57 protein-coding genes and 1 tRNA gene (2 of these 58 cut by a window edge) are annotated in these 57,671 nt (G+C 31.6%); 33 read left to right on the top strand and 25 right to left on the bottom strand.

Translation table 11 applies throughout. From position 1 onward, the window contains the following. On the bottom strand, positions 1-1,449 hold the 5' portion of the coding sequence (locus Q0772_RS09325; protein WP_298343394.1) for a HAMP domain-containing sensor histidine kinase. It extends 18 nt beyond the left edge of the window; the window shows 1,449 of its 1,467 coding nt (coding positions 1-1,449); the start codon lies at positions 1,447-1,449; its stop codon lies off the left edge, out of view. A 124-nt stretch (positions 1,450-1,573) separates the two neighbouring features. Here Q0772_RS09325 and Q0772_RS09320 point away from each other — a divergent pair, with 124 nt between their 5' ends. From Q0772_RS09320 to Q0772_RS09300, 5 genes are all read left to right on the top strand, one after another. Then, complete coding sequence (locus Q0772_RS09320) at positions 1,574-2,392, top strand: GLPGLI family protein (protein WP_298343393.1); 819 nt, start codon at positions 1,574-1,576, stop codon at positions 2,390-2,392. 78 nt (positions 2,393-2,470) lie between these two features. Then, positions 2,471-3,307, top strand: a complete 837-nt coding sequence (locus Q0772_RS09315; protein WP_298343390.1) for a GLPGLI family protein — start codon at positions 2,471-2,473, stop codon at positions 3,305-3,307. 101 nt (positions 3,308-3,408) lie between these two features. Continuing rightward, positions 3,409-4,278, top strand: a complete 870-nt coding sequence (locus tag Q0772_RS09310; RefSeq protein ID WP_298343387.1) for a GLPGLI family protein — start codon at positions 3,409-3,411, stop codon at positions 4,276-4,278. A 38-nt stretch (positions 4,279-4,316) separates the two neighbouring features. Then, the gene (locus tag Q0772_RS09305) at positions 4,317-7,061 is read left to right on the top strand and encodes a TonB-dependent receptor (protein ID WP_298343385.1); all 2,745 of its coding nucleotides are present in this window, start codon (positions 4,317-4,319) and stop codon (positions 7,059-7,061) included. 97 nt (positions 7,062-7,158) lie between these two features. Further along, a tRNA-Tyr gene (locus Q0772_RS09300) sits at positions 7,159-7,240 on the top strand. A gap of 254 nt (positions 7,241-7,494) precedes the next feature. Here Q0772_RS09300 and Q0772_RS09295 read toward each other — a convergent pair. The 3 genes from Q0772_RS09295 to Q0772_RS09285 form a co-directional block, all read right to left on the bottom strand. Continuing rightward, the gene (locus tag Q0772_RS09295) at positions 7,495-8,118 is read right to left on the bottom strand and encodes a tRNA (guanine-N1)-methyltransferase (RefSeq protein ID WP_298343382.1); all 624 of its coding nucleotides are present in this window, start codon (positions 8,116-8,118) and stop codon (positions 7,495-7,497) included. 323 nt (positions 8,119-8,441) lie between these two features. Next, on the bottom strand, positions 8,442-9,890 hold the full coding sequence (locus Q0772_RS09290; protein WP_298343379.1) for a glyceraldehyde-3-phosphate dehydrogenase: 1,449 nt from the start codon (positions 9,888-9,890) through the stop codon (positions 8,442-8,444). 142 nt (positions 9,891-10,032) lie between these two features. Next, a complete protein-coding gene (locus Q0772_RS09285) occupies positions 10,033-11,430 on the bottom strand; it encodes a trypsin-like peptidase domain-containing protein (protein WP_298343377.1) in 1,398 nt (465 codons plus the stop codon). Between the two features lie 339 nt (positions 11,431-11,769). Between Q0772_RS09285 and dapF the strand changes: the two genes are divergently transcribed. The 5 genes from dapF to Q0772_RS09260 all read left to right on the top strand — a co-directional run bounded on the left by dapF (position 11,770) and on the right by Q0772_RS09260 (position 15,793). Continuing rightward, positions 11,770-12,543, top strand: coding sequence for a diaminopimelate epimerase (dapF, locus tag Q0772_RS09280; RefSeq protein ID WP_298343375.1), 774 nt, complete (start codon positions 11,770-11,772; stop codon positions 12,541-12,543). Further along, positions 12,540-13,064 carry a GNAT family N-acetyltransferase gene (locus Q0772_RS09275; protein WP_298343372.1) on the top strand — a complete coding sequence of 175 codons (525 nt, stop codon included), beginning with the start codon at positions 12,540-12,542 and terminating at the stop codon, positions 13,062-13,064. The genes dapF and Q0772_RS09275 overlap by 4 nt, the downstream gene beginning before the upstream one ends. Next, positions 13,065-14,111, top strand: coding sequence for an endolytic transglycosylase MltG (gene mltG, locus Q0772_RS09270; protein ID WP_298343370.1), 1,047 nt, complete (start codon positions 13,065-13,067; stop codon positions 14,109-14,111). Continuing rightward, positions 14,111-15,022 (top strand): DUF2279 domain-containing protein, encoded by a 912-nt coding sequence (locus Q0772_RS09265; protein ID WP_298343367.1) that lies wholly within the window; start codon positions 14,111-14,113, stop codon positions 15,020-15,022. The genes mltG and Q0772_RS09265 overlap by 1 nt, the downstream gene beginning before the upstream one ends. Before the next feature lie 111 nt (positions 15,023-15,133). Beyond that, a complete protein-coding gene (locus Q0772_RS09260; RefSeq protein WP_298343363.1) occupies positions 15,134-15,793 on the top strand; it encodes a peptidoglycan-binding protein LysM in 660 nt (219 codons plus the stop codon). A gap of 5 nt (positions 15,794-15,798) precedes the next feature. On the opposite strand, the gene Q0772_RS09255 is transcribed toward Q0772_RS09260, so the two are convergent. Genes Q0772_RS09255 through dnaA form a run of 3 tightly spaced genes read right to left on the bottom strand, consistent with a single transcriptional unit; the run spans position 15,799 to position 18,404 of the window. Then, the gene (locus Q0772_RS09255; RefSeq protein ID WP_298343358.1) at positions 15,799-16,515 is read right to left on the bottom strand and encodes an SAM-dependent methyltransferase; all 717 of its coding nucleotides are present in this window, start codon (positions 16,513-16,515) and stop codon (positions 15,799-15,801) included. Continuing rightward, a complete protein-coding gene (locus tag Q0772_RS09250) occupies positions 16,516-16,965 on the bottom strand; it encodes a low molecular weight protein-tyrosine-phosphatase (protein WP_298343568.1) in 450 nt (149 codons plus the stop codon). 11 nt (positions 16,966-16,976) lie between these two features. After that, the gene (gene dnaA / locus Q0772_RS09245; RefSeq protein WP_298343356.1) at positions 16,977-18,404 is read right to left on the bottom strand and encodes a chromosomal replication initiator protein DnaA; all 1,428 of its coding nucleotides are present in this window, start codon (positions 18,402-18,404) and stop codon (positions 16,977-16,979) included. 190 nt (positions 18,405-18,594) lie between these two features. Between dnaA and Q0772_RS09240 the strand changes: the two genes are divergently transcribed. Continuing rightward, the gene (locus Q0772_RS09240) at positions 18,595-18,993 is read left to right on the top strand and encodes a thioesterase family protein (RefSeq protein WP_298343353.1); all 399 of its coding nucleotides are present in this window, start codon (positions 18,595-18,597) and stop codon (positions 18,991-18,993) included. Here Q0772_RS09240 and Q0772_RS09235 read toward each other — a convergent pair whose 3' ends face one another. Genes Q0772_RS09235 through Q0772_RS09220 form a run of 4 tightly spaced genes read right to left on the bottom strand, consistent with a single transcriptional unit; the run spans position 18,994 to position 21,673 of the window. Further along, the gene (locus tag Q0772_RS09235; RefSeq protein WP_298343350.1) at positions 18,994-19,602 is read right to left on the bottom strand and encodes a YigZ family protein; all 609 of its coding nucleotides are present in this window, start codon (positions 19,600-19,602) and stop codon (positions 18,994-18,996) included. Positions 19,603-19,606: 4 nt separating this feature from the next. Beyond that, positions 19,607-20,218 carry an HAD family phosphatase gene (locus tag Q0772_RS09230; RefSeq protein WP_298343347.1) on the bottom strand — a complete coding sequence of 204 codons (612 nt, stop codon included), beginning with the start codon at positions 20,216-20,218 and terminating at the stop codon, positions 19,607-19,609. Further along, entirely contained in the window at positions 20,211-21,215 is a 1,005-nt protein-coding gene (ribD, locus tag Q0772_RS09225; protein WP_298343344.1) for a bifunctional diaminohydroxyphosphoribosylaminopyrimidine deaminase/5-amino-6-(5-phosphoribosylamino)uracil reductase RibD, read from the bottom strand. Before ribD ends, Q0772_RS09230 begins: the two co-directional genes overlap by 8 nt. A 2-nt stretch (positions 21,216-21,217) precedes the next feature. Continuing rightward, positions 21,218-21,673: an LEA type 2 family protein gene (locus Q0772_RS09220; RefSeq protein ID WP_298343341.1), complete on the bottom strand. Its 456-nt coding sequence runs from the start codon at positions 21,671-21,673 to the stop codon at positions 21,218-21,220. A gap of 53 nt (positions 21,674-21,726) precedes the next feature. On the opposite strand from Q0772_RS09220, the gene Q0772_RS09215 reads away from it, so the two are divergent. The 4 genes from Q0772_RS09215 (at position 21,727) to Q0772_RS09200 (ending at position 25,887) form a co-directional block, all read left to right on the top strand. Next, positions 21,727-22,218, top strand: coding sequence for a GNAT family N-acetyltransferase (locus tag Q0772_RS09215; protein WP_298343338.1), 492 nt, complete (start codon positions 21,727-21,729; stop codon positions 22,216-22,218). Continuing rightward, positions 22,215-23,066: a peptide chain release factor N(5)-glutamine methyltransferase gene (gene prmC / locus Q0772_RS09210; protein WP_298343335.1), complete on the top strand. Its 852-nt coding sequence runs from the start codon at positions 22,215-22,217 to the stop codon at positions 23,064-23,066. Before Q0772_RS09215 ends, prmC begins: the two co-directional genes overlap by 4 nt. Next, positions 23,063-25,060 (top strand): NAD-dependent DNA ligase LigA, encoded by a 1,998-nt coding sequence (gene ligA, locus Q0772_RS09205; RefSeq protein WP_298343332.1) that lies wholly within the window; start codon positions 23,063-23,065, stop codon positions 25,058-25,060. The genes prmC and ligA overlap by 4 nt, the downstream gene beginning before the upstream one ends. A 281-nt stretch (positions 25,061-25,341) precedes the next feature. Beyond that, positions 25,342-25,887, top strand: a complete 546-nt coding sequence (locus Q0772_RS09200) for a hypothetical protein (RefSeq protein WP_298343329.1) — start codon at positions 25,342-25,344, stop codon at positions 25,885-25,887. A gap of 5 nt (positions 25,888-25,892) precedes the next feature. Here the strand turns inward: Q0772_RS09200 and Q0772_RS09195 are convergent, their stop codons facing one another. The 3 genes from Q0772_RS09195 to Q0772_RS09185 form a co-directional block, all read right to left on the bottom strand. Continuing rightward, on the bottom strand, positions 25,893-26,276 hold the full coding sequence (locus Q0772_RS09195; RefSeq protein ID WP_298343326.1) for a DoxX family protein: 384 nt from the start codon (positions 26,274-26,276) through the stop codon (positions 25,893-25,895). A gap of 68 nt (positions 26,277-26,344) precedes the next feature. Then, entirely contained in the window at positions 26,345-27,253 is a 909-nt protein-coding gene (locus Q0772_RS09190; RefSeq protein WP_298343324.1) for a metallophosphatase, read from the bottom strand. Positions 27,254-27,257: 4 nt separating this feature from the next. Continuing rightward, on the bottom strand, positions 27,258-28,016 hold the full coding sequence (locus tag Q0772_RS09185) for a 5'-nucleotidase (protein ID WP_298343321.1): 759 nt from the start codon (positions 28,014-28,016) through the stop codon (positions 27,258-27,260). Between the two features lie 57 nt (positions 28,017-28,073). Between Q0772_RS09185 and Q0772_RS09180 the strand changes: the two genes are divergently transcribed. The 13 genes from Q0772_RS09180 to Q0772_RS09120 all read left to right on the top strand — a co-directional run bounded on the left by Q0772_RS09180 (position 28,074) and on the right by Q0772_RS09120 (position 40,761). Continuing rightward, on the top strand, positions 28,074-28,595 hold the full coding sequence (locus Q0772_RS09180; RefSeq protein WP_298343318.1) for a hypothetical protein: 522 nt from the start codon (positions 28,074-28,076) through the stop codon (positions 28,593-28,595). A 2-nt stretch (positions 28,596-28,597) separates the two neighbouring features. Next, positions 28,598-29,476 (top strand): 4-hydroxy-tetrahydrodipicolinate synthase, encoded by an 879-nt coding sequence (dapA, locus tag Q0772_RS09175; protein WP_298343314.1) that lies wholly within the window; start codon positions 28,598-28,600, stop codon positions 29,474-29,476. A gap of 118 nt (positions 29,477-29,594) precedes the next feature. Further along, positions 29,595-30,434 carry an outer membrane protein assembly factor BamD gene (gene bamD / locus Q0772_RS09170; protein WP_298343311.1) on the top strand — a complete coding sequence of 280 codons (840 nt, stop codon included), beginning with the start codon at positions 29,595-29,597 and terminating at the stop codon, positions 30,432-30,434. Positions 30,435-30,445: 11 nt separating this feature from the next. Continuing rightward, on the top strand, positions 30,446-30,775 hold the full coding sequence (locus Q0772_RS09165) for a DNA-directed RNA polymerase subunit omega (RefSeq protein ID WP_136481415.1): 330 nt from the start codon (positions 30,446-30,448) through the stop codon (positions 30,773-30,775). 91 nt (positions 30,776-30,866) lie between these two features. Continuing rightward, a complete protein-coding gene (coaBC, locus tag Q0772_RS09160; RefSeq protein WP_298343302.1) occupies positions 30,867-32,078 on the top strand; it encodes a bifunctional phosphopantothenoylcysteine decarboxylase/phosphopantothenate--cysteine ligase CoaBC in 1,212 nt (403 codons plus the stop codon). Beyond that, positions 32,071-32,958 (top strand): DUF4835 family protein, encoded by an 888-nt coding sequence (locus tag Q0772_RS09155; RefSeq protein WP_298343300.1) that lies wholly within the window; start codon positions 32,071-32,073, stop codon positions 32,956-32,958. The genes coaBC and Q0772_RS09155 overlap by 8 nt, the downstream gene beginning before the upstream one ends. Before the next feature lie 55 nt (positions 32,959-33,013). Continuing rightward, positions 33,014-34,666 carry a DNA repair protein RecN gene (gene recN / locus Q0772_RS09150; protein WP_298343298.1) on the top strand — a complete coding sequence of 551 codons (1,653 nt, stop codon included), beginning with the start codon at positions 33,014-33,016 and terminating at the stop codon, positions 34,664-34,666. A gap of 102 nt (positions 34,667-34,768) precedes the next feature. Next, on the top strand, positions 34,769-35,587 hold the full coding sequence (locus tag Q0772_RS09145; protein WP_298343295.1) for an SDR family oxidoreductase: 819 nt from the start codon (positions 34,769-34,771) through the stop codon (positions 35,585-35,587). A gap of 227 nt (positions 35,588-35,814) precedes the next feature. Beyond that, positions 35,815-36,822, top strand: coding sequence for a glycosyltransferase (locus tag Q0772_RS09140; RefSeq protein ID WP_298343294.1), 1,008 nt, complete (start codon positions 35,815-35,817; stop codon positions 36,820-36,822). A gap of 46 nt (positions 36,823-36,868) precedes the next feature. Continuing rightward, positions 36,869-37,825: a YbbR-like domain-containing protein gene (locus Q0772_RS09135; RefSeq protein ID WP_298343291.1), complete on the top strand. Its 957-nt coding sequence runs from the start codon at positions 36,869-36,871 to the stop codon at positions 37,823-37,825. Beyond that, positions 37,822-38,415, top strand: a complete 594-nt coding sequence (gene coaE, locus Q0772_RS09130; RefSeq protein WP_298343287.1) for a dephospho-CoA kinase — start codon at positions 37,822-37,824, stop codon at positions 38,413-38,415. Before Q0772_RS09135 ends, coaE begins: the two co-directional genes overlap by 4 nt. A gap of 106 nt (positions 38,416-38,521) precedes the next feature. Continuing rightward, positions 38,522-40,054, top strand: coding sequence for a HAMP domain-containing sensor histidine kinase (locus Q0772_RS09125; protein WP_298343284.1), 1,533 nt, complete (start codon positions 38,522-38,524; stop codon positions 40,052-40,054). A gap of 2 nt (positions 40,055-40,056) precedes the next feature. After that, a complete protein-coding gene (locus Q0772_RS09120) occupies positions 40,057-40,761 on the top strand; it encodes a response regulator transcription factor (RefSeq protein WP_298343281.1) in 705 nt (234 codons plus the stop codon). A gap of 292 nt (positions 40,762-41,053) precedes the next feature. Here Q0772_RS09120 and Q0772_RS09115 read toward each other — a convergent pair whose 3' ends face one another. The 6 genes from Q0772_RS09115 to Q0772_RS09090 all read right to left on the bottom strand — a co-directional run bounded on the left by Q0772_RS09115 (position 41,054) and on the right by Q0772_RS09090 (position 46,634). Beyond that, positions 41,054-41,329 carry a hypothetical protein gene (locus Q0772_RS09115; RefSeq protein ID WP_298343278.1) on the bottom strand — a complete coding sequence of 92 codons (276 nt, stop codon included), beginning with the start codon at positions 41,327-41,329 and terminating at the stop codon, positions 41,054-41,056. Positions 41,330-41,366: 37 nt separating this feature from the next. Further along, positions 41,367-42,023 (bottom strand): alpha/beta fold hydrolase, encoded by a 657-nt coding sequence (locus Q0772_RS09110; protein ID WP_298343275.1) that lies wholly within the window; start codon positions 42,021-42,023, stop codon positions 41,367-41,369. Beyond that, the gene (locus tag Q0772_RS09105) at positions 42,024-42,362 is read right to left on the bottom strand and encodes a hypothetical protein (RefSeq protein WP_298343272.1); all 339 of its coding nucleotides are present in this window, start codon (positions 42,360-42,362) and stop codon (positions 42,024-42,026) included. It abuts the gene before it with no gap. A 3-nt stretch (positions 42,363-42,365) separates the two neighbouring features. Beyond that, positions 42,366-43,622: a dihydroorotase gene (locus tag Q0772_RS09100; RefSeq protein ID WP_298343270.1), complete on the bottom strand. Its 1,257-nt coding sequence runs from the start codon at positions 43,620-43,622 to the stop codon at positions 42,366-42,368. After that, the gene (locus Q0772_RS09095) at positions 43,619-45,544 is read right to left on the bottom strand and encodes a VWA domain-containing protein (protein ID WP_298343267.1); all 1,926 of its coding nucleotides are present in this window, start codon (positions 45,542-45,544) and stop codon (positions 43,619-43,621) included. The genes Q0772_RS09100 and Q0772_RS09095 overlap by 4 nt, the downstream gene beginning before the upstream one ends. Positions 45,545-45,626: 82 nt before the next feature. Then, a complete protein-coding gene (locus Q0772_RS09090; protein ID WP_298343264.1) occupies positions 45,627-46,634 on the bottom strand; it encodes a glycosyltransferase family 2 protein in 1,008 nt (335 codons plus the stop codon). Positions 46,635-46,721: 87 nt separating this feature from the next. Here Q0772_RS09090 and Q0772_RS09085 point away from each other — a divergent pair, with 87 nt between their 5' ends. Next, complete coding sequence (locus Q0772_RS09085) at positions 46,722-48,611, top strand: peptidase M61 (protein WP_298343261.1); 1,890 nt, start codon at positions 46,722-46,724, stop codon at positions 48,609-48,611. Positions 48,612-48,851: 240 nt separating this feature from the next. Here the strand turns inward: Q0772_RS09085 and Q0772_RS09080 are convergent, their stop codons facing one another. Continuing rightward, the gene (locus tag Q0772_RS09080) at positions 48,852-49,616 is read right to left on the bottom strand and encodes a TIGR02757 family protein (RefSeq protein WP_298343565.1); all 765 of its coding nucleotides are present in this window, start codon (positions 49,614-49,616) and stop codon (positions 48,852-48,854) included. 97 nt (positions 49,617-49,713) lie between these two features. Between Q0772_RS09080 and Q0772_RS09075 the strand changes: the two genes are divergently transcribed. After that, positions 49,714-50,889, top strand: a complete 1,176-nt coding sequence (locus Q0772_RS09075) for an MFS transporter (RefSeq protein WP_298343259.1) — start codon at positions 49,714-49,716, stop codon at positions 50,887-50,889. Here Q0772_RS09075 and Q0772_RS09070 read toward each other — a convergent pair. Both Q0772_RS09070 and Q0772_RS09065 read right to left on the bottom strand, forming a co-directional pair. Then, entirely contained in the window at positions 50,879-51,541 is a 663-nt protein-coding gene (locus Q0772_RS09070; protein ID WP_298343256.1) for an ABC transporter ATP-binding protein, read from the bottom strand. The two genes, Q0772_RS09075 and Q0772_RS09070, sit on opposite strands and share 11 nt — an antisense overlap. 50 nt (positions 51,542-51,591) lie before the next feature. Continuing rightward, positions 51,592-54,084, bottom strand: coding sequence for a DUF5916 domain-containing protein (locus Q0772_RS09065; RefSeq protein ID WP_298343253.1), 2,493 nt, complete (start codon positions 54,082-54,084; stop codon positions 51,592-51,594). A 178-nt stretch (positions 54,085-54,262) separates the two neighbouring features. Here Q0772_RS09065 and folE point away from each other — a divergent pair, with 178 nt between their 5' ends. Together folE and Q0772_RS09055 are read left to right on the top strand one after the other, a co-directional pair. Continuing rightward, complete coding sequence (folE, locus tag Q0772_RS09060; RefSeq protein ID WP_298343250.1) at positions 54,263-54,850, top strand: GTP cyclohydrolase I FolE; 588 nt, start codon at positions 54,263-54,265, stop codon at positions 54,848-54,850. A gap of 41 nt (positions 54,851-54,891) precedes the next feature. Next, positions 54,892-55,164 carry a hypothetical protein gene (locus Q0772_RS09055; protein WP_298343246.1) on the top strand — a complete coding sequence of 91 codons (273 nt, stop codon included), beginning with the start codon at positions 54,892-54,894 and terminating at the stop codon, positions 55,162-55,164. Positions 55,165-55,313: 149 nt separating this feature from the next. Here the strand turns inward: Q0772_RS09055 and Q0772_RS09050 are convergent, their stop codons facing one another. Together Q0772_RS09050 and Q0772_RS09045 are read right to left on the bottom strand one after the other, a co-directional pair. Further along, entirely contained in the window at positions 55,314-55,898 is a 585-nt protein-coding gene (locus tag Q0772_RS09050) for a Swt1 family HEPN domain-containing protein (protein ID WP_298343244.1), read from the bottom strand. Next, a complete protein-coding gene (locus tag Q0772_RS09045; RefSeq protein ID WP_298343241.1) occupies positions 55,891-56,514 on the bottom strand; it encodes a DUF5343 domain-containing protein in 624 nt (207 codons plus the stop codon). The genes Q0772_RS09050 and Q0772_RS09045 overlap by 8 nt, the downstream gene beginning before the upstream one ends. Positions 56,515-56,741: 227 nt before the next feature. Between Q0772_RS09045 and Q0772_RS09040 the strand changes: the two genes are divergently transcribed. Beyond that, a protein-coding gene (locus tag Q0772_RS09040; RefSeq protein ID WP_298343238.1) for a CTP synthase crosses the window boundary here: on the top strand, positions 56,742-57,671 show its 5' portion. The gene runs 705 nt beyond the window's last position; 930 of the gene's 1,635 nt are visible here — the first part of the coding sequence; it begins with the start codon at positions 56,742-56,744; the stop codon falls past the right edge of the window.

Below are 57,671 nucleotides of genomic sequence, written 5' to 3'. Positions count from 1 at the left end.
AATTTTGAATGTTGTTAGTTTGTTTTTTAAGTCTAAATGAATATTACCTCCATGCTTGTCAATGATAGTTTTTGTGTAGTATAAACCAATACCATAGCCCTTTACATCGTGTGTGTTTCCTTTTGGAATTCTATAAAACTTTTCGAAAATACGTTGTTTGTTTTCTGCTCTTAAAGTATTGCCATTATCTGAAATGGAGATTTCTATGTACTTAGAATTATTATTGAGTGCAATAGAAATTTCGTCTCCTCCATATTTAATCGCGTTATCTAAAATATTGTTTAGCGCATTTTCAAAGTGAAATTTATCAGCACTAATATTCAACATTTTTACATTAATATGAGATTTGAATAATTTATCTGGGTTATGAGTTTTATATCGAGTTATTAAATTATCAAGAAGCGCAACGAGATCTAAAGATTCTTTATGAAATTCTAAGGATTCACTATCCAAAGTAGCGGTTTCCAATAGTTTTTCAACCATAAGATTTAACTTTGAAAGCTGATTAGATGACATATCAACATACTTTTTCGTTTTTTCTTTATCATTAATGGCGTTAAAACTATTAATACTTTCTAGAGCCACACCAATAGTAGCAATGGGCGTTTTAAACTCATGTGTAATATTACTAATTAAATCATTTTTAATTTCAGCTAACTGTTTCTGGTTTTTTATAACCTTAAGTAAATAGAATAAAGCGCTAATAATAGAGACTACTAATAATATAGAAATTATGATACTACCAAAACTTTGTTTTAAAATAATACTTGTAGCATTTGGATAGGCTATTTCTAAAACTTCATTTTGTTTTAAAAATGTTGATTTAGACCGAGCTTTTAAGAAGTTTGGTTTTTCCTTTTCTGCATTAAATATATTAAATAAACTATCGTGCTTATAATGTTTTAAAACATACTCAAATTCTAATTTCTTTCTGTTAAACTCACTTTTTATTAAAGGGTTTAGCTTTGCAAAATCTAAGGTGTCGTTCTTTATAGAGATAAATATAGAAGTGATACCTTTAAGGAGTTTAATACTATCTGCAGCTTTTGTACCTTTTATAACACGTACTTGAGAAATATGGTTTTTTCCTTTACGAAATGTAAAACCACTATCATTGCCTTTCAGTTGTGTGAAGCCAGAAATACCTTTGCCACTTAAAACTTTATGTTCCTTGGTTATACTATTTAGAATTGAATCTGTGTTTAATTTTAGCTTCCCTTGGTTCAATATAGACAGGGTGTCTGTTTCAATTAAAGTTAAGTTATTAGATTCTGCAAGTTCAGCATAATAAGTATCTAAAGCATTATCTAAACTTACCTGTACTTGATTTATAAAATTCTGCTTATTTAGTAGATAATTTTTATAATTCCAATAACCTTGTACTACTATGGTTAGAATAATAGTAGTAACAATTATATAGAGTAGCCATCTGTATTTTTGCTCGTTCATTAATCCAAAAGTAAATGTTAAAAATCAATAAAACCAATCGGTTAACACACGTTAACACTAGTTAACTTTAAATACAGAAATTCTACTACATATTTGTACTTCATTAATCAAAAAACGAACAATTATGAAAAACAACTATGTCTATTTCTTGTTATTGCTATTTACTACAAGCGTAATAGCACAAAATTTCCAAGGGGTTGCCACCTACAAATCGCACCGAAAAGTAAATTTAAAAATGGGTAATAAGGAGATGAGTGATGAAAAGCAGAAGCAAATTCAAGAACAATTGAGAAAACAGTTTCAGCAAGAGTATACACTTACATTTAACAAGCATGAATCTATTTACAAAAAAGAAGAAAAGTTAGCGGCTCCTAATCCTTTTCAATCTGGAATTAAAATTAAAGTATCACAGGCATCAGATATTTTATATAAGAATATAAAAGAAGGCAGATTTTTAAATAAATCTGAAATTTATGGAAAGGTATTTCTAATAAAGGACACATTGACTAATAGAAAATGGGAACTCGTAAACGAAACTAAAAACATTGGGAATTACACTTGTTTTAAAGCAGTTTTTAAAGATGAATATACCACTGAAACTTTAACAGAAATGGGAGTAATTGAAAAGGTTACCAAACCTAGAACAACGACTGTTTGGTATACACCACAAATACCCATTAATAATGGTCCAGCAGAATATTTTGGATTACCCGGTTTGATTTTAGAAATGAATGATGGCGACTTAACTTTAGTATGTACCAAGATTGTTTTGAACCCCGAAGAGGAAGTAAAGATTGTTGAACCCAGTAAAGGAAAAGAAGTTAATCAAAAGGAATTTGATGACATTCGAGAAAAAAAATCTCAAGAAATGATGCAACAATTCAAATCTAAAAGCGGACGGGATAACAATGGAGAGCGATTAATGATAAGGATTGGAGGATAGTATATATTTGGTATTCTAAGAGCTATCAAATAATGGTGTTTAATAAATTTATATATTTGTTAAACAAAATAGACTATTATGGAAAGTTGGAGTATTAAAATTATTGTTTTGTCCTTATTGGTATTAGTGTCATTTTCTGTAAAATCTCAAGATTTTCAAGGAAAAGCTTATTATTATTCAAAGTCAACTATGGAATTGGGTAAATGGGGAGCTAAACTTAGTGCTCAACAAAAAAAACAAGTTCAGGAACGCTTAAAAAATAGATTAGAGAAGACTTATATTTTGACTTTTAACAAAGAAGAATCTTATTTTAAAGAGGATGAAAAATTAGATGCTATGTCTGGAGCAACAGACTCGTGGGGTCAGAATTTCACTCCGGGACCACAATACAAAAATGTAAAAGATAATCTATTGATGCAAGAACAAGAGTTTTATGGTAAGAAGTTTTTAATAAAAGATGCATTACAAAAATTAGACTGGGTGATGGGGGATGAGACTAAAATGATAGGGAATTATACCTGCTTTAAAGCGGTGACAGTAATACCAGATTCTGAATTGAATTGGTGGTCATTTTCTTGGGATAAATTAAGAAATCAAGAAAAAAATGAGAGCTCCGAAAAAACTGAAGAAACTGATATAGAAGAGATTCCAATGACACAGATAGTAGCATGGTACTCGCCACAAATTCCTATAAGTCAGGGACCTTTAGAGTATTGGGGGTTGCCAGGTTTAATTTTAGAAGTTAGCGTAGGAAATACAACTATATTATGTTCTAAAGTCATTTTGAATCCGAAAGAAAAAACTAAACTAGAGGCTTCTGATAAAGGTGAAGTGGTTACCAAAAAGGAATATCAATCTATTGTAATGGAAAAAATGAAAGAGTTTAGAGATAATCGTGGAAGAAGACGCCCTTAATAGTAATAAAAACAAGTTGTTTTTTTAACGAAATATTAACGTCTCAGTTTTAAACCTAAAGGTGGTATCTTGGTCTAAGATACATGTAATTTCACACCTCTATGAAAACATTACCTTTAAAATTAACGGTTTTTCTTTTTATTTTTTTTATTTCTTTTTCTTCAAGTGCTCAAGATTTTCAGGGCAAAGCTTATTATTTTTCGAAAACAACGATGGATATGAGCCGCTTTGGTAGAGGAAGACAATTGAATGAACAACAGAAAAAACAAATGGCTGAACGTTTGAAATCTATGTTCGAGAAAACATACATTTTAACGTTCAACAAAGAAGCGTCTATTTATAAAGAAGATGAGAAATTAGCTATGCCAGGTAATGGTAGAGGGCCAAGTATGTTTGGAAGTAGCTTTTCTGCAGGTCCACAGTACAAAAATATCAAGGAGCATTTGTTTTTGCAAGATCAAGAGTTCTTCGGAAAACAATTTTTAATTAAAGAAGCACTTAAACCATTAGACTGGGTAATGGGTACTGAAACTAAACAAATAGGACAGTATTTATGTTTTAAGGCAACAGCTAAAAAAGAATCTACAGATGTTGAATTTCCACCAAGACGACGAGAAGAAAACGAAAAGAAGCCAGATTCTTTGAAGATCAAAGACGCAGTTGAAAACGAAGAAGATAACGTTAAGATGATTGAAGTTGTTGCTTGGTATTCGCCACAAATCCCTGTTAGTCATGGGCCTTCTGAATATTGGGGATTGCCTGGTTTAATATTAGAAGTTAGTGCAGGCAACACAACCATGCTTTGTTCAAAAATTATTATAAACCCAGAAGAAAAAACTAAAATTGAAGCTCCAGAAAAAGGTGAACAAGTTACTAAAATGGAGTATAACGAAATCATCACAAAAAAAATGCAGGAATTTAGAGATAGTCGAAGGCGAGGAGGTGGCAGACCGGGAGGAAGGCGAAATTAGACTTCGAAACATTTCATGCGCTAATCAATCAAAAAATCATGATAAAAAAACTAATTATAACGATGTTACTTTTAGTAACGCATCTTTCATTTACGCAAGTAAAAATGCAAGGTATTGTAAAAGATAGCATTGGATCTCCATTAGAACTAGCAAATGTTATAGCCATTAATCAGGAATCTAAAACCTTACAATCTTATGGTATAACAGATCAAAAAGGTTTTTACAAACTTAGCTTATCTAAAAATTCTACTTATAGCATTCAAGTAAGTTATATTGGAATGAAAACCTTCACAGAAACAGTAACAACAAAAACTACTGATATAACTAAAGATATTGTACTTACTGCCGACAATGCTCTAGATGCTGTAGAGCTAACTTATGAAATGCCTGTAACGGTTAAAGGCGATACTTTAATTTATAATGCTGATTCTTTTAAAAATGGCTCGGAACGTAAGTTGGAAGATGTTTTAGAGAAGCTTCCTGGTGTTGAAATTAATGATGATGGTCAAGTTGAAGTAGAGGGAAAAGTAGTTAATAAGCTTATGGTTAATGGTAAAGATTTTTTTGATGGTGATACCAAATTAGGTATTAAAAATATACCATCTAATGCTGTTGATAAAGTACAGGTTTTACGAAATTATTCTGAAGTTGGGCAATTAAGGAGTGTAACTAATAATCAAGATAATGTAGCTTTAAATATTAAGCTTAAAGAAGGTAAAGAAAACTTTTGGTTTGGTAATGTTACAGCAGGTGCGGGCAGTTCTCCTGATAATGAATTGTATTTAGTGCAGCCAAAACTATTTTATTACAGTCCTAAGTTTAGTTTAAACTTTATTGGCGATTTAAATAATACAGGGGAGTTAGCTTTAACACGACGAGATATAAGAGGTTTTGGAGGTGGTTTTAGAGCTCCAAGCAGGAGTAGTGGTACGTCTATAAATCTTGGAGACAACAGTTTAAGTTTTTTAACAACTCAAAATAATGCGTTAGAGATTGAAAACAAACTTGCTGCATCCAATTTTAGTTACTCACCAAACAGTGCTTTAGATATTAGTGGATTTGCTATTTATAACAGTAGTAGAATCCTATCAAGAGAAGAAAGTTTTATCCAATACACCGATTCAGGTATTCCTGATGAAGAAATTACTCAGAAAAGTAAAGAACGTTCTAACCAAGGGCTTTTAAAACTGAGTGCTTCCTATAAACCTAATGTTAATAATCAAATGGATTATGATGTTTTAGGACGCTTTTCTAAAGATGTACAAACCCAAAACCTTTTTTCGTCGATTGTTTTAAACACCAATCAGTTAGATGAAGTAACACCTTTTAGTATTAATCAAAACCTAAACTATTATTACACGCTAAACGAGACTAATATTTTTGCTTTTGAAATACAACATTTAATAAAGAATGAGGACCCTTTTTATAACGCTCTTTTAGAAAACAACCCTGATACTAATGGAGATGACATTGATAGAGATGCTTTTGATAGGACTGCCGAATCTATTGGATTTATTACGTCTCTTGATAATTATGATTTAGGACAAAACCGACGTATAAAATCTAATCAAGTGGATGCTAAATTGGATTATTATAATATTCTTAATGATAAAAGTAATATCAATTTCACACTTGGTACCATTTTAAGCAAGCAAGAATTTAATTCTAATATCTTTCATTTTTTAGAGGATGGTACTCAGTTTGAACCAACACCAACTATTCCCAACGATGATGGGGATTTGTTAAGTGCTACAAATGATACCGAATATAACTTTACGGACTTGTATTTAGGTGTGCACTACACACTTAAAGCTGGTAAATTTACATTTACTCCTGGGTTTTCATTACATGCCTACGGCAATAAAAACAGTCAGTTTGGAGAAACTTATGAAGATAATTTCTTTAGGTTTTTGCCAGATTTTGAAACCCGTATTCAATTCAAAAAGAGTGAAAGTTTAACATTGCGTTACAGTATGAGGAATCAATTTACAGATGTTACACGTTTAGCAGAAGGTTTGGTATTTAATAACTTTAATAGTATACAATATGGTGAGCCAGAATTGCAAAATGCATTGTCACATAATGTGAGTTTATTTTACAGAAGTTTTAATCTGTTTAATTATACTAATGTGTTTGCGCGTTTATCTTATAATAAAAATATAGACCAAATACGGGGCTTAACTAATTTTGATAATGTTATTAGAACGAGCTCATTTTTCAATTCTAATTTTGCAGATGAAAGTGTTTCTGCTAACGGACGTATACAACGTACTTTTGGTAAGTTAAGAGCATCATTAACAACAAGTTTTAATTATAGTAAAATCAATCAGTTTATTCAAGGCAGGCAATCTTTAAATGAGCGTTTTACACAGAGTTATATCCCAGAGTTAAGAACAAATTTTAGAGAAGCACCTAATGTGAGATTTAGATACCGTTACAGTGTTTCAGATAATAACCAAGGTACTAATTCAACAAAATTTGTTACTAATGCGCCATCAATAAATTTTGATGCCTATATCTGGAAATCATTAACTTTTAGAACAGATTACACGTATAGTAATCAGGATGATGGAGTAAATCCATCACAATCTTTTGAAACTTGGGATGCATCATTGGCTTATAGAAAAGATGAAGACTCTAAATGGGAATATGAAATTAAGGCAACTAACTTATTAGATATAGATTCTAGAATAAGAAACAGTGCTAGTAATTTATCTGTTCGTAATTTGGAAACATTTATTCAACCTCGATTTGTTTCATTTAGAGTACGTTATGAATTATGATTTGATGCTCCTGAATTTGTTTTATAGCTAGATGTAACAAAAAATTATTTTTCCTTTTGCAGAATTAAGAAACAATAATATATTTGCGCTCAGTTTTGGGGAGATACTCAAGCGGCCAACGAGGGCAGACTGTAAATCTGCTGACTATGTCTTCGCAGGTTCGAATCCTGCTCTCCCCACGGATAAATAGAAAAAGCAAGCAAAATATAAAGCTTGCTTTTTTATTTTGTAGGTTTTTCTATTTTCAAAACGTAGTTTTCAGGATTGGGGAATTAGGGTATTTAATCCTGCTCTCCTCACTTAACTCGAAAAGTTTGCATAAGAATGCAAACTTTTTTTAAATATTTAATAAATAAATACACCGCTATTTTAAAACAAAAAAAGGTTGAATTTTAAAATTCAACCTTTTTAATTATAATTTTATGTGGTGTAATTAACCTTTCTTTTGTTTGTTTATTTCATCTTGCAGTTGACGTCTAACTTTTTGCTCACGCTCTAGAGCTGTTCTGCGGTGCTCTTCAAACTCTTCTTCAATTTCAGCTAAGTTGTGTTTTGCTTCTCGAGTTATGGCATTACTACTTTTGAACTTATATATAAATAAAATTAATAATGCTAATAACCCTCCAATAATAGCCCACATAAGCACATTGTAATTGGTTTTGCTCATTTGCATGCCAAATAATGCCATGTTATTTTTTTCTTCGTTGGTTTTATCTAAATTGGTTTGTGTGCTAGAAAGGTTTGTTTTTAAATTAGCGATTTCTTTGGCTTGTGTTTTAACTACAGCTTGAGTTTCTGCTAGGTTTTTATGAACCGTTTTTAAAGAATCTAAAGTATGTGCTCTTAAGGCTAAAAACATACTGCGTTTTACTGCTTCATAAGCTTGACCGTTTGTGCCTTTAAAGTTGCCAGATTTTCTTAAAATATACTCAAACTGATTATCGATAGTGCCATTGTATAAGGATAATTTGTCATCGTCTTGTTTTACTTGAGAAAATGAGGTTAAGCTTATTAAACATGTAAATACTATTAAAAGTAAAGATTTGATAGGATTCATTTTTAAAATGGATTTATTGGTTGTATTTGGTATGCGAATTTATAAAATATTGTGAATTAATTGATTATAAATTATTAAAAAGCCTCATAAAAATGAGGCTAATGTATATACGATTCAAATATGAAATTGGATTTTCTCTTTACGTTGCCGAGGCTACAGCAAAGAAACTATGAGTTTTGTTATGGTGTATATTGTTGGCAGTTATACCCGCGTTAGGGATTGAAGAGGAAAGCCCACAGCGAGGTACGAGCGAGGACTTGTAACGTAAAGCCCGACCCCGCAATAAGCGGGGTAACGCCCTAAAATTTTATATCATATTTATTTTAATAGTATGTGTAGCGTCTAACTTTAGCGATGTATTTTGCTAAACGTATAACTTGATGGCTATAGCCATACTCGTTATCATACCAAATATATAGCAATACATTTTTACCGTCTTTTCTAACTATAGTGGCTTTACTATCATAAATAGATGGTGCTGAACTACCCACAATATCGCTAGAAACAAGCTCATCACTTAATTCGTACTTTATTTGTTCAACTAAATCACCTTCTAAAGCATATTTCTTTAAAATGGTATTTACGCCATTAAGTGATGTTTTGTTTTCTAATTCTAAGTTAAGGATAGCCAACGAACCATTAGGGACTGGTACTCTAATAGCGTTTGATGTTAATTTACCTTCTAAACTTGGTAATGCCTTTGCCACGGCACTTCCTGCACCAGTTTCTGTAATTACCATGTTTAAACCTGCAGCTCTTCCGCGACGGTATTTTTTATGAAAATTATCAACCAAATTTTGGTCGTTAGTATAAGCATGAATGGTTTCTAAATGGCCACTTTTAACTCCAAAAGAATCTTCTACGGCCTTTAAAACAGGACTAATAGCATTAGTTGTACAAGATGCTGCCGAAAAAATATTCACTTTATCCGGATCATTTTCTTTATGATTAACACCGTAAACAATGTTTGGAACCCCTTTTCCTGGTGCAGTTAGTAATACTTTATCTACGCCTTTAGATTTTAGGTGTTTACTAAGTGCTGCTTTATCTCTGAAAGCACCTGTATTATCAATAACCAAAGCGTTATTGATGTTGAATTTTGTATAATCTATCTCTTCTGGTGAGTTTGCAGAGATAATTTTTACGGTTGTACCGTTAATTATTAAAGCATTATTGGCTTCGTCAATAGAAACTGTACCTGGGAAATCGCCATGTACAGAATCATTACGTAGTAACGATGCTCTTTTTTCTAGTATTTGAGCATCGATTGCTCCTCGAGTTACTATAGCTCTTAATCGTAGTTGGCTACCTTTTCCCGTTCTTACCATAAGCTCTCTAGCCACTAATCGTCCAATTCTACCAAAACCATAAAGCACAACATCCTTAGGCTCTATATTTCCGTTTTTACTAGCATCTTTAAGTTTTGAAGCTACAAATGCTTTGGCGTTGTTATGTTTGTTATCATCTAAATGATACTCGTAAGTTAATTTGCCAATATCTAATTTTGCAGGAGGCACGTTTAAACTTTTAATAGCCTGAGCAATTTCTACGGAATCAAAAATTGAAATGGGTTTTTGTACAAATTGACCTGCATATTCATGCAGATTTAAAATTTGACTTACATTTCTATCAATAAGTTGATTACGGAATAAAACTAACTCAATAGACTTGTCATACCACAAATCACTGACTGTTTTAATAAATTCAACGGTAGCTTTTCTTCGGTCTGCTTGAAATGCTAATTCTTTTTCATAAGTTTTGTTAGAACTCATAGCTTAAATAGTTTAGTTTGATTTGATCAATTTTGGCAAAAGTACCATATTTCAAACGTTTTCGTAAGCTATTTTAATAAAAAAATAACCCTTCAAAAATTTATATATTTGAAGGGTTAATTAATTCGGTAAACGAACAATTTTATCTAAAATTATAGCGCTCTTTTTCTCCGTTGGTATTAATAAGTTCTATTCTTAAAGCCTCAGAATTAGATTTTTTTAGAGCATTTTGTATATCATCAACAGATGTGATTTTAACATCATTTACAGAGGTTATAATGCAACCCTCTTCAATACCATTTTTCTGCCAATAGTCGGCATATTGGGAATTCAATTCTGTAATTTTAACTCCATGACTCGCTTTGAATCTTTTTAGGTCAGAGGATTTTGCATTTTTAACTCTACCAACCAAAGGCATTGTAAAGGTCTCATTTCTGGCTAAAGTAACAGGAATTGTTCTGCTTTCTCCATCTCTTAACACTCTTAAGTTTACAACATCATCAGGACGTTTTGTATTTAAATGACCAGTTAAATCAGAGAATTTAGAGATTTTGATATTATCAATTTCTTTAATAATATCTCCTTTTAGTACTCCAGCTTTTTCTGCTCCAGAATCTTCAATAACGCTATCAATATAAACACCCTCGGTATCCGAAACACCTATTTTTTCAGCCATAATGCTATTTAAAGCACCACCTTGAATACCCAGAATACCGTTTTGTACATTACCATATTCCATAATATCTTCAATAACTTTTCTAGCAATGTTGCTAGGTACGGCAAATGAGTACCCTACATAAGAGCCTGTTTGCGAAGAAATAGCTGTATTAATACCTACCAATTGCCCTTCTGTGTTTACAAGTGCACCACCAGAATTACCTGGGTTTACAGCGGCATCAGTTTGTATAAAGGATTGTCTGCTAGTTCCAGACAAATCTCTCGATTTAGCACTAATGATACCAGCAGTAACGGTAGATGTTAAATTAAAAGGGTTGCCAACAGCTAAAACCCATTCGCCAATTTTAGCATTGTCAGAATCAGCAAACGTTACATATGGTAAATCCTCATCTGCTTCAATTTTTAAAAGAGCAATATCTGTTTTTTCATCTGCTCCAATTAATTCTGCAACGTAGGTTTTGTTATTATTTAGGGTTACAGAAAGTTCATGAGCGTTATTTATAACATGGTTATTTGTAATAATATACCCGTCTGCATTAATAATAACTCCAGATCCTGTTCCCAGTTGAGCACGTTGCGAGTTTCTTCCAGAAAACAAATCTTGTAATGTAAATTGCCCAGAGCTAAGCGTAACATTTTTTACGTGTACTACAGCATTTACTGTGTTTTCTGCAGCCAAGGTAAAATCTGGTGCGTCTTCATTATTTAAAAACGCGTTTACGTTACTTGTAGGCAAAAAAGCAGGTTTAATCTGTTCTGCTACAACAACTGGTTGTTCTTTTTCTAAAAAAAATTTGTAGGCTCCTAATGTAAAAATACCACCTAAAGCCGAAACCAATACTAATGTTAAAATCTTCTTCATAATGTGCGTTTAAGTTTTATTTATTAACGATTAAAATTAATTAAATATTGAATTGCAAATACAACTTTAACGACTATTTAACAATCCATTCACTCTATCTTATTTTGGCGTTACCACAAGGGTCGGGCTTTCCAATACAATCTTTTTTAAAGCTTCGCTTCGGTATCTTCAACCAAAAAATATTTTGGTTTCGATAGTCTCAAAAAAGGATTTCCATTACAATCCCTAACGCAACTCCCATTCAAAATTAAGGTATTAAATAAGCTTTTTTATTACTGGCAATAACTCAATTAAAATCATAAAAAAATTAAAAACACTTCTTTATCTTTGTCACATATTATGCAGCAAACTTTTTACAAATACCAAGGAACTGGAAACGATTTTGTGATGATTGATAATCGTCAACAAACATTCGACAAAAATGATACCAAACGCGTTAAGTTTTTATGTGACAGACGTTTTGGCATAGGGGCAGATGGTTTAATTCTGCTGGAAAACCATCCTGAGTATGATTTCAAGATGGTATATTATAATGCAGATGGTAATGAAAGTTCTATGTGTGGTAACGGTGGGCGTTGTTTGGTTGCTTTTGCAAAACAACTCGGTGTCATAAAAGATCAAGCAGTTTTTGAAGCCATTGATGGTTTACACCATGCCGAAGTTAATGGTGATATTGTTAAATTACAAATGTTGGATGTTAACACTGTAGAAAACCATAAAACTCACGTATTCTTAAATACAGGTTCTCCGCATCATGTGCAATTTGAAAATAAAATAGAAGATTTCAATATAAAATCCAAAGGTGCGGAAATTCGATATGGTGCACCATATAATGAAGCTGGAAGCAACGTGAATTTTGTAAAAAAGCAATCTGATGATGCTTTTAAAGTAAGGACTTACGAGCGTGGGGTGGAAGACGAAACCTTATCTTGTGGTACAGGTGTTACAGCTGTTGCAATAGCAATGCATTATATTGGTGAAACCGAAAAAAATCACGTTACTTTAAATGTTGAGGGCGGAAAGTTAGAAGTTTGTTTCGATGCAGATAATAATACCTATACCAATGTATGGCTTATCGGTCTAGCAACTTTTGTTTTTAAAGGCACGATATGATAACTCTAAAAGGCGATAATATTTATTTACGTGCTTTAGAGCCTGAAGATTTAGAGTTTATCCATACCATTGAAAATGATGAAACCATTTGGGAAATTAGTAATACCCAAACACCATATTCTAAATTTCTAATCAAACAATATTTAGAACATGCGCACAAAGATATTTTTGAAGTGAAACAATTACGATTAGTTATTTCAAATTATCAAGACGCTGCTTTAGGTATGATTGATTTGTTTGATTTTGATTTTAAAAATAAAAGGGCAGGAGTAGGTATCTTAGTTAAAGAACCCAATGATAGATTAAAAGGTTACGGAAAAGAAGCACTTGGTTTGTTAATCAATTATGCTTTTAATCATTTAGATTTGCATCAGTTATATTGTAATATTTCTGAAGAAAACGATGCCAGTATCCAGTTGTTTAAAAATAAAGGTTTTGAGCAGATAGGGTTAAAAAACGATTGGAACTACGTTAATGGTTCTTACAAAAACGAATATTTATTTCAACTTATTAATAAATAGATGAACTATATAAAAAAAATACTATTAGTAATACTCATTATTGGTCTTATTGTAGCAGCATTTTTTGCAAATTTTGTCTACAAAGCGATGTTAAAGCCTAATACCGCTTTTAATAATGAATCAGCTTATATATTTGTGCCAACAGATGCGACCTATCAAGAAGTTCGAGAGCAATTGGAACCTTTGTTGGAAGATATTGATTCTTTTGATGATTTAGCTGCACAAAAAAAATACACAACTAACATTAAAGCAGGTCGTTTTGAAATAAAAAAAGGAATGACTAATAATGATATTATCAATTCCATCAGAAGTAAAAATCTTCCAATTACTGTGGCTTTTAATAATCAAGAAACCCTTGAGAAACTTGCAGGTCGTGTAGCTAACCAAATTGAAGCAGATAGCACATCGCTTATTAATGCTATGAAAGATGTTTCTTTTTTAACAGAAAACGGTTTTAAAGCAGAAACAGCTCTGGGAATGTATTTACCTAATAGTTATGAGTTTTTCTGGAATACCTCTGCGGAGTCTTTTAGAAAACGTATGCTCAAAGAGTATAAACGCTTTTGGACAGATGAAAAAATTAAAAAAGCCAATAACATTGGTTTGTCTCCAGACCAAGTAATAGCTCTAGCATCTATTGTTTACGAAGAATCAAAAGCGGCTTCAGAGCAACCTAGAATTGCTGGAGTTTATATGAATAGACTAAGAATTGGGATGCCACTTCAAGCAGATCCTACTTTAAAATTCGCCGCATATAAATTACCAAAGTATAAAAACACAGTTATAAAGCGTGTTTTAAATGTGCATAAAGAGATAGAATCACCTTACAATACATATAAGAGAAGAGGTTTGCCACCAGGTTTAATTGCAATGCCAGATATTTCGGCTATTAATGCGGTTTTAAATCATGAGAAGCATAAATACTTATATTTTGCAGCAGATGCAAAACGTTTTGGGTACCATAAATTTGCTAAAACTTTAGCGCAACATACTGTTAATGCTCGAGAATATCAGCGTTACTTATCATCACAAGGGATAAATAAATAGTGCGTCATTCTATACTAAAACATAGTATTCTATTTGTTTTATTGCCAGTTATTACATTTTCTCAATCTAAGTTAGATTCCTTTTTAACACCAAGTGACACACTCAATAAACCAAGGCGAAATACTGTTGTTATTTCGGAAGCCACTATAGGTACTATCACGCTTGTTGGTTTAAACCAACTTTGGTATTCAGATTTTGACCGCTCAAAATTTCACACCATAAATGATAATAATGAGTGGTTACAAATAGATAAATTAGGTCATGCCTTTACATCCTATCAATTAGGAAAGCATGGTGCACAACTTTTAAACTGGAGTGGTGTAAGTAAGAAGCATCAGTTGATGTATGGCGCTACTTTAGGTTTTACCTTTTTAACAGCGGTAGAGGTTCTTGATGGTTACTCTAATGAGTGGGGGTTTTCCTGGGGTGATATTTTGGCAAATGGTGCGGGCACAGGACTTTATATTGGGCAAGAATTATTGTGGAATGAGCAAAGAATTGCCATAAAGTATTCATTTCATCATACTAAATATTCAAAAGCACGTCCAGATAAACTTGGAGAAACGTATTTAGAGCAAATTTTGAAAGATTACAACGGGCAAACCTATTGGCTAAGTGTTAATTTACATTCTTTTTTTAAAGAAAGTAAGCTCCCAAAATGGCTTAATGTGGCTTTTGGCTATGGGGGAGACGGCATGCTCTCGGGTACAAAAGATATTGACAATTCCCTGTTAACAACTAATCAACGATATAGGCAGTACTATTTAAGTTTTGATTTAAATTTGGATAGAATTAGGACAAACTCAAAGTTATTGAGGTCTATTTTTGACGTTTTGAACATGGTGAAAATACCACTTCCAACTATAGAATTCAACAAAAATGGAACAGTATTTCATCTATTGTACAACTAAAAACAGACATTAAACGATTAATTTTGAAGTTATTAAAAAAAAGACTAATTTTGCACGCTCAAATTTCAAGGCATATTTTAAATTAAAAATAAGCTGAAAAAATTTAAAATTATGGTAAAAAATATTGCAAGTTACATTACCCTGACGCTTACAATATTAGCACTATTGTATGTATCGTTTCAAACAGATGAAGCGATTGATTTAAGTAAGTATTCAACTGAAGGCTTAGACTTAAATTACACTGTTAGTAAAGATGTTATTGATTTAGATAATGCTTTGGTGACTAACGATGCTAAAAATGAATTCTCACCGTATTTAGGAAAATCCTTTGTTGGCTTTAAAGAAGCATTAGCATTTAAAGAGTCTGGAGGTGATTATTCTTCTGTAAACACTTACGGTTACCTTGGTAAATACCAATTTGGAGCAGAAACACTTAAGCTTATTGGGATTAAAAATCCTGTAAAGTTTTTAAACAGCCCAAGATTACAAGAAAAGGCATTTATTGCAAATGCAGCTCGTAACAAATGGATTTTAAGACGTGATATTAAGAACTTTGTAGGTAAGCGTATTAATGGAATTATTATTACAGAATCTGGAATATTAGCTGCAGCGCATTTAGCAGGACCAGGAAGTGTAAAGAAATATTTAAGAAGTTATGGCTTACATAATTTTGCTGATGGTTATGGAACTACAGTGTATTATTACATGAAGCGTTTTTCAGGATATGATACCTCTTTTGTAAAAGCAGATAAAAAGGCTAAAGCTATTTAAATACTTTAGTTTTTATGAATTATAAATATGGTAGGTCTCTTATGGAGGTCTACCTTATTTTTTTTCCATTGGTTGGCTGTTAGCGTTTTTATAAACTCACTTTTTAAAGTTATATCACAAGCTACACAAACATGGGTATTGTTTTCTAAAATTGACGATAAATCGTCAAGCATTTTATTATTCCTGTAGGGTGTTTCAATAAATAGTTGCGATTGATTATGCTCAAAAGATAGACGCTCTAAACGTTTAATTTCGCTTTTTCGTTCACCTTTATCAATGGGTAAATAACCATTAAAAGCAAAGCTTTGACCATTCATTCCAGAACTCATAATAGCCATCAATATTGAGGATGGTCCAACTAGCGGAATAACCTTAATGCTTTTCTCATGAGCAATTTTTACAATATCCGCACCAGGATCAGCTACTCCTGGACATCCCGCATCAGACAGAAGACCAACATCAATTCCTTGTAAACAAGGGTTTAAAAAAGTGGGTAAATCGGCTACATTTGTGAATTTATTTAAATGAAATAAATGAAGTGATGGTTGAGATTTTTCTGGACATATTCTTTTTATAAAACGTCTAGCAGCTTTGTCGTTTTCAACAATAAAAGTATCAATCTTGTTGATGGTTTCTTTAACGGTAATAGGTAAAACCTCAAGAGGTTCATTGTCTCCTAAAGTATTTGGTATAAGGTATAATTTGCCTTTTTGTGTGTTCATTTATTGTAGTTGTTGGGCTATAATTTCACAAGCCTCATCAAGCATTTGGTAGACATTTTCAAAACCATGGTCTCCTCCATAGTAGGGATCTGGTACTTCGTAGTTTTTATTTGGGTGTACTTCATTTAAAATCATTTTCACCTTGCCAGTATCTTCAGGGGTTCTAGCTAGTTTAACAACATTTTGAAAATTGGATTCATCCATAACATAAATTAGATCAAAACCATCAAAATCTGAAACTTCAAATTGACGACCTCTTAAATTAGATATATCTAGTCCGTGTTTTTTGGCAACAGCAATAGAACGTTTATCTGGGGAACTTTCAATATGGTAGCTTGCGGTTCCTGCAGAGTCTACAATAAAGTTTTTTGAAAGTTTTGATTTTAAGATGCCTTCTGCTAGAGGAGAACGACAAATGTTTCCTAAGCAAACCATCAAAATCTTTGTCATCATGAAATTATTTAAACAGAAAGTTTTTTGGTAATATCTTCAACGTATTTTCTAAATTGTTTATCTGTTGAAGATAGATTGTCAACCGTTTTACATGCATGTAGAACAGTGGCATGATCACGCTTTCCAATCTGAGAGCCAATACTAGCAAGAGATGCTTTAGTGAATTTTTTTGCAAAAAACATAGCTAATTGACGAGCCTGAACAATATGACGCTTTCTTGTTTTTGATTGTAATGTATCGATATCCATTTGGAAGTAATCTGAAACTACTTTTTGGATATAATCAATAGAAACCTCACGTTTAGTATTCTTAACAAATTTCTCTACAATAATTCTTGCTAAATCAAGGGTGATTTCTTTTTTATTGAAAGATGATTGAGCAATTAAGGAAATAATTGCACCTTCAAGTTCTCTTACGTTTGTTTTTATGTTTTTGGCAACATACTCAACTATATCATCAGGCATTTCAACACCATCTCGATACAATTTGTTTTTAAGTATAGATACGCGCGTTTCAAAATCAGGATTCTGTAATTCAGCAGATAAACCCCACTTAAATCTTGATAATAAACGTTGTTCAATATCCTGCATATCAACAGGAGCCTTGTCACTAGTTAAAATAACTTGCTTTCCATTTTGATGTAGGTGATTGAAAATATGGAAGAATACATCTTGTGTTCCACTTTTTCCTGAAAGAAATTGTACATCATCTATAATAAGGACATCAATAATTTGATAAAAATGAATAAAATCATTTCTGTTATTCTTTTTTACGGCATCAATGTATTGTTGTGTGAACTTCTCAGCAGAAATGTATAAAACTGTTTTTTCAGGATACTTATCTTTAATATCAACACCTATAGCGTGAGCTAAATGTGTTTTCCCTAATCCAACACCACCAAATATTAATAATGGATTAAAGGATGTGCCTCCGGGTTTGTTAGCAACAGCTAATCCTGCGCTTCGAGCTAAGCGATTAGAATCTCCTTCTAAGAAATTTTCAAAACTATAATTAGGATTTAATTGCGATTCAATCTTTACGTTTCTAATCCCTGGTATTACAAATGGATTACGTAACTCTGGGCTTTTATTGTTTAAAGGGACGTCAACATCTTGAGATTTGAGTGCACCTCTATTAGAACTCGGAATTTTTTCAGTAAAAGGTTGTTTGTTGCCATACGTGTTTTCCATTTTAATTATGTAAACAAGTTTGGCAGTTTCACCCAATTCTTTGGTAAGGGCAACTTTTAAGATTTTAACATAATGCTCTTCAAGCCATTCATAAAAGAACTTACTAGGAACTTGAACGCTCAATGCATTATCTGTTAGTTTAACTGCTTTAATTGGTTCAAACCAAGTTTTATATGCTTGCGGTTGGATGTTATCCTTTATGAATTCGAGACAATTATTCCAGACCGATTGCGCAGTTATCCCCATTTGTTAATCTTATTTTTTGGTTTTTGTTAGTTATATGTATAAGAGACATATAAATGTCTTCCCCCTTAATTGAGCAACAAATATGTGAACAAAATTCTTAAAAAAAAAATGATTTACTATTGAATTTTAAGAAATTTTTCCTCATGTTTGGCCTCTTGCCGAAACTACAAAAAAATATTCAATAAAACTCATGAAAATCGATGAAATACAAATAAGAGTGAGATACGGTGAAACCGACCAAATGGGAGTTGTGTATCACGGTAATTATGCACTATATCTTGAAATGGGGCGAATTGAGTGGTTGAGAAAACTTGGAGTTTCATACAAATCAATGGAAGAGAATGGTATTATGTTACCTGTTGTTTCTCTTAATATAAACTATAAAAAATCAGCAGGTTATGACGATGTAATTAATGTAAAAACTCAACTAAAAAGAACCCCAACTGCTAAGATTGAATTTGAGTACGAAATTACTAATGAAAAAGGCGAAATTTTGACAACTGCAGAAACAGTTTTGGTTTTTATAGATATGAAAACCAATAGGCCTACGAGAGCACCACAATATCTTCTTGACTTAATTGAAGGTTGATCAGAGCTTCTTGATATTAATTTTATGTAGTTTACTAAAGGTTTCAAATACAAAATTGGAGTTATTTTTTCTTACCGAAATAGTTATCTGACAATCGAGTCCTAATTTCTGATTAATAATATCAAGTGATTTCTCTTTAATTATACGCATAACCGTATTCATATGCTCATAATCAAAAATTATAAGATACTCTATGTTTATAGTTTTTTCAATAATTGACGATGCATCTAGAGCTAATTGAGCTGTAGATCTATAAGCATTAATTAATCCACCAACACCTAATTTTACACCGCCAAAATATCTTACTACAATAATTAAAACATTAGTAACCTCAAAAGATTGAATTTGTCCATAAATAGGCTTACCAGCAGAATTACTTGGTTCCCCGTCATCATTAGTTCTATACAATATAGATTCTGTTCCTATTTGATATGCATAACACCAATGTCTTGCAGAGTGGTGTTCTTTTTTAACTTCTTTTAGTCTAGATTTTATTTCGGTTTCATTGCTTACTGGAAAGGCATAACCAAAAAATTTACTGTTTTTATCTTTAAATAAAACAGGCTCAGAAACTTTAGCAATAGTTTTATATGTGTCTTTTTCTAACAATGAATTAGAATAAATCCGTTTTGGTTTTGAAGAGGTTGATTACATCTTCTGTTTTGGGGTCAATGTGCCAAGTATTGATGTTTATTTTATTTGCTGTATTTATATTATCTGCATTATCATCAACAAAAAGACACTCTTCGGGTTTAAGATTGTTGTTATTCAACACAAACTCAAAAATATTATTGTTAGGTTTTATTAAATGAATTTCATGAGACAGGTAGAATTCATCGAAACAGTTTTTAAAAGTTTCATAGAAAGAAACATTTTCTTTTATGTAATTAATATGTATATCATTGGTATTACTTAGTAAAATTAATTTGTATTTTGATGATTGTTTCAGGTTTACTAAAAAATCTAAGCGATATTTTGGAAAATCTTTCAACATGAAATTCCACATGTCTATAAACTCACTTTTTGAAATATGTGGATATTTATCTGTAACTAATTTTGCAAAACTGTTTGTTCCAATAAGCCCTTTTTCAAAACTCTCAAAAACTTCGAGTAATTCATCTGAAAAACCATCAATTTTCAAACTTTTTAAAGCGCTTTTATGTGCACCCTCTATATCTAGATTAATAAAAACATTACCAAAATCGAAAATAATGGTTTTAATCATTCACGTAAATTTTAAGATTGTCAGTATCTATTTTTTCTTCTGAAATTAATTTCCCTCTTAATTTTGGAGCTTTTATGCCATTTATGAATTTAGATGGCCCAATAAAAACTCGAGCTTCATCCCAAAGATTTGTATCGATAAAAGTTTGAAGTGTTTTTGCTCCGCCTTCTATAATAATAGAGTTTATATTTTTTTTAAAAAGTAAATCGCAAATTTGTTGTACCACATTTTTTGAAAAATCTATTATCTTATTTGAAACTAAAATAGTTTCTGTTTCGTTATTAAAAACATTTAAGGTTTTTGGTAGTTTTTCGTTTTCATCAATCACAACTCTTATGGGGTTTTCTCCAGTCCAGGTTCTAGTAGTTAAACTCGGATTGTCCTCTAAAACTGTATTTGTACCCACTAAAATTGCTTGTTCTTCAGAACGCCACTTGTGTACTAATTGTCTTGAATAACTATTGGTAATCCATATTGGTTTTTGCTCTTGTTTGGTTTTAGGAGCAATAAAGCCATCAGGTGTTTCAGCCCATTTTAAAATAATATATGGACGTTTTTTATTGTGAAAGGTGAAAAAGCGTTTATGATGAGTTTTACATTCATGTTTTAAAACACCAACAATAACCTTGCAACCTGCATTCTTAAGCTTTTTGATGCCTTGGCCGGCTACTTTTATATTATCATCAATGCAACCAATAACAACATTTGGGATTTTGTGTTTAATGATAAGGTCGCTGCAGGGTGGTGTTTTTCCGAAGTGCGAGCAAGGTTCAAGTGTTACGTATAATGTTGCTTCTTTAAGCAATGATTTGTTTCCAACTGAATTAATGGCGTTAACTTCAGCATGAGATCCTCCGTAAGCACTCGTATAACCTTCACCAATTATTTTGTTATTGGAAACAATTACAGCGCCAACCATTGGGTTTGGACGCGTGTTGCCTAAGCCATTTTTAGCAATTTCTATGCATCGTGATATGTAAACTTCGTGAGATTTCAATACTAAAATTTAATTTTCACATCTTCGGTTTTATCGATCTCATAGGTGTATGAGAATCCTAAAACTTTATATTTGATATCTCCTTTGTATTGCACTTTAACTTTCTTGCTAAATAAACTGCCTATTAATCCGCCAATGCTTTTGTTGCTAAACAAACTATCTGTTGGGACAATGGTTTTTAAAGGAATGGAAAACTCTTTTTTTGCGGGAACTTTAAAACTTTCGGTTGAGACTGAAGCCATTTCATTGTCGTTAACAAATACTTTTATTTCGTCAGTTTGAAGTTCACCTCCAATATCATTAGGGTTTATAAAAAAAGCATCAGCTGTAAACGTTACTTGTTTTGAAGTAGATTCTAGAACTTTGATGTTTTCAATACCTATAAATTGAGGTTTTTCATTAACAGAACAGCTTAAAAAAACGAAACAAATTGTTGATAAGATTATAAGTTTACGCATGATGTTTTTTTTCGATTTAATGTATCTTCACTATCTTAAAAGTACCAATTAAAGTGAGTAAAGATACTATAGTTATTCGAGAAATTCTGCCTCAAGACAACAAGGAATTAGAGGAGGTTATTCGTGCTTGTTTCCATGAATTTAAAATACCTTTAGAAGGAACTGCTTATTCTGATGCTGAGACTCCAAGAATGTACGAATCTTATCAAAATGATAATGATGTTTATTATGTTATAGAATGTAATGGTGAAATTTTAGGTGGTGGAGGTATAAAACCTTTAAAAGATATTGAAGACAAAGTATGCGAAATTCAAAAAATGTATTTTTCACCAACAGTAAGAGGGCAAGGTTATGGCAAAGTCTTATTTGAAAAATGCCTTCAAGCAGCAAAAGTTTTGGGCTACAAAAAATGTTATTTAGAATCGGCCTCACAGCTCAAAGCAGCCATTCATATTTATGAAAGCTATGGCTTTAAATACTTACCCAATGCATTGGGTAACACAGGGCACTATTCTTGTGGGTTATGGATGATTAAGGATTTATGAAGATAAAAGAATTACAGAATACATTTCATGAGCAATTAGATGCTTTTTATGAAAAAGAAGAAGTAGATAGCTTTTTTTTTATGCTAATAGCGCATTATTATGAAATTGCTAGAATCCAATTAGCAATGGATACGGATTTAGTTATATCTAACTCTAAAAAAATAATAGAGGCCTTAGAATTATTGAAACGACAAAAGCCAATTCAATATATAATTGGTGAAACGGAGTTTTATGGTTTAGAATTTAAAGTAAATGAACATGTTTTAATTCCAAGACCAGAAACAGAGGAATTAGTAAGTTGGGTTATTTCAGAATTCAATACTAAAAAAAAACCACTGCGTATTTTAGATATTGGAACAGGAAGTGGTTGTATTGCTATTTCATTAGCAAAAAACTTGAGAAATGTTAAGGTTTATGCTTTAGATGTAAGTAAAGAGGCTTTGAAAGTAGCGAAAGGTAATGCAGAATTGAATGCTGTAGATATTGAGTTTTTAGAATTAGATGTTTTAGAAACAAAAAGGATTAGAGATTTAGAATTTGATATTATAGTTTCAAACCCACCGTATGTTAGAGAAAAGGAAAAAGAAAAAATGAGACCTAATGTTTTAGATAATGAACCGCATTTGGCTTTATTTGTAAAAGATGAAAATCCACTACTTTTTTACAATGCTATAGCACAATTTGCTAACCAGAACTTAGCGAATAAAGGAGTTTTGTTTTTTGAAATTAATGAGTTTTTAGGAGGAAATATGATTAATTTATTGAATAAAAACCATTTTAAAAGTATCGAATTAAAACAAGATATTTTTAAGAAAGATAGAATGATAAAAGGAGTTAAAGTATTATGAATACTATTGAACAACAAATTGAAGATCTCCGCAAGGAATTAAGATTGCACAATCATAATTACTATGTGCTTGACAATGCCACTATTTCTGATTATGATTTTGATTTAAAATTAAAAGAACTTCAAAGTCTTGAAGCTAAACATCCAGAATTTTTTGATGCAAATTCTCCAACCCAGCGTGTAGGTGGTGAGGTAACAAGGAATTTTGAAACGGTTGTACATGAACATCGCATGTATTCTTTAGATAATTCTTATTCTAGAGAGGATTTGGAAGATTGGGAAAAACGTATAAAGAAGCTAGTTGATGGTGAGGTACAATATACTTGCGAGTTAAAATATGATGGGGCATCTATAAGTTTAACTTATGAGCATGGTAAACTAGTTAAGGCCGTTACCAGGGGAGATGGTTTTCAAGGTGATAATGTAACAGCTAATGTAAAAACCATTAAATCGGTGCCATTACAGTTAAAAGGAGATTACCCATCTAAATTTGATATTCGCGGAGAAATTATTTTACCGTTTGAAGGATTTATTAAAATGAATGAAGAGCGTGTTGTATTGGGGGAGGAGCCTTATAGAAATCCCAGAAACACAGCGTCAGGTAGTCTAAAACTACAGGATAGTGCAGAAGTAGCTAAACGCCCTCTTGAATGTTTACTTTATAACTTAACAAGCAATAATTTAGGAATTAGCACCCAATTTGAAAGCTTGCAAAAAGCAAGAGATTGGGGGTTTAAAGTTCCTAAAGCTGCTAAATTGGCTAATTCAATTGACGAAGTTCTAGAATTTGTAAACTATTGGGATTCGCACCGCCATGATTTACCTTATGAAACCGATGGTGTGGTTGTGAAAGTGAATAATCTCCAGCAGCAAGAAGAGTTAGGTTACACAGCAAAAGCACCTCGGTGGGCTATGGCTTATAAGTTTAAGGCAGAACAAGTGTCTACGCGTTTAAACACTATTACTTATCAAGTTGGTAGAACGGGGGCTATAACACCAGTAGCAAATCTAGAGCCTGTTGAATTAGCAGGAACAACGGTTAAACGTGCATCCTTACATAATGCAGATCAAATTGAGAAATTAGATATTAGAGAAGGGGATACCGTATATGTCGAAAAAGGTGGTGAAATTATCCCTAAAGTTTTAGGGGTAGATTTGAGTAAACGTAAAGCGGACTCTGAACCAACTAAGTATATTACAAATTGTCCTGAATGCGATACAGAACTTATAAGAAAAGAAGGTGAAGCACAGCATTATTGCCCTAATTATAATGGATGTAATCCTCAAATAATAGGTAGGATTCAGCATTTTATATCGAGGAAAGCCATGGATATAGATGGTTTAGGTGGTGAAACGGTTGCGCTTTTGGTAAATGAAGGCTTGATTAATAATTATTCGGATTTATTTCAATTAACTAAAGATCAAGTTATTCCATTGGAACGTATGGCAGAAAAAAGTGCTGATAATTTGATAAATGGTATTTCAGAGTCTAAAAACATTCCTTTTGAGCGTGTGCTTTATGCCCTTGGTATTAGATATGTAGGAGAAACAGTAGCTAAAAAGTTAGCTAAACATTATAAGAGTATTGATGCTATTATTGGAGCTTCACAAGAAGAGTTAGTTAATGTAGATGAGATAGGAGTAAAAATAGCAGAAAGTGTTACCAGATTTTTTGAAACACAAGAAAACATTGATATAATAAACAGATTGAAGGGGTTTGGTGTGCAATTGCAAATGTCTGAGGAACAGTTAAGTGGGCAAACCGATAAACTTAAAGGCGATATTGTGGTTGTTTCTGGTGTATTTTATCAAGTTTCTAGGAATGAATTAAAAAAGTTAATAGAGAATAACGGGGGAAAAGTGAGTAGCTCTATTTCATCAAAAACGTCCTATATCGTTGCTGGTGACAAAATGGGGCCAAGTAAAAAAACTAAGGCAGAAACTTTAGGTATAGCTTTGATTTCAGAGGAAAAATTCTTACAAAAATTGATTTAAACTTGTTATTTTATCGATAAAATGTAAAATTTATACGTTTAATTGTAATTTTTGTGTATATTTGTTTTTATTAACAATTAAATGCTCTCATGTACAAGTCGAAAGTCTTGGTAGGTTTAGTATTGCTATGCTATGTTTTGTTCACTGTTTTTGAATTTAGCGGTCACGAAATGGTATCGTATTATTTTCATTCTGCAATAGTACCTCTTATTACTGTACTTTATTTATTGTTTATTAAGAGAAAGAGCAAACTCTTTTTATTGTTCTTAATTTTCTACTCTGTGTCCGACTTATTGGGAGTAGTTATTGCTAATTTGCCATATGATGAGTCTCAAAACCTCTATAATTTTGAATATTATGTTTGCAACGGCTTATATATATTGGCTTACATTGTGTTAGTTGTAAAAATTGCAAGTTCATTGAATTTAATGCATGTTGTCAAATATTTTAAAATCCACATATTAGTTTTAAGTGTTTTAAATATTTATTTACTGTATGTATTACATGCTATAATAGATCCAAATCTAGTTTTTGAGAGTGATTATTATTTAGAGCTAACCTATAATATTGTAGTACTCGTACTATTATCAGTTGCACTGTTAAACTATTTTTACAGAGATAATAAGAAATCATTCTACCTATTTCTAGGGGCTTTGTGTATTGTTTTTTCTGAAGTTATGGATATTGCATACATTTATGTTGCACAAAGGTGTTTTTTAAACTTTTTAGGCACTACACTTGCTCTTGGAGCCTTTTATTTCTTTTATCAGCAATCAAAAATATTGAATGTTGTTAATAATGAAGAGAGGTATTTGGTTGCAGATTAGTATTTTTAAACTCTATTATTTAAAAAAGGAATATCTTTCTTATATAAGAAAAGAATAATTGCAGACAGAATAAAAGTAAATACTGCAGTTCCAAAAAGTAAACCACCATCACCTTTTACGTCAATTCCTAACTGTGTTAAATGCATTATAATGGCGCCTCCAATAATGCCCAAAGTCAAGCTAGCTCCAACCCATACTGTTTTTGGAATAAGTAATAAAATACCCGCTATAAGCTCTAGAATACCTATACCTATTCTTCCGATAGGTTCTAAACCAACTGTTTCGAATATATATACACTATCTGGATGAGCGGAAAATTTAAAGCGTAAGGTTTGAATTAAAATTAAGGCTACGATTATTCTAAGTGCTAAGGGAATGTATTTTTTCATGATTGGTATATTTTAGTTAAAAGCTTAGACGTATTTAACCAGTATACTTAACATATAGCTAAATGGTTTTAAACAATTATAGAGGTGCCATTGGCAGATTTGTTTTTGTCTGAATCAAAATAAAAATCGATTTTACCCAGATAAATACCATAGCAACCTACTTGGTTAACAAGTACATTTTTATTGTCAGAATTTTTAACTATGGTGGGTTTAGGGAGAAATGTATGTGTATGCCCACCAATAATTAAATCAATATCTTTTGTTGCTTTTGCTAAAGATAAGTCGCTAATTTTATTAGAATTTCTATAATTATATCCTAAGTGAGATAAGCAGATAATCAAATCACATTTTTCTTCCGTTTTTAATATTCGAGACATGTCTTGGCTAATCTCTAGAGGATTTAGATATTTAGTTTCTTTAAACATGTTAGGCGCTACCAAACCATTTAATTCAATACCTAAACCAAAAACACCTATTTTAATACCATTTTTTTGGAATACTTGATAAGGTTTAGTTTGAGTATCCATAATAGTATTCGAAAAATCATAATTAGCAGATATAAATTGAAATTTTGCGTGTGGTAATTGTGCAAATAACCCATCAATGCCATTGTCGAAGTCATGATTACCAATTGTAGCAGCATCATATTTAAGTTTGCTCATCAATTTAAATTCCAACTCGCCTCCATAATAATTAAAATATGGTGTGCCCTGAAAAATATCACCAGCGTCTAGTAATAAAGTGTTTGGGTTTTCTTTTCTAATTGAATCGATTAAACTTGCACGTCTTGCTACACCGCCTTTATTGGCATTTCTACCTTCTTCAAAAGTATCAATATGGCTATGCACATCATTTGTATGAAGGATAGTGATTTTGGTAGTATTGTTTAGACTTGTAAAAGACTGCAAACCTAAACTGCCAAGGGTTACTAAAGCAGTTCCTGCTGATGCTTGTTGAATAAAATCTCTACGCTTCATGAGTTTATTTAATTTGAATAAATCGATCGTCAATAACAGGTTCTATGGTGTCAAGTTTAATAAACTTATCAATCAAAGTATTTCTGATTTTGTAATCTAATCTGTAAACGCTATCGTTTGGTTTAAAAAATGACATATTATCACCACCACTATATACATAATTACTAGTTGCGACGTAATAGATTCTATTTTTATCGATGTTTTTTCCTTTTATTTTGGCCTCCATTATTTTGAATTCTTGATTTAAAACCAATTTAAGCTTGGAAACGGGGTGTGCGGTTTTAGATGTTCTTAAAAAATCAATTAAACTGTCAATTTGAGTACCTTTAATTGCGATAACTACCACAGTATTTTCAAAAGGCATCAGCTCAAAAGCGGTCCTTTTAGAAACATTTCCTTTGTTTAAGGCAGATCTAATCGCACCGTGGTTAAATATTACCATGTCAATGTCGTGCCCTGTTCTGCTTTTAAAAATTGGATTAGCCTCACTATAAATAGCGTCAGCCATAAAATTACCTACAGCCGTATTTAATTCCCCATCAGTTTTAGAGTAAGTTCCTGCTGAATATGCTAAAATACTATCTAAATCTTTTTGAATATTATCTCTAAAAGGTTTAATAAAGTTTTCAATTTCTCCATCTAGAATAAGAGAATCTGAGATTATAATTTGTTGTCCTTCAATTTTTATAATTTTTAGTTTTTCATCTTTACAATTCAGAAAACTTAAAAAATATAACAAAAAAAGGAAATGTGTAAACCTCATTGAATAAGCTAATTTTTGAATGTACTTTTGCTACCTTTGCGCAAAGTATAAAGATAAATGATTTTAAAGGGTTTTAAACAAAAATCTAATAAAAAGTACCTAAACAAATTGTTAGCAGAACGCAAGGTAAATGTGAATGCTGATGAAGTAGTTAGTTTAGGAGTTATCTTAAATACTGATGAAATTAATGACTTTGAGGTGTTCAGGGAATTAGCTGATTATATTAAAGTAAGACCAAATAGGTTGAAAATTATAGCTTTTTCTTCAAGTAAAAAAGATGATATTCATTCCTGGGATGAATGCTATAATCCAAAAGATTTTGGATGGAATGGTGTCATTAAAAATATGGAACTCAAAGCGTTTTTAGATACACCATTTGATGTTTTAATTAGCTACTACGAAAAAGAAGTTTTTGAGCTTAAATTGATAACTGCTGAATCTAAAGCTAAATTTAAGATAGGCATATTGCAGTCTGACGAGCGTTTAAATGATTTAATAATAAAAACAAGTTTAAAACAATTTAACCTCTTTAAAGAGGAAGTTTTTAAATATCTAACCATTTTAAAAAAAATTAAGTAATAATGAATAGTAAGTTTGTAGGAACGGGAGTTGCGTTGGTTACACCATTTAATTCTGATTTAAGTATCGATCATGAAGCATTAACCAATATTGTTAATTACAATATTGAAAATGGTACGGATTACCTTGTTATTTGTGGAACAACAGGGGAAAGTGTAACATTAACCAAACAAGAGAAGAAAGATGTTGTTGCTACTATTTCAATAGCTAATAATGGAAGATTACCATTAGTTCTAGGTATTGGTGGTAATAATACCATGGCTGTAATTGATGAAATAAAATCTACAGACTTAAGTGGTATTGATGCTATTTTATCAGTTTCTCCTTATTATAGCAAACCTACTCAAGAAGGTATTTATCAGCATTTTAAAGCTATTGCTGAAGCTTCTCCGATTGATATTATTTTGTACAATGTACCTGGGCGAACTTCTAAGAATGTTGAGGTTGAAACCACATTGAGATTAGCCAACGATTTTGATAACATAATAGCAGTTAAGGAAGCAGGAAACAATACCACACAGTATTTAGAGCTCATAAATAATAAACCTAAAGATTTTTTAATTATTTCTGGTGATGATGATTTAGCTCTAGGGGTAACCTTAGCAGGTGGCTCAGGTGTCATTTCTGTAATTGGTCAAGCGTTTCCAAAAGAATTTTCAAACATGATTCGCTTAGGACTAAAAGGTGAAACAGAAGCTGCTTACAAGCTTCATTATAAACTTATTGATGTTATAGGTTATATTTTTGAAGAGAATAACCCAGCTGGAATTAAAGCTGTATTTGAAGCCTTAAATCTATGTCAAGATATCGTAAGATTACCATTAGTACCAGCATCAAATGCCTTAAAATCCAAAATAGCAGATTTTGCTCGTTCTTTTTAGTGTGTTAAATATTACTTAAACCATACAATTACTAAGTTTTAGCCGTTATTTTAGCAAAGAAATTATATTTTTAAAATCCATATAAATAGCGTAATTTTGCATGCTGTATTTAAAATCTATGAATAAATTTCTCTACATCATATTTTCATTAGTCATTTTAAGTGGCTGTAGCGAATACCAGAAAGTTCTAAAGGCTGATGGTGAAGATGCTGTTGCTAAAAAATTTAAAATGGGGGAAGAATTATATAACCAAGGCAAATTTGAAAAAGCGAATAGACTTTTTGCTCAAATAGTACCAAACTATAGAGGGAAGCCACAGGCAGAAAAGTTAATGTATTTATACTCTAATACATTTTATAAAATGAAAGACTTTTATGTGGCAGGCTATCAATTTGAGCGTTTTGCATCAAGTTATCCTAAGAGCGAAAAATTAGAAGAAACTTCATTTTTTGGAGCAAGGAGTTATTATCAATTATCTCCTATTTTTAGTAAAGACCAAACAGAAACGAAAGAAGCTATTGAGAAGTTGCAAGAATTCATAAACCTATTTCCTGATTCCGAATATGTTTCTGATGCTAATACACTAATACAAGAATTAGATTTTAAACTCGAGAAAAAGGCTTATGAAATAGCAAAACAATTTAATCATATATCAGATTACCCTGCCTCTGTAAGATCTTTTGATAATTTTATATTTGAGTTCCCAGGATCAAGACTTCGTGAAGATGCTTTGTTTTATAGGTTGGATTCAGCATACAAGTTAGCAATAAATAGCGTAGAAGTTAAAAATACCATACAAAAAGGAATTATTTACCTAAAAAAGCAACGTTTAGAAACAGCAAAAGAGTACTCACAAGCTTTTATTGAAGCTTATGCTGAATCAAAATATATAGAGGATGTTAAGGAAATGGCATCAGAAATAAGCAAGGAATTAAACAATTACAGCACCAAAAGTTAAATTATAAAAGGATGGATTTAAAAAAAACTAATGCTCCAGTTAATACGGTAACGTATGATAGAAATCAAATAGATGAGCCAACAGAGAATATCTACGAGTCAATTTCTATCATATCCAGACGCGCTGAACAAATTAACACAGAGATTAAAAAAGAACTTATTGATAAGTTAGAGGAGTTTGCTACTTACAATGATAGTCTTGAGGAAATCTTTGAAAACAAAGAGCAAATTGAGGTTTCTAAGTTTTATGAGAAACTGCCTAAGCCTCATGCATTAGCTGTTCAAGAATGGTTGACAGATAAAATTTATTTTAGAAATACTGAGGAAGATTCTCAAGAATAATTTCTAAATTTAAGCACCATTAAATAAACTCCAATACCGTTTTAATAAATGGCGTTGGAGTTTGTTTGGTTATTAAAACCACACTTTATTGATGAGTATACTAGGCGGAAAGAAAATATTACTTGGCATTACTGCTGGCATTGCTGCTTATAAAACAGCATCTTTAGTGCGGTTATTTATAAAATCAGGGGCAGAGGTAAAGGTGGTGATGACTCCTGCTGCTAAAGATTTTATAACTCCATTAACCTTATCAACTTTATCAAAGCATCCTGTACATTCATCTTTCACAAATGAAGAAGATGATAACGCTGTTTGGAATAATCATGTAGACTTAGGGCTTTGGGCAGATTTATTTGTTGTTGCACCAGCAACAGCGAATACCTTGTCGAAAATGTCCAATGGTACGAGTGATAATTTATTGCTAGCAACATATTTATCTGCAAAATGCCCTGTTTATTTTGCACCAGCTATGGATTTGGATATGTATAAACATCCATCGACACTCCAATCTTTTGAAAAACTTAAAAATTTTGGAAATATTATGATTCCAGCTACCAGTGGCGAATTAGCCAGTGGGTTAGTAGGTCAGGGAAGAATGGCTGAGCCTGAGGATATTGTTACGTTTATAGAGAGTGATATTTTAGATAAGCTTCCACTGCGTGGAAAAAAAGTCTTAATTACTGCCGGCCCAACTTATGAGGCTATTGATCCTGTAAGATTTATAGGAAATCATTCCAGCGGTAAAATGGGGTTTGAAATAGCTAAGGCTGCTGCAAATAAAGGAGCTGAAGTTATTTTGGTTACAGGACCAACATATCAAAAGGTGTCGCATAGTTTAATACATGTAAAGCCTGTTGTGAGTGCTCAGAACATGTACGATGAGGTACATAAGCATTTCAAAACAACAGATATTGCTATTCTTTCAGCTGCTGTAGCAGATTTTACTCTAAAAGAAGTAGCAACACAGAAAATAAAAAAGACTTCTAATACGTTAGTTTTAGAGTTGGAAAAAACTAAAGATATATTGGCATCTTTAGGAGACATTAAAAAGCAGCAATATTTAGTGGGATTTGCCCTAGAGACCAATAACGAATTAGAGAATGCTAAAGGGAAATTAACAAAAAAGCATTTAAATTTAATTGTATTAAATTCGTTAAATGATAAAGGAGCTGGTTTTAAAACAGATACAAACAAAGTAACATTTCTTGATGACAAAGGTAATGTTACAGCGTTTCAGTTAAAATCAAAAACTGAAGTTGCTTCAGATTTATTAAATAAAATTATATCAGAAATTGATGCGTAATATTCTAGTTATATTAATAGTTTTCCTGAGTTTAACCGGGTTTTCACAAGAATTAAATTGTAATGTTGTTGTAAATGCAGAACAAACAGGTAACGAGAATTTTCCAATTTTTAAAACTTTAGAAAAGCAACTCAATGAGTTTGTTAATAACACTAAGTGGACTAAAAAAACATTTAAAGATCAAGAACGTATTAGTTGCAATATGTTTATTAATGTTACCCAATACAGTGGCGAAACCTTTCAAGCCACATTACAAGTGCAATCGTCAAGACCAATATATGGATCTTCTTTCAGTACACCACTTTACAACTTTAATGATAAAGATTTTAACTTCAGATATTTAGAATTTCAAAATTTAATATATAATCCATCTCAATTTGAATCTAATTTAATTTCAGTTTTAGCATTTCATATAAATATGATTTTGGCTTTAGACGCGGATTCATTTGAAGAAAAAGGAGGTGATGATTATTATAAACAAGCTCAGATAATTACCAATTACTCGCAGCAAGGAAATTTTAAAGGATGGAAATTGGAAGATGGGTTGCAAAGTCGTTTTACGTTAATCGATAATGTGTTATCTCCAACCTTTAAAGAATTTCGGAATGTTATATATGACTATCACAGAAACGGATTGGATGTTATGAGTGATGATGTTAAAGCTGGTAAAGAGGCTGTTGCTAAAGCTTTAGAGAAATTTCAAGCTATGAATGCTCGTAGACCAAATTCTTTTCTGTTACGTACGTTTTTTGATGCTAAAGCGGAAGAAGTTGAGCAAATTTTTACAGATGGTCCTAACGTAAACATCGTGAAATTAAAAGAAACCTTACAGCGTATTGCACCAATGCACAGTAGTAAATGGCAAAATATTAAATATTGATTTTTACTAAAAAAGTTTAAATTGGTTCATTCTAATTGTTAACTTATAATACAATATGCTCACGTCCCTTTCTATAAAAAACTATGCATTAATTGATAATCTTCATGTAGATTTTAATGATGGATTCTCAATAATTACTGGCGAAACTGGTGCAGGGAAATCAATACTTTTAGGTGGTTTATCATTAATTTTAGGTAAACGTGCAGATTTAAGTAGTTTAAAAGAGCCATCAAAAAAGTGTATCATTGAAGCTGTTTTTAATATCTCTAATTACAATTTAAAGGAACTTTTTAATTCTGAAGATTTAGATTACGAACCACAAACTATTATTAGAAGAGAAATATTACCATCAGGTAAATCTAGAGCGTTTGTTAATGATACACCAGTAAATTTATCCAGTCTACAATTATTAGGAGAACGTTTAATAGATATTCATTCACAGCATCAAACCCTTCAACTTACAAGTAACGATTTTCAATTTCAAGTAATTGATGCTTTGGCAAATCATGATGTAGTTCTTGAAAAGTATAAACAAGAGTTACAAGTTTATAAAAACCTCCAAAAAGAATATGATACGCTTTTATCTTTTCAGGCTGAAGCCATAAAAGAGCATGATTACAACACGTTTTTGTTAAATGAATTAACTGAAGCTAACCTAATTGAAGGCGAAGTAGAAACTTTAGAAGAAGAATATGAAACCTTAAATAATATAGAGGGTATTCAAGAAAACCTAGCTGAAGCTTATCAGCTTTTAGGAGAAGAGCAAGTTGGTATTTTAACATCACTAACTACGTTGAAGACTGTATTCCAGAAACTATCAGGTTTGTCCTCAAAATATGAAGAACTGTTCAATAGAGCAAATAGTTGCTTAATTGAAATGGATGATTTGTACAGTGAAATTCACGAGTTACAGGATGGCTTAGACGCAGACCCAAACAGGCTTGCGGTAGTTGATGGAAAGTTAAAAATCATTCATAATTTGATGCAAAAGCATGTAGCTTCAGATGTTTCGGAGTTAATTGGAATAAAAAATCAATTAAAAGAAAAAGTGTCGGTTACAGAAAACCTTGATGATACAATTAAGAAAAAGCAAACTGAAATTTCTTCAAAAGAGAAAGAACTTAATGCAATTTCAAAATCCATTCATAAAAATCGCTTAGAGGTTATTCCGCTTTTAAAGTCACAATTAGAAACTATTTTAGCAGAGTTAGGGATGCCAAATGCACAGTTTAAAATTGAAGTATTTAACAGTGATACTTATTATAGCAATGGAAAAGACGAGCTGTCTTTTTTATTTTCAGCAAATAAAGGAGGTAGCTTTAACGCGCTAAAAAAAGCCGCCTCAGGAGGAGAACTTTCCAGAATCATGTTAGCTATAAAGTCTATACTATCAAAATACATTCAGCTTCCAACAATAATGTTTGATGAGATTGATACAGGAGTTTCTGGTGAGATTTCAAATAAAATGGGTGATATTATGCTGCAAATGAGTAAGAACATGCAAGTATTTTCAATTACGCATTTACCACAAATTGCTGCCAAAGGCCATTCGCATTTTAAAGTTTATAAAGAAGATGTAGGTGAGGTAACGCAAACTAATCTTATTAAATTAAATCATGACGATCGTATTGTAGAGATAGCTCAAATGCTTGGTGGTTCAGAATTAACTACATCGGCAATAGCTCATGCCAAAGAGTTGCTCAACTAGCTTGATGTGCCTTTAGTAGCAAGAATCTATTATAGAAAATCATAATTTTAATATTATCTTAGCACACTAATTAACAAATAAGAATTAAAATAGTTTACTAATATGTCATATAATTTACTAAAAGGAAAAAAAGGAATCATTTTTGGAGCATTAGATTCAAATTCAATTGCTTGGAAAACTGCAGAGCGTGTTCATGAAGAAGGCGGTCAATTTGTGTTAACTAATGCACCAGTTGCAATGCGAATGGGGCAAATTAATGAGTTAGCAGAAAAAACAGGTTCTCAAATTATTCCTGCAGATGCCACTTCCGAAGAGGATTTGCAAAATTTAGTTGAGCAATCTATGGAGATTTTAGGAGGTAAAATTGATTTTGTACTACACTCCATTGGTATGTCAATTAATGTTAGAAAGGGTAAACACTATACAGATCAAAATTACGCTTGGACGCAAAAGGGAACAGATGTTTCAGCCATGTCTTTTCATAAAGTAATGCAAACATTATACAAGGCAGATGCCATGAACGAATGGGGAAGTATTGTAGCATTAACTTATATGGCAGCACAACGTGTTTTTCCAGATTATAATGATATGGCAGACAATAAAGCCTATTTAGAAAGTATTGCACGTAGTTTCGGGTATTTCTTCGGAAGAGACAAAAAAGTAAGAGTAAACACCATTTCACAATCGCCAACACCAACAACAGCTGGAAGTGGTGTAAAAGGGTTTGATGGATTTATTTCTTACGCAGAAAAAATGTCGCCACTTGGTAATGCTACAGCCATGGATTGTGCAAACTACACAGTGTCGTTATTTAGCGATTTAACCAAACGTGTTACTTTGCAAAACCTTTATAATGATGGTGGATTTAGCAACATGGGCGTAAGTGATGCCGTAATGTCTACCTTTGTAGGAGAAGAATAAAAAAGCATACTCAATAATACAAAGCCGCCTTTAAAAGGGTGGCTTTTTTTATGGCGAGTTTTTGAAATAAAAACCGCGCTATCCGTTACTAGTTTTGGCTCGATGCACGCCTCGCCAAAAGCTAACCACTACTATCGCTCTCGCACCTATCTGCCAACTAAAAGTATAACCTAAAAGGAGATTACAACTTTGCCAATAAATGCAACAAGATTAATTACATTTGTAACATGCAATTACAATACTCATTTATAATTCCAGTTTATAACAGGCCAGATGAAATTCAAGAACTTCTGGAGAGTTTTAACGCTTTAGATGGAGCTATACCTTTTGAAATTGTAATTGTGGAAGACGGATCAACAAAGACCTCAAAAGCAGTAGTAGAAACATTTAGCAACAAACTAAATATATCCTATTATTTTAAAGAAAATTCAGGACCTGGTGATTCTAGAAATTTTGGTATGCAGCAAGCAAAAGGAAATTACTTCATTATTTTAGATTCAGATTGTATTCTGCCCAAAGATTATTTGGTTGCAGCCAATAAAAGTTTAGAAACAGATTATGTAGATTGTTTTGGCGGTCCAGATGCGGCTCACAGTTCGTTTTCTAATTTACAAAAAGCTATCAATTTTTCAATGACATCTTTTATAACTACAGGAGGTATTAGAGGAAATAAAAATAGTGTTGACAAATTTCAACCCAGAAGCTTCAATATGGGGCTTTCAAAAAAAGCATTTGAGGCATCTAAGGGGTTTGGAAGAATTCATCCTGGAGAGGATCCAGATTTATCAATTAGATTATGGAATTTAGGATTTAAAACTAAATTAATTCCAGAAGCATACGTATATCATAAGCGCAGAATTTCATGGAAGAATTTTTACAAACAAGTAAATAAATTTGGGATGGTTCGTCCTATTTTAAACAAATGGCATCCATCAACAAAAAAGGTTACATACTGGTTTCCTACACTGTTTTGCTTAGGGTTGATTTTGGCAATTTTATTTTTTATTCTAGGTAATAAATGGTTGTTGTTAGCTTATACTATTTATTTTTTCATAGCGTTTTTATTAGCACTAATAAGTACAAGAAATTTAATAGTTTCAGTCTTGACGATGCCAGCAATTCTAATTCAGTTTATCGGATATGGTTATGGGTTTTTTAAGTCTACATTGGCAGTTTCAGTGCTTAATAAAAACCCAGAAAAGTATTTTCCTAAATTATTTTTTAAACTTAACTAAAAGTATTGGTTATTATGATTTTAAGGTGTTTTATTAAGGTGGTAAATTGAAAAAATTAAAAGTAAATATTATAGCGTCTTTTAAAAAGAAAAAAATAAATGTTTTTATTTTATTTTTACTTTCGGCTTTTATAATTTTACTATTCACAAAGCTTTCAAAAGATTATACAAACACAATAGCTTTCGAGATAGAAAAGATTAATGTGCCGCAGGAGAATGTTATTTTAAACGATTCTGTAAGTCTTAACATTACATTAAAAACACATGGTTTTAAGTGGTTAAATTATTATGTAACCAAACCTAAAATTAAAATTGATTTTAGTAAAGATGTTTATAAAACTGAAAACACTTTCGTTTACAACAAATCAAAATCCTACTTAAAAAACACCCAGTTTGATAAACAAGTTGAATTATTAAGTATATCTCCAGATCCTATTACGTTTCGTTATGGTATAAATATGGTAAAGAAAGTTCCTGTGCGTGTAAATGCAGATATTAACTTTTTTCCGGGTTTTGATAGGTCTAGTCGTCTAATATCAGAACCCGATTCTATAACTATAGTAGGGCCAAATTTATTAGTTTCTAAAATTAATTTTCTTGAAACAGAAGCTACTGTTTTAAAAGATGTGAGAACGAATATAGCAGAAACAGTAAGCATTAAATTACCAAAAAACACTTCAGATTTGAAGTTTTCCCAAAACAAAATAAAGCTAAATGCTAAAGTAGAAAAGTTTACAGAGGGTACGCTTAATATCCCAGTTACTGTGATAGGTGTTCCTAAAAACGTAAAATTAAAATACTTTCCTAAAACAGTAAACGTTTCTTATTATGTTAGTTTAAGTGAATTCAATCAGATTAAAACTAATAGCTTTAAAGTAGTTTGTGATTATCGAAAAACCAATGTTAATCAATCTTTTTTAGTACCAGAACTCAAAAAATATCCTGATTTTGTAAAACACGTAAAATTAAGGCAACAACGTATAGAATTTATAGTAACAAAATGATTATTGTCGGTTTAACAGGAGGAATTGGAAGTGGTAAGACAACTGTAGCAAAACAGTTTTCAGAATTAGGAGTGCCTATTTATATAGCAGACGATGAAGCTAAAAATTTGATGAATCGCTCTAAAGTAATTAAAAGAAAGCTTATTAAATTATTTGGAGATAAAGCATATATAGATGGTGAATTAAATAGACCTTTCATAGCAAATATCATATTCAATAATAAAACTTATTTAGAGAAAATGAATGCTATTGTGCACCCTAAAGTTGCTAGACATTTTGAAAAATGGATGCTGAAACAAGATGCTTCTTATGTTATTAAAGAAGTTGCTATTCTGTTTGAAAATGGTGGACATAAAACGTGCAACTATATAATCACTGTTGTTGCTCCAATAGAAACACGAATTAAACGTTTACTTAAACGAGATCATACTTCAAAAGAAAAAATCGAAGCTATTATGAATAACCAATGGACGGATGAGGAGAAAATAAAGCATTCCCATTTTGTTATAGAAAACATTGAGCTTGATAAAACCAAAAAACAAGTCAATAAAATTCATAAGAAACTACTTATTAAAACACACAAATCTTAAATTTTAACATTTTTGTTAATGTAAGGTTAAAAGGTAGCAGACCTAAATGTTTAAATGTTAATTTTGATTAATGGGCAAAAGGCTATTTATTCTGTTAATAATACTCATGAGCTTGTCTCTCGTTGGTATTATTGCTATCCAAGCTTACTATATTAATGATTCTGTAAATAATGAAAAGGAGCGATTTAGGTTTAATGTGGATAAGGCATTAAATTACGTTTCCAACACCATTGAAGATAATGAATCAGAAAATTATTTTTCAAAGTTTTTGAACATGGATAGCGAAAAAAAAGCAGATGAAGATGCTGTTTCGCAATTGTTGATTTATAAAAAAAATAACAGCACTGATGAAACTCTCATTTACAGAAGTAATGTATTAGAAGAAAATTACAAACTATCTTCTTCGCTCTTTGACATTGGTTTAGATAGTATTGATATAAAAAATATCACAGCAAAATCTACTACTGAAATATACGATTATTCAGGTTTTAACAACAAAGATGTTAAAAGCCCAATCACAAAAATTATCAGAAGTGGCACTATAGATGAAGCACAACGTTTGAGTTTTGAAAAAAGCTTCAAGGAAATTTCTAAACGAACACCTATCCATAAGCGTGTTTCTAATACTGAAATTAAAGAATTGCTTTCTGAAAAATTAGCTAAAGATAATATAGATATTGATTTTGAATTTGCTATTTACAGTAATGATTTGGCAACAAAAGTAAGAAGTGAAAATTTTGAATACGAGCCAAATTCAAATTTTAAAGTACCTATTTTTTATGATGAAAACAATCAGACACCATATAGGCTTCTTGTTAATTTTCCTGATGATGGAAAGTTTATATTATCTGGGATAATAGGCATGATTTTGTTATCGATTGTTTTTACATCAATTATCATATTGGCATATTCAAGTGCATTATTTCAATTGGTAAAACAGCGTAAGATTTCAGAAATAAAAACTGATTTTATAAATAACATGACGCATGAGTTTAAAACCCCAATAGCAACTATTAATCTAGCATTAGATGCTATCAGAAACCCTAAGGTTATTGATGATAAGGATAAGGTGATTAGATATTTGGGGATGATAAAAGAAGAAAATAAACGTATGCATGCGCAGGTTGAGAATGTATTGAGAATATCTAAACTAGAAAAAAATGAGTTAAATATTAGTAAGGATAGGGCTAATCTACACGACTTAGTTGCAGATGCACTAACTCATGTTGAACTTATTGTTGAGGACAGAAAGGGTTATATTAAAACATTTTTTAAAGCTGATAAGTCTTCAGTTTTAGCTAATGAAACACACTTTACTAATGTTATAGTAAATATTTTGGATAATGCTATTAAGTATTCTCCAGACGCTCCTGAAATTGAAGTATATACTGAAAATGCAGGAACAAATATTTTGTTAAAAATTAAAGATCATGGTAGCGGAATGAGTAAAGCTGCTGCTAAAAAGGTGTTCGAAAAGTTTTATAGAGAACACACTGGAAATATTCACAACGTTAAAGGTCATGGTTTAGGTTTGGCTTACGTTAAAAGAATTGTTGAGGACCACCAAGGTCATGTATCAGTTGAATCAGAAAAAGAAAAAGGAAGCACTTTTATTATAAAGCTTCCGTTAATATCATAATTATGGAAGAGTATAAAAAAAGAATATTATTAGTTGAAGACGATCCTAATTTCGGAACCGTACTTAAAGATTATTTAATGATGAATGATTACGAGGTTACCCATGCTAAAAACGGTATGGAAGGCTTTGAAAAATTTAAGAAAGACGATTTCGATTTATGCATCCTAGATGTTATGATGCCATATAAAGATGGGTTTACATTGGCTAAGGAGATTAGAGAAAAAAACACAGATGTTCCAATTATATTTTTAACAGCTAAAACGATGAAAGAAGACGTTTTAAAAGGTTATAAGGTTGGTGCAGATGATTATTTAAATAAGCCTTTTGATAGTGAAGTGCTTTTAATGAAAATTAAGGCCATAATCCAAAGAAAAGCAACCGAAACTATTTCAGACAGCAAGCAGTTTGAGTTTAAAATTGGACGATTCGATTTAAATTCAAAACTTCGTTTTTTAAAGTTTGATGGGGGAGAGCCAGTTAAATTATCACCTAAAGAAAATGAGTTATTGCGCTTACTGGCATTACATGAAAATGACTTAATGCCTCGGGAATTAGCGCTTACTAAAATCTGGCGCGATGATAACTATTTTACATCAAGGAGTATGGACGTTTATATTGCTAAATTACGTAAGTATCTAAAACCAGATGAAAAAGTAGAAATACTAAACATTCATGGTGAAGGTTTTAGATTGGTAATTAATAGTTAGAGTATTTACATTTTATGATATTAAAAATCCAGCGTTTGCTGGATTTTTTTGTTTTCTATTTTTTAAAATCTTCAATATCTACAGCCTGTAAATAAGCCTCTTCATTAATTGTATTCTTTTCTGAAGAATCATAATCTACTAGTATTTTCCATATTTTATTTTCCTTTTTCAGAATTACATGGAATTTTCCGTAGTATGATTTTTCAGTTTCTGTATCAGGATTTCTAGTTAGCTTATAAATACCCTGTTCAGAAGCTTTTGTATTATCATTTATACGCTCTAAAAACCTAAATTATATGGTTTGATGTATGTTTTTTGATTTCCAATGGTTTTTATAGCCATCAATATATTTGGTTTTATTTTTAATCGTTTTAGCATCTCCGCTCACACGAATCATATTATTAGAGTGTAAGCTTGCAAATAAATTATAATCCAATTCTTCAAAAGCTTTGGTGAAGTTTTGCCAGAGGTCTAGATTTATTGCTTTTAAGTTATCTGTATTTTGTGAAGTTAATGTACTAAATGATAAAAGAAATAATAGTAGAAAAGAAGTAGAATATATTTTCATTTTAAACCTAAATTAAAGGTTTAAGATATGAAATATATTAAATACGCTTCGATAACCAATCTTTAAACTCGTAGAAATTTTGAGGCGCAACACCATGCCCTACAGGAAACTCAGAATAGTTGTGTTTGATGTTTAAACCATCTAAAAAAGGCGTGGTAAGACGCGCCCAACTTACAGGAATAACTTGGTCTGCACTTCCGTGAGAGCAATAAAAATCTAAATTTGAATAATCTTTACTTTCAATATCTTTAGGAAAAATATCTTTATTAATATAGCCACTAAGCGCAACTATATTTTTAACTTTTTCAGGGTAGGTTAGTGCTATCGCATAACTTAAAATAGAACCTTGACTAAAGCCTAAAAGTGATACATTGTTTTTATCTACTGGATATTCAGTAATAGCTTCATCAATAAACTTTGCAATTAAATCACGAGATGCTTTAGCTTGATCGTTATCACTCCATTTTCCTTTTTCTTCATCAAAATTAATAGCATACCAAGCATTGCCATAAGGTTGCATAGGGTAAGGTGCTTTTAAAGAAATAATAAAAAGTTCTTCAGGTAATTCTGAAGCAAAAGAAAACAAATCGTTTTCATCACTTCCATAACCATGCATCAAAATAAGTAATGGTGCGTTTTTAGTTAAGCTAGATTCACGAATAAGATGATCCAGAGAGAGTGAGGTATGTAACATTTAAGATCCGAGGTTTGAGAATATTTTTTGGTATAAGTTGCCAACTAAAGGAACAGGTTGGGCTTTTCTTCCAATGGCATTTGTAAAGCCATAAATAAAAAGCACAGCAAAGAATAAATAAAAAGAAGCCGAAATTAGCCAGCTATTAAAGCTTCCAATAATGTAGCCTAAAGCAAAAAAAGTAAGCCATAGCCCCAAAGATTGCCTAATATGAAAACTTGCAAAAACACTTTTTTTGTTGTCTTCATTATTTAAATAATAGGCTATAATAACACCAAAAATGGTAATGTAACTTATAATAGCATTTTGGCGCCCTTTGTTTATATCTTGTTCAGTCATTAATTAAGAATTTATAACGGCTTTATTATTTGCAATAATCCCGTAAGCTTTTCCTTTTAAAGTTTCATTTTCAAAAATCGCGTTTTTAGATTTTGAAACAATATCCGCTTTAGAGAATGTGTATTTAGTATCTGGATTAAAAAGCGCTATATCTGCTTTGTTACCAACAGTTATAACAGATGATTCAATTCCAAATCGTGCTTTTCCTTTTGTTAGAATATCAATAGTTTTTTTTGTTGTAAATATGTTTTGTAACGCTCCAAAAGCACTTTCTAAACCAATAGAACCATAACTAGCATGGTCAAACTCTATTTTTTTGTCTTCAATATCAATAGGGTTATGGTCTGTGGTAACCATATCAATTGTACCATCTTTAAAGCCTTCAATTAAAGCGTCTATATCGGTTTGCGTTCGTAACGGAGGTAATACCTTAAAATTGGTATCAAAATCCGTTAAAACATCATCAGCGAAGTATAAGTTATGAATCGCGACGCTACACGTAACATCCAATTTCTTCTTTTTTGCTTCTTTTATTAAGGTTACAGATGTTGCAGTTGAAATTGTTGGGATGTGTAATTTTCCGCCTGTATATTCCAATAAAAACAAATCTCTTGCAACTTGGAGCTCTTCTGCTAAGGCAGGAATCCCTTTTAAGCCCAATCTAGTACTAGTTATGTTTTCATTCATAACACCATGTCCAGAAATTTTATTTTCTTGTGGAAAAGAGCAAACCAAACCATCAAAATTACTAGCGTATTGCAGTGCAATCTTCATTAAATTCGGATTAGAAATGGGTTTCTTATAATCGTAAAACGCTACAGCACCAGCTGTATTCATATCAAACAATTCAGCTAAATCTTCACCTTTACTTGATACGGTTAAAGCGCCTACAGGTAGCAAACTAACTGCATTATCATTAGCTTTTGAGTTTAAAAATGTAATATCAGCATTGGAATCTATTACTGGGTTTGTGTTTGCATTTACGGCAACAGCAGTAAAACCAGAGTATGCTGCAGTTTTTAATCCGTTAGCTATGGTTTCGCGTTCTTCAAATCCAGGCTCTCCAAAACTCACACTGCTATCAAACCAGCCTTGTGATACATGAAGGTCGTCGAGCTTAACTTCTCTATAATTTTTAGAGTTTTTTATATTACTGGAAATCTTAGTAATCACACCGTTTTCAATTAAAATATCCTGAGTTGTATTATGAAACTCGCTTTTAGAATCTATAATTGTGGCAGATTTTATAAGTATGTTCATTTAAAGAATTTTAAGATGAGCATTTCAATAATCAATAACGCTAATGCAAAAATAGCAAACCATTTCCACAGGGCGTTAACTTTTGTGTTACTTTTTATGGTTTCAAAAACTTCAGTGATAGAATCACTGACTGTAGCATTTTTTACTAATGATAGGTCTTTATAAACTAATTTACTTTCGTCTCTACTATAGTTATAGCTTACATTTTGTATAGTTTTGTTTTTGTTTTTTATAGAATATGTAGCTGCTTTTAAAGGTGTTTCAGAGGTGTTAATAACAACTTTATTATTAAAATACTGTTGTTTTGGAATGATGTTAACATCTTCAGACACAAGTGATAAAACAGCATCTTGCTGCATAGTTGTTTCTATATCAAAGGTGTTTTCTTTACCAATAGTATAATATAACTCGGGGAGTTTAAAGCTCTGTTTGGCAATATTATAAAAAGTTGGTACTATTAATGGCGAGTTTTTAAAGCTTGAGTTGTTTTGGTTTAGTGGTGCTGAAAAAATATAAGTATGGTCTTTTTGACCTAAAAACACTTTGCCATCTTCAAACTGTAAGACTTTAGATAAGCTATTAGAAATTACATTAAAAAAAGTATTTACCTTGGGGTATTGGAAATTTTTAACTTGTTTTTCGAAAACTCCATTATTGTATAAAGGGTGCGCATAATTAATAGTGGTGATGCGCTTTTTAGAAGTCACCAAATTATTAATATTGCTACCGTGATTTACTAATAATTGATTATAAGAATCACGATTAATTGATTTTGAAGGTATTATTGTGATTGAGCCTCCTTGATTTGAAAACTGTTTTAAAGCTGATGATAAGGAGATAGGAATATTATTTAATTCATTTAAAAGAATCAAGTGTTGGTTGTTGATTACATTGTAATTTAATTGATTTAAAGTAGTAGACGTGTATTCAAACTCAGAGTTGGTGTAAATTCGTTTCAAAAAGGTGTCGTCATCTCCATTGATGCTTAAAATGTTAATTTTCGAAGCTTTATTGATGTTGAAAAACAGAGTATTATCAAATTGTAAACTCGAATCATCAATGCTTATTTTTCCATTTATTTCTTGGTTGTTTGGTAAAGAAAACGAAGTGGTAGCTTGCTCTTTTAATTCAACTGAAGTTTTAGCAATTAACGTATCATTGTTGTATAATGAAACAGGTAAATTATCAATTGAAGCTCCATTGTTTTTTAAGCTAACTTTAAGTTCTATGGATGTAGGATTAGTTTCTGAAATATAGATACTATCCACTGAAACGTTGTTTTTATTAATGGGGCTTAATTTTACTAAATTCAGGTTTGTTAAGGAATCTAAGTTATTTTTTACAACGAATTTATTCTCTTGAAAATCAGATATTAATATAATGTTTTTTAAAGTATTACTTTTGTTTTTTAAAAGAGTTTTGCTTTTTAATAATGCGCCCTCACTTGAAATGTTTTTTGATGAATACTCAAGTTTTAATAAGTCGTTTTTAATAGCTTTTATGGTTGTGTTTTTAAAAGTAACATCATTAGTAAAAATAGAAATAGTTTCATCCTCAGGAATAGCTGTAATGATGTCTTGTATAGCACGTTTTAGTAGCTCACCTTGATTACCTTTAGCTTGCATACTAAACGAGTTATCTAAATAAATAACCGTTTCTTTTTCCGTTTTAAAACTATTTGTTTTTGAAGTAAAAGGTTGAGCAAAAGCAAAAACTAATGCTGCTAAAAGCAGTAATCTTGTTAATAAGATTAACCATTTTTTAATTTGAGAGCTCTTGCGGGTTTGTAGTGTAGCTTCTTTTAAAAAAGCCACATTAGTAAAGTCAACTTTTTTAAATTTTCGCAGCTGAAATAAATGGACAATAATAGGAATGAGCAGTAAAAATAAAGCGTAAAGAAGTTCGGGGTGTTTAAACTGCATGTTTATTTAGATTGGGCAAATATAGAAAATGCAAATGAATTTATAAACTTGCCTGTTGTAATTTTAAATTAATAGCTTTTATTTAGCAAAAGAAAACATAATCGAAAATAGGTTTTAGATTAAGCTTATTCATATAATCTCTAATGCCCTTTTGTTCAACTTGGTTAGCAACGGTAATAATACTTTGCATATTATTAATGTCTTCTAAATAACTAAAAGGCTTTAAAATTTTGCCGTAAATATCTTTACCAATCTTTTTTGGGTTATCACAAATCCATTCAAAAACGATGTCTTTTTCTATCAATGATTTAGCTATAAATTTACCTTTCGCACCAGCACCCCAAACCACAAGTGTTTTCTCAGAAATATAATCTAGTTCTAAAAAATAATCTAGTTTTAAAGGAATAAAGTGATTTTCGGCATAGTGGTCATCTGTTCTAGATGTACGATAGCTATAATCCCTCCAATCATGTAAAACTGTATTACAAGGAATACACTTTAAACCTTTTTTGTAAAAACGAAAAGCTAAATCATAGTCTTCAGGATACCTTTTGGGGTTAAATGCATTACAAGCAATTAAATCTTCTCGATTTATCATCCAACAAGGGGATGGGATAACACACTCTTTATAAATTTCAGAAAAGTTAGTGCCTTTTTTTGTTAACGAATTCAACCATTCTTCATAATTTTTATATCCAGATTTAATACCTTCAGCAGAAAAATAATTTACTAAGCCTGTTGCTATATGTCCTTTACCATATTGTATTAAATTGTTGGACAGGATTTCAAGTTTATTAGGTCGCATCAAATCATCACTATCCATTCGGGTTATAAAAGTACCAGAACTCGATTTAAAAGCCAGTTGTAGAGCATCAATAATACCATTTCCAGAATTCTTTAAAAGGGTTATTCTAGAATCTTTTTTTGCAAAAGTATTTGCAATGTTAAAGCTAGAATCAGTTGAGTTATCATCAACAATCAGTAATTCCCAATTGGTGTAAGTCTGATTTGTAATAGATACTAAACAATCACTAATAAATGTTTCAGTATTTTTAAATGGAATTAAGATGCTAATTAATGGGTCTTGCATATTGCGAATTTAACAAAACCTTAAGAAAGCACCCCGTAACATTATGGTAATTTGCACGTCAATTAAAAAATTATAAAATCGATTTTGATGACTACAAAAACACTTCTAGCATTTTTTGCTGGTGCCATATTAGTAGGTTGTGGCTCCAATAAAAATGCTATCAACGATTTAGCAACAAATTTACCTATTGAAACTTCAATAAATTTATCCAACATTACTGATGATAAAGCACCAGTAATAATCAACCCGGGGCGTTTTACAGTAGAAACGGTTACATACAGGCTTCCAAGAGTAGTGCAAGGAACATACTCAGTAAGTGACTTTGGTAAGTACATCGATAGCTTTAAAGCCTTTGATTATAAAGGAAACGAAATGGCTGTAAGTAAATTAGATACAAACTCTTGGACTATTGCAAATGCAAAAGAGCTAGATAAAATAACTTATTTGGTTAATGATACGTACGATATCGAAAAAACGGGTGGTATCGGAAAAGATACCCCTTTTTCACCATCAGGTACTAATATTGAGCCAGAAAACTATGTGTTAAACTTACATGGGTTTATAGGATACTTCGATTCTTTAAAAAATAATCAATACAAGTTAGATATTACTGCACCATCAGATTTTATTCGTACTTCAGCTCTACAAAATATAAGTTCTAAAGCAAGTGAGGATGGTAAAATGACAACTACAAGTTACCTTGCTCCAAGATATTTCGATATAACTGATAACCCAATGATGTATGGTAAATTAGATGTTGAAGAATTTCAGGTAGGCGATATTAAAATTGTTTTAAGTGTATACTCACCAAACAAAGTGCATACAGCAAAATCGCTTAAAGATGTTGTCTTTAAAATGATGCAAGCTCAAAAAGTGTATATGGGAGATATTAACTCAACACCACGATATGATATTTACTTATACCTTTCTGATGGGTCGGAAGGGTCTCCCAAAGGATTCGGTGCATTAGAGCATCATACATCTACAGTAGTAGTTTTGCCAGAAGCTATGGATCAAGATGCTATTGCCTCAGCTATGACAGATGTAGTGTCTCATGAATTTTTTCATATCGTTACACCGTTGAGTGTTCATTCTGAGGATGTACACTATTTTGACTACAACAACCCAACATTTTCAAAACATCTGTGGATGTACGAGGGAGTTACAGAATACTTTGCAACCCTATTCCAAGTAGATCAAGGTTTGGTAGAAGAAAAAGATTTTTATAACAAAATATTAGGTAAAATTAAGGCATCAAAAAAGCTAAATGATGCCATGAGTTTCACTATCATGAGTGAAAATGTACTCAAAGCACCTTATAAAGATCAATATTTAAATGTATATCAAAAAGGGGCATTAATAGGTATGTGTATCGATATTTTAATACGAGAAGCAAGTAATGGTAATAGAGGTATTTTATCTCTAATGAAAGAGCTTTCCAATAAATATGGTAAAAATAAACCTTTTGAAGATGATAAATTAATAGAAGAAATCACAGCTATGACGTATCCATCAGTTGGCGAGTTTTTAAACACGCATGTCGTTGGAGATATTCCAATTGATTATAATGTTTTCTTTGATAAAGCAGGTTTAGAAATAGGAGATGGTAAGGCAGAAACTAATTATATTATGTTAGATAATACACCCATTGTAAGTGGTGATCCAGATAAAGGGATTTTCTTCACAGATAGTGCCTTAGGGGTAAGTTTCTGGAAAGAACAAGGCGTACAACCAAATGATATCATCAAATCTATTGATGGTACAGAAGTAACTTTACAAAATGCTAATCAAGTTTTAGGTGGGGTTTTTGGCTGGAAACCAGGTAGAGATGTAGAGGTTGTTTTACTGCGCGATGGAGAAGAAGTTATTATAAAAACAACTCTAACACAAGCATATAAGTCTGCGAAAATATTAAAAGAAAAAGAAAATGCAACAGATGCTCAAAAAGCATTGCGTGAAGCTTGGTTAAGAGGGTAATAGTATTTTAATATTACTAATTAGAATTAACGATTGATAAACTAAATGTTTGTCAATCGTTTTTTTTATGGCGTTACCAAAAGGGTCGGGCTATTCGCTATATCTTTTTAAAACGTTATCCTGAGGGAGGAACAATCGTAGCAATCTGTTAAATTATAGTTTCTAAGCAACTTGTTTTTTAAAGATTTTTAAAAAGGATGCCGCTTCTATCCCTAACGCAAATGTACGTTCATTAAAATTCTAAAAACCTTCAAAAACTCCTAAACCAAATAGCGCAAAATCATATTTAACAGGGTCTTTAGAATCTAGTTTTCTAAGAGATTTATCTAATTCAGCTAAGGCTTTAGCATCGTTTTGTTTACGCTTTAACAACTTTAGTTTTCTAGCTACATTTCCTGAATGTACATCCAAAGGGCAAGAAAGTAAACTGGGAGATATAGATTTCCATATACCAAAATCAACACCAGCTTTATCATCTCTAACCATCCATCTTAAAAACATGTTTATGCGTTTTGCAGCAGAATTTTTCATGGGGTCGCTTACATGTTTTTGCGTACGTTTTAAATGTTCAATCTCAAAAAAAATAGTTTTAAATTTTGAAATGGCATGTTGAAGAGAATCGTTTTTAGCATGATTTGCAAAAACTGCCTCTAAACCACTATGGTTTTTGTAAATATTTTGAAGCGATTTAATAAACTGAATACAATCATCGCCATTAAAGGTTCTATGAACAAAAGGGAGAAGCTTTTCTAAATCAGTTTCTTGATGATTCATTACAAAATCATGCGGTGAGTTATCAAGCAGTTGTATTAACTTTTTGCCATTATTTATGATGCTTTTTCGGTTTCCCCAAGCTATAGTAGCTATTAAAAAACCAGAAATTTCAATATCTTCTTTTTTACTAAAGCTATGTGGAATTTGTATGGGGTCACTTTCAATAAATTTAGGATTATTATAGGCTTCAATTTTAGTGTCTAGAAAATCTTTTAACTCAGCTCTAGGAATTTTTTTTGTACTTCTATTCATATTTAACAAAAATAACTGTAATTAGCAGAACATAAAGGAGACTGATTTATTTTATTTAGATATAGAAAAAAGCTTAATGCCAATTAAAAAATATATTTTACCAATTATTGTTTTTGCTCAGTTTTGCTGTACATCTTTATGGTTTGCTGGAAATGCCATTATTTTTGATTTAATAGGAAACTTTAATTTGAGCTTGTCTTCGCTGTCTCATTTAACCTCTGCTGTACAGTTTGGTTTTATTATCGGAACTTTTTTATTTGCTATTTTAGCTATTTCTGATCGATTTTCTGCTTCAAAAGTTTTTTTTATCTCTGCAATGATTGCTTCAGGTATAAATCTTTTAACAGTATTAGAGGTTAATACTTTTAAAAGTTTGTTTGCTATCCGGTTTGGTACTGGGTTTTTCTTAGCTGGAATATATCCAGTAGGAATGAAAATAGCTTCTGATTTCTTTAAAAGCGGATTAGGAAAATCATTAGGGTTTTTAGTTGGTGCATTGGTAATTGGAACCGCATTTCCTCATGCTTTAAAAGTGTTTGGAGATTTTATTTCATGGAAGAGTTTAGTATATATTACTTCAATAGTCGCTTTTCTAGGCGGTTTGGTTTTAGTACTTTTTGTACCTGAAGGTCCATATAAAGTGAAATCGCAAAAATTTGATATTACTTTGTTTTACAGTGTGTTTAAAATTAAAAAATTTAGAAGTGCCGCTTTTGGATATTTTGGACACATGTGGGAACTTTATGCCTTTTGGGCCTTTGTACCATTTATATTAAGTCGATATTTAGGTCATCATAACAACGCACATTTTAATGTTTCGTTGTGGAGTTTTATTATAATTGGTATTGGTGCAGTTGGCTGTGTGTTCTCTGGTTTTTTATCCCAAATATATACACCAAAAAAAGTTGCTGTAGCAACACTCTCGCTATCATGTATATGTTGCTTAGTGTCTCCTATATTTTTTTTAATTAGTTCGGAAACAGTGTTTCTTGGGTTTCTTCTTTTTTGGGGAATTGTAGTTATTGCAGATTCACCACTATTTTCAACTTTAGTAGCGCAAAGTGCACCAAATTACGCTAAAGGTACTGCACTCACTATTGTAAACTCTATTGGGTTTGGTATAACTATATTGAGTATACAATTAATCAATAGCATGCAAAACAGTATTGAAGTAAGACACCTTTTCTTAGTACTAGCTATTGGTCCATTTTTTGGTGTGCTCCAATTTGCTTTAAATAAGTTTAGAGTTTAAAATTCCCATCTACCATAGTTAATTTTCTATCTGCCATATTAGCCAATTCTTCATTGTGTGTAACAATTACAAAAGTTTGTCCAAACTCATCTCGGAGTTTAAAAAATAGATTGTGTAAGTTTTCAGCAGACTCACTATCCAGATTACCAGAAGGTTCATCAGCAAAAATTAAATCAGGATTATTAATTAAAGCTCTAGCTACAGCAACGCGTTGTTGTTCTCCACCAGAAAGCTCGTTAGGTTTATGATTGTAGCGATGAGATAAACCTAAAAAATCTAAAAGCTCTTTAGCTCGTTTTTCTGCTTCGGTTTTTTTGGTGCCTTTTATAAAAGCTGGTAAACAAACATTCTCTATAGCTGTAAATTCCGGGAGTAGTTGATGAAATTGAAAGATAAAACCAATATGTTCGTTCCTAAACTTCGCTAAAGCTTTGTCTTTTAGACTGTTAACATCGGTTCCATTAATTAGTAATTCAGAATTATCTTTAGAGGCCCCCTTATCTAGAGTACCTAAAATGTGTAATAAAGTTGTTTTACCTGCACCAGAAGCTCCTACAATAGAAACAATTTCACCTTTATTAATTTCTACATCAACCCCTTTTAAAACCTGTAAGTCGCCGTAATATTTATGAATGTTTTTTGCTTGAATCATCTATAAAAAATAATAGCAGTGAATTTACTACATTATACTGTGATGAACAATTATGAACTCTTTTTGTTTTTGAATATATTTTTAGCATCATTATAATCAATAAAGTAAACCAATCTTAAGGAAAAAGTATTTCGCTTTTCTTGGTCAAATAAGTTATTTAAACTATCAAAGTAACTGTCTTGAGAATCGTCAGAAAAATTAAAAATCTGATTTCTATACAATGCCGTTAATTGACTACCTGGAGCAAATTGCCAAGTATAGCTAAAGTCTAAATTCCAAGTGTTAAAATTTGCATCAGGATTAAAATCAGTATCATTGCCAATAGTTGTTTTGGTGTTAGTATTGGATATGTCTAAACTACCATCATTTTGTAAATTGTAAACTTGATTATCATAAGTTACACGACTTAAATAATTTCTAAAGCTTAAAGTTAATGCGTTAAAAGGATTGAAGTTATAACTTCCAGAAATACTCACTTCAGTTTCAATGCGCTCTCGTTGACCAAAAATAATTTCTCCATCAACATCTTGTCCGTTAATGTAACCTCTATCCCCAAAATAGTCATCATATTCATAGCGTAAAACAACTAAAAATTTATCATTAAACTTAAAGCGTGGTCCAATACCATACCACCAATTGCTATAATTGTCTCTTTCTTTGTCAAAAAACAACCCATATCCAAAATTTGCATTTAACGCAAAAAACTTATTGTAATCAGAAGATATTCTTACATTAGATTCTGTATAGTTTTTAGTTATAAAAAAGCTATCAAATCCATTTCTTGGCTCAAAATAATCATAACGCTTTCCAATGTTTGTAAATATATTACCGCCAAAAGAGAATAGTTTTTTTGTTGTTGCATTAATATAAAAACCACTATTAGTCCCAGTATAAGTATTCGGATTAGCCAGTTGATTATAATTGAACCAAAAGCCAGCCCAAAAGTTATTCAGCTTTTTTGTTGGTTTAAAGATTCTGTAATTTATTTCTCCACGAAAGTTACTATAGTTATTTCTAAATAGTATACCTAAGTCGTTAATATTGTAGTGCTCATCTGCATAGCTATAATTAATATTATACCTTAGTTTACCGCTGTTTTTACTAATACCTAATCTAGCACTATAGCCGTTTTCTTGATTCTCAACATCATTGAAAGTACTCATTTTAACTTCGCCTTGAGCACCATAAGTATTCTTTTTGTTTACTAAATCTAATAACAAACCTGTTACGTTGGCATCTCTAAAATTTCCATCTCGAGTTACGTTTGTGTTGATTAAAGTTACAGATGAGTTTTTATTAAATTGCTGATCTAGAACCATAATATTATAGTTTGCAAGTGGTTCAACAATTTCTTTTCGTCTCGATTTTATAGTTTGTTCGCTAGGTGTATTTTCGTTAATTATTTCAGTCTTTTCAATAGTAGCTGAAGTTTTTTCAGTAATAGCATTAAAGAAACCAATACCTAAGCCTTTTTTAGTTCTGCCAGATATTTTTATGGCATTAATCATTTGCACTTTTTCTGGATAATCAATAACATCCTCATCATCTGCAGTTTCAGGAGTAACAGTAGGGTTGCCACCTATGCGTCTTGAATAGAATAATCTTCCTTTATTAAATAAATCAACACCCTCTGTAAAAAACTGCCTTTGTTCTGCAAATTGTTGCTCGAAGGGACCTAAATTCAATTCAACATTGTCAAAACCAGCTTGACTAAAATCAGGAATTAAAGTGGCGTCTAAAGTTATGTTTTCAGTAATGCCATACTTCACATCCAAGCCAGCAGCAAAATCGGTTTCGGTTTCACCATCAAAAGTACTAACTAGACTAGAAGCATATGGGTAAAAACTCAATCGAGTAGGCGGTTTAATATTTTTTAATCCCTTTAATTCTGCATTATACAACCCAAAATTACCTTTAGTAACATCAATAGCATTCCAAGTATATTGAGCTCTTGTTTTTCTAAAGTGCCTATGAAATTGTATGCCCCAAGTTGGATCTTCTTGTTGTGTAAACCGCAATGCCCTGTAAGGTATTTTTATTTCAACAACCCAGCCATCATCAACAAGTTTTACAGCGCTTTCCCAAACAGCATTCCATCCAAAATCTTCACCATTATTAGGGCTTTCAACAGCATCAGCTTGGGTTCCAGAGCTAAAAACAAAAAATTCGGTGTTGTTTTGGGCATCATTATTAGGATTGAAGATTATACCAAAAAAATCGGATTGCCCAAAATTATCGCGCTGTGTGAATTGGCGCATAACATCGTCAGGATTGTCATGTAGATAAGCAGCTATATAAATAGCTTTATCATCATAGCACATTTTTACTTCAGTTCGCTTTTCTTTTATTGGAGATTTTCCAACATCTGGCCTAAATTGAATAAAGTCTGTGGCTATTTGTAAATTATCCCATGTACCTTCATTAATAACACCGTCAATATTTGGAGGCTTTTGTGTTCTTGTTATTTGATAAACCTTTTTTGTTTGTGCTTCTGGATTCAGAATAACACAAAAGCATAGCAATAAGAAGGTTATTAGCTTCATGAATTGATTTGATTGATGATGAAAGTATGCCCAGTTTTAGTTACTAAGCATATACAAAACTAAATTTGTTGCTAATTATTATTCCCAATAAAAAGTTAAAAGTTTATGCAAGGTTCTTAAACATTGAGTTTAGAAATTATTTTTTTAGCTACCTTTAGGTTTAAATTTAAGTAAGATTATGCCATATAAAAGTTTTGAAGAGTACAACGATAAAATCACTGATGATGTTAAAAACAGATACGAAGCTATTATTAAGGACTTAGGTGAAAATACGCAGCGTGAAGGTCTTTTGAAGACACCTGAACGTGCAGCCAAAGCGATGCAATTTTTAACTCAAGGTTACGATCAAGATCCAGTTGAAATCCTAAAGGGAGCCATGTTTAAAGAGTCTTATAATGAAATGGTTATTGTTAAAGATATTGAGTTGTATTCGCTTTGTGAACACCATATCTTACCTTTTTTTGGAAAGGTACACATTGCATATATTCCTAACGGTCAAATTGTAGGGTTGAGTAAATTACCTAGAATTGTTGATGTGTTTGCAAGACGATTGCAAGTACAAGAACGCCTTACAGAGCAAGTTTTAGATTGTATAAATGATACGCTTAAGCCTCAAGGTGTAGCTGTGGTTATTGAAGCATCACACATGTGTATGATGATGCGAGGTGTGCAAAAACAAAATTCTATAACAACAACTTCTGGCTTTAGAGGGCAGTTTGAAAAAATTGAAACTAGAAATGAGTTTCTAAAGCTTATTGGAAAATAAACTTGGTACGTTTCTTGTTATATTTTTAATAAATATATAGAATGAATTTAGAAAATTTAAGTAAATATAAAAAGCTCGGATTAAGCCTAGTATTTGATGCTATTGGTATGCTTACCATTTTTGATATTATTTGGGCACCAGCATCTGGGTATTTAATGAGCAAAATGTATAAAGGTAACCGTGGTAAAATAGCTGGTGTTGTATCTTTTATTGAAGAGATTATACCTGGGTTTGATATTATACCAACATTTACCATCATGTGGTTTTTAACCTATGTATTTCAAAAGAGCGAAGAAGAGATTTTGGAGGTTTAGGATTGATTTTCGCTAACGTGTTTTTATATGATTTGTTGCGTGTTTTAATCACCTAATTTAGCAAATACAAACCGAATAGAAAATCCGCGAGGATTTTCTTAAGTAGGCTAAAACCAGCAATTAATTATACACGTTGTTGGCAACAGTTTTTATAATCCAATTACTCTATTCCAATCAGCAACATACATATAAATCCTTTGGAATTCGCTAGGTAAAAGCATTCTATTATGTGCTATAAAATTTCTAGCTTTTTCCAATTCTTCCATTCTTTGTTTTAGCCAATGCTGTGAAGGAATTAAGTTACTAAAACAAGTCCATTTCTCAATCATAATTGAAGCAAGCATTCCAAAATCAACGAAGCCCAATAAATCTGTTTTTTCTCCTTCAAGCCAAGAATCAGTTAATGCGGTTGTTTGTCTTTTTTCTGCGTGTTCTTTCGTTTTTCTAGGTAGATTATTCCACCAATCAACACCTTCATTTTCGGTTAAAGTTTCACGAATGAAATCTCTAATTTCATTTTCAAAGCAGTTAATAATGGCATACAGTCTAGCCATTTCTAATGCATTATTTCGTCTCGAAATTCCAAAAGGTGCAAGTGCTTCTCCCAAAAGTTGCTTTTCCGTGTAACTTGAGTCAGCGCCAATTTGAATTCCAGCTCCTTGAAATTTGGAAGCTTCTGATTCGAACATTAAACCTCGAAAAAGAAAATCTCTTATGTCTTTTTGATTACTCAATTAAATGTTCTTTTAAAGATTTAAAAATAGCATTGTAAACTTCAATATCTTTAGTTGCAGGTAGATGAATTTGAATATTGTAGTGAAGTCCAAGACCAGAAGTTTCTTTAATTATTTTTTCTTGTACTCCTTTAGGTTCGGTTTTGGTTGGCTCAATCTTATCCTTAACTTTTTCAGTAGATAACTTCTTTTGGTCAAATTCTAAATCAGCAATTTTTAATAGAGAAAAGAATGTTTTAGACATTAAGTTTGCAACAGTATCACTTACATTATGGTAACTTTTGAATTTACCAGTAATTAGTTCATTATCCTTTTGAGTAGGCTTTGATTTTATTAAAAACAAGTCAGAATAAGCTTCTTTAATAGCTTCTCCCATAATTCTTTCTGACAAAGCGTGGTTTCGATATTCTTGGTATCTCTGTGTTGGACTACCATCAGATGACAAAAAACCTAAAGCTTTCATTAATGGAATGAAAGGTCTATGGTTGTTAGACTTATATCCTAAATCTTTTAATATTTGATTTGTAAACCTATCAGGTGCTTGAGCATCCCTTATTTTACCAAAAAATTCAGGTAAAGTTGAATAGGAATTCGTGTAAGTTGATGGTAATGCCATAGTTTATTTTAGTTTTTCAAATTGTTGCCAACTTATATGATATGACGTCGTTTTAATACTGAAACAAGTTCAGCACAAGTGACTTATATCAGTCGTTAGCGAATTTAGTAGAATTTTTTTACAAAGTCAAATGATTTGTAGGATTAAATCAATTGGAAAATTGTTAACAAGTCCCTCTTAAATTACTATTTTAATTTTGTAAATTTGCCTGCGTTTATAAGCGCAACATGACAAGTACAACAAAATATATCTTTGTAACCGGCGGTGTTACATCTTCCTTAGGAAAAGGAATCATTGCAGCATCCCTTGCTAAATTACTTCAAGCTCAAGGTTATCGAGTTACTATTCAAAAATTAGACCCATATATTAATGTAGACCCAGGAACACTAAATCCTTACGAACATGGTGAATGTTATGTTACTGAAGATGGTGCCGAAACAGATCTGGATTTAGGGCATTATGAGCGTTTTTTAAATCGCCCTACTAGTCAAGCCAATAATGTAACTACGGGTAGAATTTACCAAAGCGTTATTCAAAAAGAACGTCGTGGTGAGTTTTTAGGAAAAACAGTACAGGTTGTTCCTCATATTACAGATGAAATAAAAGAGCGCGTTCAAATTCTTGGTAAATCAGGAGATTATGATATAGTAATTACTGAAATAGGAGGAACAGTAGGGGATATTGAATCGTTACCATATATAGAAGCTGTTCGTCAGTTACGATGGGATTTAGGAGAAGATAACGGCATTGTTATTCATTTAACTTTAGTACCTTATTTATCTGCTGCTGGCGAATTAAAAACTAAACCAACACAACACAGTGTTAAAACTTTAATGGAAAGTGGAGTGCAAGCTGATGTTTTGGTATGTAGAACAGAACGTAACTTACCTAAAGATTTAAAACGTAAACTAGCATTGTTTTGTAATGTTAAGGAAAATGCGGTAATTCAATCTATTGATGCTTCTACTATTTACGACGTACCAAATTTAATGCTTGAAGAAGGTTTAGATAAGGTGGTTCTTGAAAAATTAAATTTAGATAGTTCTAAACCAGATATTGAACAATGGAATCAGTTTGTTCACCGTCATAAAAACCCCAAAACCGAAATCACTATTGGTTTAATAGGAAAGTATGTTGAGCTTCAAGATTCTTATAAA

Source organism: uncultured Algibacter sp. (assembly GCF_947490405.1).
Lineage (GTDB): Bacteria > Bacteroidota > Bacteroidia > Flavobacteriales > Flavobacteriaceae > Algibacter_B.
Note: the sequence above shows the minus strand (reverse complement) of the source record. Positions and strands in the feature narration are given on the sequence as shown.

Excerpts from the sequence above, each read along its gene's own strand:
- prmC (WP_298343335.1), top strand. The coding sequence starts at position 22,215 with ATGAAGATAAAAGAATTACAGAATACATTTCATGAGCAATTAGATGCT.
- Q0772_RS09145 (WP_298343295.1), top strand. The coding sequence starts at position 34,769 with ATGTCATATAATTTACTAAAAGGAAAAAAAGGAATCATTTTTGGAGCA.
- Q0772_RS09065 (WP_298343253.1), bottom strand. The coding sequence starts at position 54,084 with ATGAAGCTAATAACCTTCTTATTGCTATGCTTTTGTGTTATTCTGAAT.
- Q0772_RS09255 (WP_298343358.1), bottom strand. The coding sequence starts at position 16,515 with ATGAACACACAAAAAGGCAAATTATACCTTATACCAAATACTTTAGGA.
- Q0772_RS09315 (WP_298343390.1), top strand. The coding sequence starts at position 2,471 with ATGGAAAGTTGGAGTATTAAAATTATTGTTTTGTCCTTATTGGTATTA.
- Q0772_RS09285 (WP_298343377.1), bottom strand. The coding sequence starts at position 11,430 with ATGAAGAAGATTTTAACATTAGTATTGGTTTCGGCTTTAGGTGGTATT.
- Q0772_RS09110 (WP_298343275.1), bottom strand. The coding sequence starts at position 42,023 with ATGTTACATACCTCACTCTCTCTGGATCATCTTATTCGTGAATCTAGC.
- Q0772_RS09045 (WP_298343241.1), bottom strand. The coding sequence starts at position 56,514 with ATGGCATTACCATCAACTTACACGAATTCCTATTCAACTTTACCTGAA.
- ligA (WP_298343332.1), top strand. The coding sequence starts at position 23,063 with ATGAATACTATTGAACAACAAATTGAAGATCTCCGCAAGGAATTAAGA.
- Q0772_RS09190 (WP_298343324.1), bottom strand. The coding sequence starts at position 27,253 with ATGAAGCGTAGAGATTTTATTCAACAAGCATCAGCAGGAACTGCTTTA.
- Q0772_RS09140 (WP_298343294.1), top strand. The coding sequence starts at position 35,815 with ATGCAATTACAATACTCATTTATAATTCCAGTTTATAACAGGCCAGAT.
- Q0772_RS09075 (WP_298343259.1), top strand. The coding sequence starts at position 49,714 with ATGCCAATTAAAAAATATATTTTACCAATTATTGTTTTTGCTCAGTTT.
- Q0772_RS09240 (WP_298343353.1), top strand. The coding sequence starts at position 18,595 with ATGAAAATCGATGAAATACAAATAAGAGTGAGATACGGTGAAACCGAC.
- Q0772_RS09120 (WP_298343281.1), top strand. The coding sequence starts at position 40,057 with ATGGAAGAGTATAAAAAAAGAATATTATTAGTTGAAGACGATCCTAAT.
- Q0772_RS09220 (WP_298343341.1), bottom strand. The coding sequence starts at position 21,673 with ATGCGTAAACTTATAATCTTATCAACAATTTGTTTCGTTTTTTTAAGC.
- Q0772_RS09250 (WP_298343568.1), bottom strand. The coding sequence starts at position 16,965 with ATGACAAAGATTTTGATGGTTTGCTTAGGAAACATTTGTCGTTCTCCT.
- coaBC (WP_298343302.1), top strand. The coding sequence starts at position 30,867 with ATGAGTATACTAGGCGGAAAGAAAATATTACTTGGCATTACTGCTGGC.
- bamD (WP_298343311.1), top strand. The coding sequence starts at position 29,595 with ATGAATAAATTTCTCTACATCATATTTTCATTAGTCATTTTAAGTGGC.
- Q0772_RS09275 (WP_298343372.1), top strand. The coding sequence starts at position 12,540 with ATGATAACTCTAAAAGGCGATAATATTTATTTACGTGCTTTAGAGCCT.
- dapA (WP_298343314.1), top strand. The coding sequence starts at position 28,598 with ATGAATAGTAAGTTTGTAGGAACGGGAGTTGCGTTGGTTACACCATTT.
- Q0772_RS09055 (WP_298343246.1), top strand. The coding sequence starts at position 54,892 with ATGAATTTAGAAAATTTAAGTAAATATAAAAAGCTCGGATTAAGCCTA.
- mltG (WP_298343370.1), top strand. The coding sequence starts at position 13,065 with ATGAACTATATAAAAAAAATACTATTAGTAATACTCATTATTGGTCTT.
- Q0772_RS09290 (WP_298343379.1), bottom strand. The coding sequence starts at position 9,890 with ATGAGTTCTAACAAAACTTATGAAAAAGAATTAGCATTTCAAGCAGAC.
- Q0772_RS09155 (WP_298343300.1), top strand. The coding sequence starts at position 32,071 with ATGCGTAATATTCTAGTTATATTAATAGTTTTCCTGAGTTTAACCGGG.
- Q0772_RS09100 (WP_298343270.1), bottom strand. The coding sequence starts at position 43,622 with ATGAACATACTTATAAAATCTGCCACAATTATAGATTCTAAAAGCGAG.
- Q0772_RS09230 (WP_298343347.1), bottom strand. The coding sequence starts at position 20,218 with ATGATTAAAACCATTATTTTCGATTTTGGTAATGTTTTTATTAATCTA.
- Q0772_RS09195 (WP_298343326.1), bottom strand. The coding sequence starts at position 26,276 with ATGAAAAAATACATTCCCTTAGCACTTAGAATAATCGTAGCCTTAATT.
- Q0772_RS09095 (WP_298343267.1), bottom strand. The coding sequence starts at position 45,544 with ATGCAGTTTAAACACCCCGAACTTCTTTACGCTTTATTTTTACTGCTC.
- coaE (WP_298343287.1), top strand. The coding sequence starts at position 37,822 with ATGATTATTGTCGGTTTAACAGGAGGAATTGGAAGTGGTAAGACAACT.
- Q0772_RS09115 (WP_298343278.1), bottom strand. The coding sequence starts at position 41,329 with ATGAAAATATATTCTACTTCTTTTCTACTATTATTTCTTTTATCATTT.
- Q0772_RS09090 (WP_298343264.1), bottom strand. The coding sequence starts at position 46,634 with ATGCAAGACCCATTAATTAGCATCTTAATTCCATTTAAAAATACTGAA.
- Q0772_RS09165 (WP_136481415.1), top strand. The coding sequence starts at position 30,446 with ATGGATTTAAAAAAAACTAATGCTCCAGTTAATACGGTAACGTATGAT.
- Q0772_RS09310 (WP_298343387.1), top strand. The coding sequence starts at position 3,409 with ATGAAAACATTACCTTTAAAATTAACGGTTTTTCTTTTTATTTTTTTT.
- Q0772_RS09125 (WP_298343284.1), top strand. The coding sequence starts at position 38,522 with ATGAGCTTGTCTCTCGTTGGTATTATTGCTATCCAAGCTTACTATATT.
- Q0772_RS09305 (WP_298343385.1), top strand. The coding sequence starts at position 4,317 with ATGATAAAAAAACTAATTATAACGATGTTACTTTTAGTAACGCATCTT.
- Q0772_RS09085 (WP_298343261.1), top strand. The coding sequence starts at position 46,722 with ATGACTACAAAAACACTTCTAGCATTTTTTGCTGGTGCCATATTAGTA.
- Q0772_RS09320 (WP_298343393.1), top strand. The coding sequence starts at position 1,574 with ATGAAAAACAACTATGTCTATTTCTTGTTATTGCTATTTACTACAAGC.
- Q0772_RS09180 (WP_298343318.1), top strand. The coding sequence starts at position 28,074 with ATGATTTTAAAGGGTTTTAAACAAAAATCTAATAAAAAGTACCTAAAC.
- Q0772_RS09295 (WP_298343382.1), bottom strand. The coding sequence starts at position 8,118 with ATGAATCCTATCAAATCTTTACTTTTAATAGTATTTACATGTTTAATA.
- Q0772_RS09070 (WP_298343256.1), bottom strand. The coding sequence starts at position 51,541 with ATGATTCAAGCAAAAAACATTCATAAATATTACGGCGACTTACAGGTT.
- recN (WP_298343298.1), top strand. The coding sequence starts at position 33,014 with ATGCTCACGTCCCTTTCTATAAAAAACTATGCATTAATTGATAATCTT.
- Q0772_RS09185 (WP_298343321.1), bottom strand. The coding sequence starts at position 28,016 with ATGAGGTTTACACATTTCCTTTTTTTGTTATATTTTTTAAGTTTTCTG.
- folE (WP_298343250.1), top strand. The coding sequence starts at position 54,263 with ATGCCATATAAAAGTTTTGAAGAGTACAACGATAAAATCACTGATGAT.
- dnaA (WP_298343356.1), bottom strand. The coding sequence starts at position 18,404 with ATGGGGATAACTGCGCAATCGGTCTGGAATAATTGTCTCGAATTCATA.
- dapF (WP_298343375.1), top strand. The coding sequence starts at position 11,770 with ATGCAGCAAACTTTTTACAAATACCAAGGAACTGGAAACGATTTTGTG.
- Q0772_RS09105 (WP_298343272.1), bottom strand. The coding sequence starts at position 42,362 with ATGACTGAACAAGATATAAACAAAGGGCGCCAAAATGCTATTATAAGT.
- Q0772_RS09260 (WP_298343363.1), top strand. The coding sequence starts at position 15,134 with ATGGTAAAAAATATTGCAAGTTACATTACCCTGACGCTTACAATATTA.